Source organism: Streptomyces sp. col6 (genome assembly GCF_008042035.1).
Lineage (GTDB): Bacteria > Actinomycetota > Actinomycetes > Streptomycetales > Streptomycetaceae > Streptomyces.
Map to the genome: position 1 here is coordinate 154884 of NZ_RDBL01000009.1, position 57353 is coordinate 212236.

Sequence of the window (57353 nt, forward strand, 5' to 3'; positions counted from 1 at the left end):
CACCCAGCACACGACCCCGCTCCACGCCCGTCCCCTCCCACAGATCTCCCGCCCGCCCTGCATGCGCTGCCGGCCAGCCGCCCCGGGCAGACAGCCGGCGCGCCTCAGGCCCTCAGTCCGCGATGCGGTCCGACAGGTCCCCCGGACCTGCAGTGCGGTCCGGGGATCCGCTGACGAGCAGGTCACCGCCGTGTGCGCTCCTCGGCGTGAGCGTGAACGACACCCGGTGCGTGCGCCCACGCGACACCCCGGCCTGCGTCTCCGCGCCCACCGCCCACAGCTTGAACCCCGCCTTCGCCGACGCGTCGGCCCGCAGCTCGACCTCGAACTCCATCTCCACCGGCCCCACCGCGAACACCACATCCGGATGTGACCCGCCCCGCGCCGCCGCCGCGACCAGCTCGTCCCGCACCGCCGCCACCGCATCCACCAGAGGAATATCCACCGACCCCACCCCAATCCGACGAACCGTTACCGACCACACCGTAGAACCACCGGCACAACCATGGGGCGTGATCGAGACTGACGGTCTTACCTCCGGTGCCAGTTGGCCAACCACGCGAACCCGCGCACTGCGGGTGCTGCCGCCCATCCACCGAGCGCATACAAGCTCGGTGCATCAGTGCGCAAGACCGCGCCGCGCGGAGCCCCACCCGGCACCACCGCGACGTCACCGGTTCGGGTAATAGGCACCCGCCGGCGCCCGGCCTCGGGCAGGGGCGGGGGCCAGACAGTGGCAATCGAGCGCACTACGCCTGTGCGCGTGGTCTGTGAGAGCCGGGTGGGATCATGGAGAAGACCGAATTTCCTTGGGATCCGAGGAGTTCGGCGCCTCGCATCGGGGGCGCCCGGGTGCGGTGCCGGCCGAGAGCACGGAGCCGAAGCGGGTGATCTTCGATCTGGGCAGCGGCTCGTACTTCCACGAGACGAGCGACTGGTGGGTCTACGACGGCGACACCCCGCGCCCCCCACGCGACCTGGCTCTCCGCGCGAGCGGAGGTGAGCCGCTTCTGTAGTATCCGGCGACCCGCCGGTACCAGGTCAAGTCCGAAAAGTCGATCGCGCGTTGCTCCGTGTGTGGTGCGGCGGCATGAACTGACCGATAAATTCTGCGCGCGACGTGTCGTCGGTTCTGGACCACCTGAATGTTCTCGACACAGTCGTACCGGACGTGGCGGTCCGCATGGACTCCGACGGGGTCGCGGTCGTCGGCCACTCGATGGGCGGCCACCCATCTACTTGACAACGGAAGGCGCGCGGAAGGCCTCTCGTCGAATTCACCGATATCGAGCGCACCGCCCTCGACTACAACTGAGCCACACCCCAGTGCGCCGGTCCACCGCGTACCAGACCAGGCCGCCGGTGGGGTGAACAGCCCCCCGGGCAGCTGCCAGTTGTGACGACGGTAGCCGTTGTTCCCATGCCGCGCGAAGAGCCTCACTCGTCACTGCGCCGTCACCGCTCCTCGCCGACCAAGGTGAGATCACCCGACCCGCAGTGGTGGTACCAGCAGATCCGGACCATCGGCCGCCCAGAGGAATTGCGGGATTCGCACGCAGGGCAGTGCCATTCTTCGTCCCACTGTCGTTCACAGCGCCCACAGCTGAGCGCTGATCAGGTGATGTGCATCTCGGAGTGCCGCGCGCCGCTGCCTCAGTCGCTCTCTGCGAGGGAGCCTGAAAGAGCTGCGCCCGGGCCGACCCCGTTTGGCGAAAGCACGCCGGAGCTCCCGGGGCGGCGCCGTCACAGCAACGGCCCGGGAGCTTCGCTGACGAGCTGCGCGAGGCCCACCGTGCCCGGCTCGCAGCACGGCGCCTGGCCGTCGCCTGATGCCCGCACCGCATAGCCCGCGCCGCCGCGCCCGGATCGCGTTCTGCGACTCCGCCTCCAAGCAGCTGGACTCCATTACCAGCGAAACCTAGCTCCGCGCCTTGGACCGCGCCTTGGTCGCCCCTCCGTCGGCCGCGACGCCGGCGAACCCATCCCCGGCGACAGCACGGCCCGCGGCTGCGCCAGTGCATCGACGACATCGAATGAATCCGCCTGTGTACTGGGCGACCGCCCTGAAGACGGTGGTCGTGGTCGCCTTCATCGAGGTGTAGCAGCCGCTGCCGGTTTCGTGCTGGGGTCCATCTGCGCCCGCACCAGCACCGGCGCCCGGTGCCCCTCTTCATCGCTCCGCTGCTCGGCCGGACTGCCCATGAACTCCCGGGTCTGAAACGGCCGATCTGCCCCTTCACCCCGCCCGTCTCGTGGGCGCCCTCGATACGGCGCCGGCAGCAGAAGCCCTCGATCCCGAAGCGCAACCTGAACGCGATCCAGCGGTCGGCCTCCACCCTGGCTCGGCTCAGCCCCAGCACCCGGGCGGCGGCCTTCGGATCGTCGTAAGGGACCTTGCTTCGGGGGACTCCGCCCAGCGTCCGCAGCGCGTGGACGTGCCCTTCGAAGAAGGCTTCCTGGCCGCAAGAGGCGAGAAGGCGATGGACGGCCTTGCCCGAGCAGGACAGGCGGAACGAGAACAAATAACAGGTCACCAGCGAGCCGGATCGTGACGTCGCCGAAGTCGATCTCGGCCTCCATGCCGGGCTGGTGGGTCTGCGGCACGAATGCCGCGACCGGTGCTTTCCCCGACTCGATGAGGATCTGCGGCTTCCAGTCGGAGACGTAGCGCCGGACGTCGAGGCAGCGGACCCAGGGGAAACGCCTACGCGCCGCCCTCGACGAGGGGTGAATCCCCGGACTTGGTGAGGGCGGTCCGGTCCGGTGGGCCGCCCGCGTTACGCGAGCTCCCGGTCCGTGATCGTCCGCAGGGCGCTCGCCCCGGCACGGTCCGCCCGGGCCTGTTCCAGGCGCAGCCGCGCCGACCGGCCCCGGAAGGTCAGCGTCATGATCTGGTTGCCGAACCAGGGGCCGCCGGTCCTGCGCCAGCTCACCGACGGCGGCGCGCAGCGTCCGTGCCGGGCGATGTGCCGGCCGAGGGCCCGTGCCAGGGCGCTCCAGCCGAAGCGGAAGCCGAGGCGCATCGAGAGCGGCACGGAGTTGTGGACGGGCGAGCAGGTCAGCTGGGCCACCCGCGCGTCGGGCGCATGCCGCGGCCAGGACGGTTCGGCTATGTAGGCGTGGTGTACGTCGCCCGACAGCACGCTCACCGTCGCGGGCGCATCCGGTCCCGTACCGGCCTCGGCGATCAGGTCGCCCAGCGCGTCGAAGGAGGAGGGGAAGGCGGCCCAGTGCTCCAGGTCGGCCCCGCGCCGGAGCCGTTCCCCGCGCTCGGCCCAGCGCTCGCCGCGCTCGCCGCCGCACATCGCGGCGTTCCAGGCTTCGACGTCGTGCACCAGGTGGGGCAGCAGCCAGGGCAGGGAGGTGCCGATCAGCAGGTGGTCGTACGAGCCCCGCCCGTCCAGGATCTGCTCGCGCACCCAGGCGGCCTCCTCCGGGTCGAGCATCGAGCGGCGGTCCTCCGCCAGGACGCGGGCCGCGCGGGAGTCCACCATCAGCAGCCGGGTGCGGCCGAAGTCGCGCCGGTAGCTCCAGCGGACGGAGGCCGCGTCGGCGTCGGCCCGGGTGGCGAACTCGCGCAGGGCGGCGGTACCGTCGGGGGCCTCGCGGACGGCCGCGTACAGCGGGTCGGCGGCCAGCTCGGCCGGAGAGAGGTTGCCCAACTGCTGGTACACCCAGTACGACATGAGCCCGCTCAGCAGCCGCTCCTGCCACCAGTCGGTGGCCCGCATGTCAGTGAGCCAGGCGGCGGAGGTGTTCCAGTCGTCGATGACATCGTGGTCGTCGAAGATCATGCAGCTGGGCACGGTGGACAGCAGCCAGCGCACCTCCGGGTCGAGCCAGGACTCGAAGTAGAGGCGGGTGTACTCCTCGTAGTCGGCGACCTGGTCACCGGGCGGTTCGTCCAGGTCGCGGCGGTCGCCGATCCAGCTGCGGGTGGCGTCGGACACCTCGTCGGCGTACACCTGGTCGCCGAGCAGCAGCAGGACGTCGGGGCGGGCGCCCCCGGGGGCGGCCGCCATCCGGGCGGCGAGGGTGTCCAGGGCGTCCGGGCCCACCGGGTCCTTGCCGCCGGCCGGCGGCGCGGCCCAGCGGCAGGAGCCGAAGGCGACGTGCAGGCTGTCGTCGTCGGTGGGCGTGGCGATCACCGAGGGCGGGAAGGGCGAGTCGGGCGGCGGCCACACGCTCGCACCGTCGAGGAGTATCTCGTACGGCGTCGACGTGCCGGGGGTCAGGCCCTCCACCGGGACGAGGGCGTAGTGGTGGCCGGCCACGAGGAAGGTGCCGACCGTGCCCCGCGCCCCGTCGGCGCAGCGCACCTCGGCGGTGCAGGGGCCGCTCGTCTCGACCCAGACCGTCGCGCACGAACCGTCGGTGTACCTCAGCAGTGGGCCCAGACGCAGTCCCGCCATGATGATCCTCTCCTTCGTCGCCCCGTACGGTACGGGGCGACGAAGGCCGGTGGGAGGGGTCGGCGCCGAACGGAGGGCGGACGGCCGGCGTCAGCAGTTCGCGAGGGAGCCCAGCAGGGCGGACTTCTCCGCCGAGTCGACCGAGAGGTCGTAGTAGTACTTCACCTGCACCCAGGCGCGCACGTAGGTGCAGCGGTAGGCGCTGCGCGAGGGCATCCAGACGGCCGGGCCCTGGTCGCCCTCGGCCTGGTTGACGTTGTCGGTGACCGCGATGAGCTGGGGGCGGGTCAGGTCGTCCGGCCCGATCACGTCATGGGCGACAAGGGCTACAGCTCGAAAGCGATCGGTGTCGGTGCAAGATTCGCATGCCCCGCCACCAGCCCTCGTACTCGGCGCGGAGGAGCCGCAGGGCTTGTTCACCCGCAAGCCGCCGCAGAGCGCCCAGGCGCAGATGAAGTACCTGGTCAAGCAGCTCAAGGGCACCCTGGCCGTGGTACAGGCGCTCGGGGTCTCCCAGCGCATGGTGGAGCGGTACGGGGCCGGCAAGCTGAAGTGGCCCCGCGAGGACCTCCGGCGGTGCGCCGGTCGAAGACGTGCCCGAAGGCGTCGAGGAAGCCCGTCCAGGAGTGCACCTCGAACAGCAGGTCCGGCAGGTCGATCCTCGGCAGTATCGTCTCCGTGGTGGCCTTCAGCCAGGTCAGCGATTCCGGCTCGCCCACCGAGCTTGTCCACGCTCAGCCGGGCACGTCCCCCGCCTTCGGGGACGACGATCTCCACCCTCGCGTCGGCGCCGGCCTCTTCCAGGCGGTCGGCCATCTGCCGCCATGCCGCATCCAGCCCGCGCGTGAGCTGGGCCAGGTGCTCGTCGGCGTCCTCGGTCAGGGACAGGCCCGCGAGCGCGTCCGGGCGCATCGCCTCCCACCGCCGCTACGAATGCAAGGCCGACCACTTCCTCGCCCTCACCAGCATCGCCTGCACCCTCATCTGCTACCGCGGGCTCGCCGAATGAGATGTCTTCTCGCGAAGGCCCGGTGCCCCGACCAGTGGGTCGGGGCACCGGGCCTTCGGCGCTTACTACTCAGACCGGTACAGGCTCTCCAGGCCGGTGGCCGCCGCGCACGCGACCGGAGCAGCCTTCGCGAGCAGGCCCTTGTGAAGAGCGCCGATCCACGGTTGGGACGGCTGACCGAGTGGTTGGTACTGTCGTCTGATGGGCTGCTGGTCAGCGTATCTCGTACGCTTGGAGGACGGCTCCGTACGGGAGTTGTACGAGAAGTACGGCCGGTGGCACCTGGCCGGGGCCGAGGACCGTGCTTCTCTGGTGAAGAGGGTCCTGGGCGAGGGCAGGCCCGTCATCGGGGATCCGGAGACGGCGCGGTCCTGCCAGGGCATCGCCCTCGACCTGGCCACGCGTCGATACCGCTTCTACAGCTGCGCCCTGAGAATGCCGTGCGCGGGCGCCGCGCACCGAGAGAGCATGGCTCTGCACCTGGCGGGATCACCGGGCTGGGAGGGCTGGGACGTCGCTCATGCCTGGGGCGGCGATGAGGAGCTTCGCCGCGTCGTCCTCCCCGGGCCGCCGCCCGGACCCGTGGAGGACAGCCCGGTCGAGATCGACGTGGCCTCGCGCGACTACTGGTTCGTCGGCTGGGATCCGGAAGCCCGCACGATCACCGTTCGCCACGACAAGTCGATCGCCGACACCTTTGCCGGCGCGACGTGCCTCGTCAGCGTTATCGACGACGACACGGCCCTTGCCCACTGGCAATTGAACAACACCGTCGCCCCGCTACTAGCGCATCAGGGAGAGACCGTTGTTTGCGCCTTGGCCGCCGAGCCACCGTACCCCCTGGCCGCCGAGGACGCCGTGAGCAATGGCGCGGTCATCGACGTGCGTAGGCGTCGCCTCCGCTACTGGACTGCCGACGTCGTCCCGCCGGTATGCCTGGCACAGATGCGGGCGACGTGGCCGGGCTGGCAGGTTGAACGGCTGTCCTGGGGGCACCTGGGGCACCTCGCCGCGATCGGAGAACATTCCGGAGAACTGAGCATGACGGATGCCGAACTGTTCGATGCCAGCTGGGGCGCCGAGTTGATCGCTATGAGGAACCTTGCCCGTGATGCCTTGCCCGCCGAACCTCGTGGCCTGATCGCACCACAGGTGCTTGTGGTCGACCGGTGGTAAGGGTTCATGGGCCTGACATGCTGTCGGGTCCTCGCGTGCGCGGACCCGATCGCGTCGGGGTGCCAACGATGCGGCTGGTCGAAGACGTGCCTGGACGGGGGCTTCCGCCGGGGCTTTCGCTCGGGCTCTGTGCGACGCCTTGACCACCCGGCCCGGTGCGGCGATCCCGGCCGGCATCGCCGGCTCCGAGGGCGGCTCCGGCTGGCGCGGCGCCACCTGTATCCCCGGCGCCGCCGGGGTAGGGCGCCGGAACGGGTCAACGGCCGGGCCCATGGGCGGGTTCCGGGTCCGCCCCCGGGTCGGCGTCCGCGGCGGCGGAGGCCCGGAGTGCGACGGCGTCCCCCGCGCCGCGACCGGCCACCAGGGCGCGCAGGAACCCTCGGACTTGCTCCAGGTCGTGTCCTGTCGCCGCCTCGGCGATCCAGGCGTGCAGCCGGCCCTCGACAACGGCGACGCCTTCGGCGGCGCGGCGGCCGGCGTCCGTGAGCGTCAGTTCGACGTGACGGCGGTCGTGAGCGTCCACCTCGCGGTGCACGAACCCGGCCGTCACCAGCCGGTCGACGAGTCGGCTGGGGTTGCTGCCGCTCTCGCAGACCAACAGGGCGCCTAGCCCTGAGAGGCTGAGCGGCTGGCGCTCGGCCAGGAGCCTCAGCACCTCCCCTTGGGAGGGCGTGAGGCCCAATGGCCGCAGTTCCGACGCGAGTGCACGGTTTCCCTCGCGCTGCGCCGCAAGCACGAGCAGACGCACCTCCTCGACCTGCTCCATCCCGGAGTCCCTCCTCTTCGCCGTTCTCCTGTCACATCACGTTACACGTCATCCATTGACGAGCCATAGATGTCGTGTAATTTAATGTCGCATCATTCAATCAGGGCGAAGGCAAGTGAAGGGTGAAGCACATGCAGGACATCGTCTTCCGCAAGGTCGTCGCGGAGCGGTTCGGCGGGCCCGGGGTGCTGCGCACAGTGACCGCGGCCCTTCCGACGCCACCGCCCGGGCACGCTCGCGTCCGGGTGCTGGCCGCGGGGGTCGGGTTCACCGACCTGATGGCCCGCTCCGGTGACTACCTGCTGCAACGCCGGGCCCCGTTCACTCCGGGGTACGAACTCGCCGGAGAAATAGTGGACCTGAACCCGGACGGCCCGACGCCGCCGGGGCTCGGCACCGGGGTAGCCGTCGCCGCCGCACTCACCGCAATGGGCGCCTACGCCGAGTACGTCACGCTGCCACTGTGGCAGCTCGTGCCGCTGCCCGACGGACTGGAACCGCGGCTGGCCGCGGCCGTCCCGCTCGACCACCTCACCGCGCTGAGCCTGCTCGACACACACGGGCGCGTCGGCCACGGGGACGCCGTCCTCGTGCACGGCGCGAGCGGCGGCGTCGGGCAGGCCGTTGGAGCTCTGGGCCGGATGCGCGGCCTGCGGATGTACGGGACGGCCTCCGCTCAGGGCAGCCGCGAGGCGCTCGCCCGGTACGGCACGACCTTCATCGACTACCGGCATGAGGACTTCGAGGAGGTGCTGCGCGTACGCGAACCAGCGGGCGTCCGCGCGGTGTTCGACCATATCGGTGGCGCCAACCTCGGCAGGGGCTACCGCGTGCTGGGTCCAGGTGGCGTGCTCGTCAGCTACGCCTTCAGCGGGCGGCCCGGCCGCATGGTCGGCGACACGATGCGTGGCGCGGCGCGAGTGAAGCTCATGGGCCTGCGGCCGGGCCGGCGCACGGCGCTGAGCATGGTTCCGCGTGAGATCGCGGCGGACCACGAAGGGTACCGCTCCGCCCTTGCGGGACTGCTCGCCCTGGCCTCCCGCGGCGAGATCACCCCGCGCCTTGCCGCGGTCCGGCCAATGGAGGAGGCGGCAGACGTGCACGGTGCACTGGAGCGCCGGGAGATCAGCGGAAAGGTGGTCCTCGTGCCGCGGTGACCACCGCGCAGTCACGGCGCCCATGGAGGCCCCTCGACCCGGGTGGGGGCCGCTTGCGGTGGCGCGGCCTTGCCCAGCACCTCAAGGACGAGGTCGAGGAAAAGCCCGGCGTGCTCACACGCCACAGCGACCCATGGAACCAGTTCCCAGCGCCAGCTGTTCTAAGAGGAGCTAACACAATGCCTGGACTCGTCTGTAGGTGATCACGCAGCAGGCGAGTTTCAGGAAGGCTTCGCGGATGTCCCAGCGGATCCGCAGGCACCGGAAGCCGTGGATCCAGGCGCTTGTGCGTTCGGCGACCCAACGGACGGCACCCAGGCCGGAGCCGTGGCGGACTCCGCGACGGGCGATGACCGGTTTGATACCGCGCTTCCACAGCAGCCGGCGGTATTTGTCGTAGTCGTAGCCCCGGTCGGCGAACAGTTGGCTGGGCCGGTGACGGGGACGGCCGGTCCTGCCCCGAATGTGCGGGACGGCGTCGAGCAGGGCAGCAGCTGGGTGACGTCGTGGCGGTTGCCGCCGGTCAGGGTGATGGCGAGCGGTGTGCCGTGGGCGTCCGTGATGACATGGTGTTTCGAGCCGGGCCGGGCACGGTCGACCGGGCTCGGCCCGGTTTTGGGCCGCCCCGACGGGCCTGGTGGTGCGAACCGTCGATCACCGCCCTCGACCAGTCCGGTTTCCCGGCGCGGTCCGGTTCGGTCAGCAGCACCTGGTGCAGCCGGTCCCACACCCCGGCCTCGTGCCAGTCCCGAAGCCGTCGCCAGTAGGTCATCCCGGAACCGAAGCCGAGTTGCTGAGGCCCCACTCCCACTGGATTCCGGTATGCAGTACGAACAAGATCCCTTGCAGGCAGCGGCGATCGTCCAACGGCAGCCGTCCCGGACTCCGCGTCCGGCGCTGTCTGACCGGAAGCAAAGGCTCGATTCGCCCCCACAGGTCATCCGACACCACCCACGGAGGCCCCTTCCCCTTCCCCATGACCCACTCAACGAGCGCCCGGGGAAGCGGACATGGCCCCCAACAAAGCCTTCTGCTAGCCTTTCTAAGGCGCCAGATCCTCGTCTCGGCCAGCACGTCGAGCGGTTGGCCGGACAGGTGCTCGGCAAGGTAGCCGAGGATGAGGGCGGCCCGGTCGGTGTACTCGACGGCTTCGCCGGGTGGCCGGTTGAGGGCTTCGTGCAGAACCCCGCGGCGGACGGCGACGGGGTCGGTGCCGTAGAGGTTCTTCGGCTGGGCGCGAGGGGCAGACCGGCGGTATGGGTCAGAAGTTGGCCTGCGGTCACGGCCGTGAGCGAGTGACCGGTGACCTCATTCCAGAAGGTGCCGAGCTGTGCGTCCAGGTCAAGGGCGCTGTCGTCCCACAGGGCGCCGATAGAGGCCCAGACGGCGAGGATCTTGGTGAGGCTGGCAGCGTCGAATACGGTGTCCGGCCACATGCCCAACTCAGGTTCGTGAGGGTCCAGGACCCCGGCCGCGCCCGTTGCCCGGACTCGCCGGAGTCACCGACGGCCCCACACCGCACCTGGGTAGACCTTGTCGCGGACACCTTCGCTCAGCAGGTTCTCGATCTTGTCGCTGCGGTACGGCATTGGTCTTTCTCTTCCTGCGGGCATCCCGTCGGCCAGCGTAGTGAGCCTGCTCGGGGGAGTCGGGCAATGGCGTGCCGACGGTGGCCTCGGCGGGCTGGCCCGGTACTCGGGCCTTCTCGGCACGCACGGCATGGCCTGTGAGCAGCCGGCCCATCACGTCCTGGTGAACGGCGACGGCCCCGCTTCGCCCCCCAATCGGAGTCCTGTTCGCCCCCTCTTCCTGTGCGCGGAACTACGCGCCGGACCTTCCCCCGCCGGGCGCAGCTGACCCTGTGCCGGCCCGGCAAGGTCCGGTCCCTGCCCGGCTGGCCGGGTCAGCATTTGGGTAACCGTCTGACCTGCGCATTCGGTGGTCAGGGGCGGTGATCGGGACGGGGGTCTGGGACCGCGATCGCGCTGGAGGACCACCGGCCCAGCAACCGTCACACAGAAGTCGGAGGATGCGCATGAGCAATGCAGTCCAGTGTCAGTGCCATGCGCTTCACTGACCACCATGAAGCTCACGCAGATAGCGGTCAACGATCTGTTGGCTCAGCTCGGCCCGGCGAACGACCACATATATCTGCCCGGCGACCTGGACCCGCAAGTCCTGACCGACCTGCTCTCCGACAGATACGGAGCCCCACGCACCCTCGTCCTCGACGGCTTCACCGATCCGACGGTAGACGAGCTCGGCGGCGCGGGTCTTCTCGCCCCTTTCGGCGACCGTGCCGTGACGATGCGGGCCTGGGCCCATGGCGATCAGTGGGTCGGCATGGGTGCGGCGCGAGACGACGACGCCATCGAGCGGCCCGTGCTGGTGGTAGCTCACAGGCAGGTCTTGGAACCTTTGGCATTCGCTCCTCACGAGAACCCTGACTGGGTGGAGCGACTCGCACAGATCACCGGCTGGACTCAGCCGGCCCAGCAACCGGACACCCGTTGGGCGGATGTGGAGTCACGCCTGGGCACCAGGCTTCCGACCGACTACAAGCGCATGGTCACCACGTTCGGCGAGGGCGCCTTCGACGCATGGCTGAGCCTGAACCACGAGCCGTGGACGAGTCTCGAAGAGGAAGGGCTACTCATCTGGGCGGGCACCGAGCACGAGGACCTGTATTGCTGGCGGGTCAGCGGCGACGAACCTGACCAGTGGCCCGTCGTCGTCCGGACCATTGACGAGGGGGACGTCACCTTCGACTGTCAGGCCGCAGAGTTCGTCTGTCGCATCCTCATCGACCCGCACCACCGGTTCACAATGGCCCGCTACTTCGATACCCACTGGTTCATGAACTACCAGGAGAGCGACTGACCCACCCCGACCGCCCCTGGGCTCCGCAGCCACCTCTCCGACCCGAGGTGCTGCCACTGGCGCCCGCCGACTGCGGCCCCGACACACCTGCGGCGCCCGTCTGGCAGCCCGGCCAGCCGCAGACCAGCAGAACGCGGGAGGGCAGCGCTCCTCGGCGGGCGGATGCCGTACGGAGTCTTCAAAGGCCGAGCACAACATCATGCATCTCGACGACCATCCCCCACGCCACCGCCTCAACGCCACCCTGGATGACTTCGCCATCACTTTCCGAGGCATGACCGCGTATCCGGACGAGAGCAACTGCGTGCGTCATGGGGGCAGGCACAGGAGCTAGCCTCACGCTTTCATCAAGCGGGTGGGCAGGTAAACGAAAAGTGCCCCTGCCCAGCAAGAATGAGGATTGTTGAGGTACTTGTTTCGGCTCTAGCCGGAGGCGCTTCTCAGGTGAAGAAGCGTATCGGGCTTACCCGCGTGTCCGGATAGAGGGTGGCGGCCGGGCGGTGGTCTCTCAGGACGGGGGCGTGCTGCATTTACGCCACGGCGCCAGCGACGCTGAAATTGCGGTATCCAAGCCGGCCTTGCGGTCCGTCTCGACCATCCGATTCGGCGGCGTGTTCACCGACCCAGAAAGGGAGCTGGCGACGTGGCAGCCGACCGGCCCGCACTCGCCAGGCCGGATCGACGCGTCGTGCATCCTCGTGTACGGGCTGATCCTCGAGGCCAACGACGGTGCGATCGTCCACGCTCCGCTCCCGACGTCGCCGACATCGTCGGCGCCCCGGCATTTCCTGCCCTCTGCTGGCCCCTACGGCCGGAGGATCGTTAACGTACGAGCGCATTGTTAGGACCCCCTGGGCTGCACGCGGGGGCCCTGGGGTTGTCTCCTCCGGTCGTGGGCTCACGACCGGGCCCCGACGTCGGCTCTTCCCGCACAAAGGCTACTCTTTCGCCCTGCGCGCTCAGTGGTGACCATGGGCTGTGCTCGACGCACCGTTGAACAACCGCGCGATAGCGCGGAAGGGCAGGGTGACAACCGTGGCGATGGCACTACCAATGGAACGAAGCACGTCTGCAATGGCCTTCAGCATGAGAATTCCTCCGTTCAGTGACACCCCGGTGCCGGAGTGCCGCAAAGGTTGGTCAACGACCGCGTACCCGGGCCCTTGGCGCGAAAACCCAAGGCATGGTGGGGCCGGACTGCGTTTGAAGGCGTCCGGCGGCCTCCCGAGCTGTTGTGTTAGTTGTTGTCGGGGAGGTCGTCCTGACCTTCATCAAGCTGCTCCGCCTCATCGAGGGTCTGTTCCAGACGCCTGCGCATGGCCCCCTGCCGTGCGAGGAAGGGACTGGTCAGGAAGGTTAGGTCTCTGCAGACGTGCGAAATCAGAGCGGCTGAGGTTGGAGAAGAGCGGATATGGCGCGCGAGAGCAGTCTCCAACGGCGCTTCCGGTGCAAGCGGCACCAAGGGGACGGGCTCCGGCACCTTGCTGACGTCCTCGGCCGTGATGGGGTGCGACTGTTCGACGGCGAGGACGGTCTTCCCCTTACTGAACGCAGTAGGAATGCCGTAATGCAGTCCATCAGGCGGCTGGAGCACTTCCCAGCAACCATCATCGCTGACTCCGGGCAGTTGCAGGACGTCATCAGATCGCGGCGTCGCGAGCCCCGGTCTTCTCGCCGCCGGCCAACTGCTTGCAAGGGGCCAGGTGATCCACTTCCCGCCACAACGCGTCCTGGTACGCCTGCCGGCTTGTCTGCATCACCTCAACTATCGCGGTGTACCGGTTGCGCCAGTGGCCGCGACACGCTCCGGTGCGTGCGGAACGCCTGGTGGCGGGCCGCGACCTGGCGCAAGAGCAACGGGGAACAACTCTCTCGACGCTGGTTCGAGCGATGGTGACCTCGCCGACTCCGCCCGAGCCCGGTCCGTCGGCGGCGGTCGGCACTGTTCCGGCACAGCCGGAAGCGTAGAAGCGCCGAGCACCTGTGGCCTACCCGACGGAACGCCGTGGGGAACGGCGGCCCGCGACACCTTCTTCGGCCCCAGCAGCGTGCTGGTGGGCTTGCACGGCCGTCGCGTCCACCGACAGTCCCAGTCAATCAACTTGTTGCGTCGGCGCCACATGCGACAGGCATGCGGCGCCGACGCAAGCCGGGGCGGTCAGCAGCTGAGGTTGCTGCCGGTGGGGACGCCGAGGAGGGAGGTAAAGCTCTGGTAAGTGTTGATGCGGCTTTGGACCTGGGCGGGGTTGCCGCCGTTGCACTCGATCGAGCCGTTGATGGAGCGGATCGTCTCACCGAAGCCGGCGCCGTTCACCATGGCGTTGTGGGGGGTCATGGTGCCGGGGCCGCTCTGGGTGTTCCAGTACCAGAGGCCGGTCTTCCAGGCCACGGCCGCGTCCGTCTGCACCAGGTTCGGGTTGTGCAGCAGGTCGATGCCGAGCGCGTCGCCCGCGGCCTTGTAGTTGAAGTTCCAGCTGAGCTGGATCGGCCCGCGCCCGTAGTACGCGGCCTGGCCCGCCGGGCAGCCGTAGGGCTGGCTGCTGTCGCAGTAGTGCGGGTAGTTGGCGGTGTTCTGCTCGACGATGTACACCAGCCCGCCGGTCTCGTGGCTGACGTTGGCGAGGAAGGCCGCAGCCTCCTGCTTCTTGACGGTGTCACTGCCGGTGTTGGCGAAACCCGGGTACGCCTTCAGCGCGGCGACCAGCCCGCTGTACGTGTAGAAGGAACTACGGCCGGGGAACATCTGGTTGAACTGCGCCTCACTGACCACAAAACCCGAAGGCGTGCCCGGGTCCGTGCCGCCGCCGGTGCAGCTGTACGGGTCCCAGTACCAGGTGCTGATCGTGGGGTCGTAGCCCGGGTTGTCGTGCGACGCCTTGTAGTAGTTGCCGTTGGTGTATTTGACGATGTCGCCGGCCACGTAGGCGCGGCCCGCGGCCCAGTCCGGGTAGGCGCAACTACCGGTTCCGCCGCCGGAGCCGCAGGTGCCCAGGTCGGCCCATACCTGCGCCGCGCCCGGGGTCTCGCCCTGGGTCCACCACTTCGCCTGCCAGTTGTGGCCCTGGTACGAGGCGCTCATGCCGCCGGTGTAGACCGATGAGGAGTTCCAGCCTGACGCGCACGTCGCGGCAGAGGCAGGGGAAGCCATCGGACTGAGCACAGCAAGGCCCAGCGCCATGGCGAGCGCGGCGAAGAGTGCGAAGAGACGGTGTCTGGACATACGGCCACTCCTTCAGGGGGTTGAGTGGGACGAGACAGACACAAGCAATATGGTCTGGACCTGTCAAGGTCTAGACCAGAACTGCGCTCGAACCGCGCTCCATTTCCCCGCTCCCCGACCGGGCGCGCCGCCCCGGACGGCGCCCCTTGCAGGATGGGGCTGGACTCCCGCGGCTGCGCACCTTCGACGGAGGCGATCCACCGCCGGTCGGGCACGGGGAAGTCGGCGGTGCAAGTCATCCGCTCCGCCGCTGGCGCCCCAAGGCTGGGCTTGGTAGCGGTGTGGCGGCGGGAATGGCGGAGCAGGGCCCGCTCGGCGACGGCGTTGTCCAAGTCGTGGGGGAGCGCGCAGCGGCGCAAAGTTTCCAGCAGGTGCCGACACGCTTCGGCCAGGATGTGACGCCGGGAGAACTTCTCGCGGAGAGTGAAATCGACCGCGGCGACGTCGAGGGCGGCGAGCGTCACGTCCGCGGCAGGATTCACCCGCGCCCGCATCGCCGCCGCCCCCAGGCTTGGCACTTCTCCAGAAGGCCGTCGATCAGCTCCTGTCCGGAGCGGAGGATCACGAAGGCGCGCCACCATGCGAACAGCTGCGCGAGGGGTTTCGGGTTCTTCTTCGCGGGCCGGGTCTCCTGCGCCGGCCGCCGGCCCAAGGCGTCACAGCCGCGCTCGCCGGGCAGGTGGCCGTGATCCCTACGTACGGGTCGGTGAGCGCTTCCAGGGCGTCTTCGATGCGCTGGCGGCGGGGCGCCCACCAGTTGATGAGGTCCTCGGGCGCTCGGGCGATCTCCAGGACCGGGCGCAGGCCGGGCGTGAGCTCGCGCGGCGCCGTTGCCAGCCCGAGGGTCTCGCATACCTCGTTTGTCACCACCGACCTGAACCGCCTCACCCCGGAACAGCTCCACCATTTCCACCGGGCTGTAGATGATCTCCTTCGACCTGTGGAACGGCACCGAGCTTGGATCCGACTCGCCATGGCTCCCGGATCGGGAAGTCCCGTTGCTTCTCGCGGTGCGCTGTGGTGATGGCCTGTTCGCCGATTAATTCACGTTCACACCTGAAGGTCGACGCCGGCGCCCGAAGATCGCCTGGCACTGCCGATTCGCTTCTCGTCTCAAGTGAACCGGCTGGGGTGGAATCAGGTCAGTGGGACGCGGGCATGCTGAGCACCGGGGCGTATCTCATCGCCCCGGTGAGCGCGTACGGGCCGGGCGGCCGTGCCGACTGCGCACCGGTGCGCGTCCGGGGAAGCGACGTCGCCTTACCCTTGCGCCGGCCTGACGGCGCTGCTCGGATCGCCGGGACGATGTCGCTGGAGCACGCTGGTTGTATGAGTGCGCCCATCGTCATCCACCGCCCTTCCCTCACCGGCGGGCGCCGGGTCACCATCCGCGGGGAGATCGCCGGCCTCGCCCACGACGATCACGACGTCGTCGAGTTCCTGCGCAGGGCCGGCCTGCCCGACGCCGAGCAGCTCTTGGACGACACCTCATGGGTGCAGTGGCGCGGCGGTCGCGCGCATCGCTACGAGGCGGCGTAGCGGTGCGCGCGGCGGCCGGTGCTTCCGGGTTGCGCCTGCGGTTCTGAGCCGTGATCGTCAGTAGCCTCCGGCTCGGGCGGATGACACACGCGTCCCCGTATTGATGGCAGCAGCGGGTTGCTGAGGCCGGGGCGGGGGCGGGCTACGTCTACCGCGAGCTGGGGGGCGGATCGCTGGACGGACAGTTGCTCGACGTCACCGGCTGGGACTCGGGCATCCTGACCGGCAGGGCCCGCCTCGAACCCGTCTCAGGCACCAGGGGCGGGCCGTTCGTCCGGGAGGGCGCAACGTCCCTGACCCCGGCCGCGCACCCTGCCCGCGGGCCAGCGCTTCCGGGAGCGAAGTTGCCCGGGGCATTGGCTGTTCCTGCGGTACAGCACCCGGTGATCACCGCCCGCCGAAGCACATGCCCGCTCCGAGCGCGCTGACCGCACTGCCGATCATGGCGAGCAGCCGGTAGGGGACGCGCTCGACAACCATGTGCACTCCGCCCCAGTGCAGTTCCAGGAACGAGTGAGCGGGCTTGCGCAGCGGGCGTTTCGGTGTCATGAGGGCCTCCGGATCATGAGGTGGCGGGCCCCATGTCGTGAACGATCCGTGACTTCCACGGTGTACCCGAGACCCTTCCGGGGCAAACCCTGAAAATGGGCGCGGGAAATTCCTGCCGACTAATTCAACGAGAGGCGTGCCATTGTTTTTGAATATATATCTTGGAGTCCTTTGGTGACTATGTTCTGTAATCTTTGATCGCCGGCATCGACGTCCTGCGCGCAGGATTGGAAGGGCGACGCAAATCGGCGAAAGGGCTTGGGCAATCCACCAGATACGGCTGCCGTCCGTCGTTCGAACGACGGTGGCGAGCCGCAGAGGGCGCGGGCTTCGACGATGGCCTCGATGAGCATCTGGTTCTGCGGCCGGCCGAAGCGCCGGAAGACCGCTCCGGCCGAGCCATGCTCCTGGAGCTGCTTCATGCCGGTGACCACAACGGGCAACTTGCCTTCGTACATGTGGAAGCCCCCTCGTACGCGGTGCCCTTCCAGCGTCGCTCGGTCAGCTCGGCAAGCTGCGCTATGACGGCGTTGGGGTTTCGCGGGCCGGTCCGGTTGGAGACGAGCAGCAGCGGCGGGTGCGGCCGGTCGCCGTGGCGGCCGTCGGGCACCCACCAGCGGGTGCGCCACATCGGCCGCTCTTTGCCGTCGACGTCTTTCACCTTGCGCCGGCAGAAGCGCATGTACTTGTCGATCTTCGCGGCGAGGAGCTGAGCGGACTCGAAGCAGTTGTCGATCTCCACAAAGAACACCGGTACTCCTCCTCGGGCGCGGTGATGACGATGTCGCCTGGGCGCCGCACTTGCCGGGATCGGGCCAGGTGCCGGTTGCAGGCAGCTTTGCCTCGTTGACCGTCATCGGGTGGGAGGCCCTCCGCATCGCCCGCAAGGGAATCGAGTCCAGCGAACGCTTGGGGCACCGGCGATGGGCCATCGAACGCACCATCTCCTGGCTCACCGGTTACCGCGCACTCAACCACCGATACAAACGCCAACCCCGCAACTACCTGGCCTTTCTCGGCCTCGCCACAGCACTCAGCTGCTACAAACGACTCGCCCGACTCGCCACATAGGACACGGTCTGCAATATCGGCCGCGACCGCCTCCTATCGCTTGGGCAGGATCAGCAGGGCGTCTCCGACCGGGCGTTCGCCGCTCGCGTCGGAGGGACGGTTGACGACCTGACCGTCCACGACCATGGTCGTGGAGCCACCGCCGTCGAGGTTGACGGCCTCGCGCAGGCCCAGGGAGCGGGCGACTGCGGCGCTCTCGGGGATGCTCAGGCCGAGGGATTCGGTGCTGCGGCCGTCGGCGGTGACGAGGATGGTACGTCCGGCGGCGTCGACGCCCGCGAGGGTACGCGGGTTGCGCTTGAGGACCCAGCCGTAGTCGAAGCTCGGGTTGCCTGGCTGGACCATGCCGTCGGTGGCGGCGGTGATGTGGATGCGGCCGTTACGGACGAGTTCGGGCCCGCCGTTGACGACGTCGGTACGCCGCGAGGGAGCATACGGCCGCCCGTCGCCGTCCCGGAGTGTGCCGCGTACGCGGAGGCGGTCGCCGACATGGGCGAACGCCATGAGGTCGGTGACGGCATCGCCCGTGGCCTGGACGGAACTGCCGTCCTTCGGCAGGGCGCCGCCGCGCGGTGAGCGCACCTCCCGTACCCGTCCGGTGTGGTCCAGGATCGCTTCGAGGCCCTCGCCGGGCGGGGTCGACGCGCCGAACTGCGGCGTGAAGGCGACGAGTTCGGCCTGGTCGGTGCACGTGGTGTCGTGCAGGGGGCGGTGGGTGGGCCGGTCGTCAGCGGTGCCGCCGCAGTTGCGGATCAGGCCGGGGACGCGGTTGACGCCGTCGAGGGGGCGCATGGTGCCGTGGCCGGTGACGGTGCCCTTCCAGGTGAGGCGGGTGACGTGACTACCGCTGCCGTTGTCCCGGACGACGAGTGCAGGGCGGCCGTTGACGGCCTCGCTCAGCAGGCGGCCGTCGTAGATGCCGACGCCTGCGGGGTCGCCGGGGGCGCCGGAGCGCGGATCGAGGACGAAGAACCCGGCGTTGACGGCAGCACTCGCGCCCTGGGCGGCAGCGAGTGCGCTGGTCGTCTCGCGGCGCTCCAGATCCGGCCCGTAGGAGGCGGTCAGGGAGCCGTCAAAGGTCCGGGGGTCGATGGTCAGGACGTCGATCCGCCAGCGCCCCTTGTCGGTGCTGGCGCCGTCCCAGCCGGTGTAGACGGCGGAGCCGGTGTGTCCGGCAGTCCGCAGGCGGGTACGTACGGCGTTCGCGGCGGCCTCGGTGTCGTACGTGCCGACGCGAACACGGCTGCCGAGGGTGCCGCCGGGGTGGTCGGCGACGGCGGGGGCGCGGACCTGCTCCGTGCGGGCGTCGAAGCCCTCGGCGCGCAACGTGGCCGTCAGTTCGCGGGCACTGGCGGTGTCCCTGATGACGGCCGGGGGCGCGTCGGGGTCCGGAGAGGCGGCGCCGCCGGGGATGGAGACTTCGACGGTCCACGGGAGCGCGGCCGTGTCGGCCCCGCGCACGATCCGGGTGAGGGTCACGCCGGGCTGGAGAGTGCGAGTGGTGCGGGTCTCGGTCAGCCCCGGCGCACCGAGCGGCAGCCCTTTCCCCCGCGTCGGCCCGGCCTCCGTCCGGCCTTCCCCCGGCTGCGACGCGGCCGGAGTGGGCGCGGAGCCCAGCGTGGTGAGCACTGTCAGGACGGCTGCGGCACCGAGCAGTCTGCTGTTCACAAGACCCCCTGGACATGACCTTGGCGCATACGGGCGAAGCAACCGTGCGGGGCCCAGGGCACACCGGTCAAGGCGTGCGCACCACATTCACCGCGCCGTGCGGTCAGAGTCATGCGGCGGCCACGTCCCCGTACGGCTCGCGACCAGGGGAGGATGCGGCGGGCCCCGGCCCGGCGGTTCGAGGTACACGCCGAACCCGTGCCGCGCGCCGGTCGCGCACACCTCTCCGAAACTGACGAACGGACCGCAACAGGACGAAGCGTTAACGACGCGAGGGCTGCACATTGTGGCGTGAGTCACATCATCGCGATGTCTTTCATGTCAGTGGGCAAACGAGTCTCCAACCAAAAGGGAGGCTGACGTGGTAGGCGATCGAATCGGACTGGCTGAGGTGCTTGAAGCGGCAGAGGCCGCCGCGCCTGTGGCTTCGCTGGACGTCGTGGCGAGGAATCTGCGCGAGCGGTTCGGCGCACGGTACGTCTCGTTCCTGTTCGTCGACATCGTAGGCCAGCGCCTGCTTCGAGTCAGCGAGCAGTCCATCGCTCCCCACGAGCGCCGCGCCGACGAAGTTCCCTTCGACGACAGCATTTACGACGAGGTGCTGCGCACCCAAAAGGTGGTGCACGAGCCGCAGGGTGAGCGCGGGCAGCGAGTGCTCGCCCCGGTAACGAATCGGGGGGACACCGTCGGTGTGCTGGAACTGTTCCTCACCCGGGTCCCGCAGGGCGTGCTAGCGCAAATCGAGGAAGTCGCGCACGCACTGGCCTACGTCATCGTCACCGACCGCCGCTTCACCGACCTCTACCACTGGGGCAACCGCACCACATCTGTCAGCCTGGCCGCAGAGATCCAACGCCAGCTCCTGCCCTCGGCCTCCGCCTGCGAGGCCACCGAATTCGCCCTCGCAGGAGCCCTGGTCCCAGCCTCAGACATCGCCGGCGACACCTTCGACTACTCCCTCGACCAAGACACCCTCCACCTGTCCATCACCGACGCCATGGGCCACGACGTCGACGCCGCCCTCATGGCCACCCTCCTGGTCAACGCCTCGCGCGGCGCACGCCGCGCCGGAGCTGATCTCGCCGAACAGGCCCATCGAACCCACCAAGCCCTGCTCGAACACGGACGAAGAACCTTCGCAACCGGGCAGCTGCTGCGCATCGCCCTCAACGGCAGCAGCGCCCAGCTCGTCAACGCCGGCCACCCCTGGCCCCTGCGGCTGCGCGAGGGCACCGTCGAGGAGGTGCGCCTGGCCGTGAACCTGCCCTTCGGGGTTCCAGCACATGGCACCTATCAGGTGCAGGACATCGACCTGCGCCCCGGCGACCGCCTCGTTCTGTACACCGACGGCATGCAGGAACGCCAGGCACAGAAAGTCGACCTCCCCGGCCTCATCCTCGACACCGCCACCGAGCACCCGCGTGAGGTCGCACGACACCTGGCCACCGCGGTCACCGACGCCTGCAACAACAATCCGCAGGACGATGCCACCGCCCTGTGCCTGGACTGGCACGGACCACACGGCAGACCGGCACCGTACGGACGTGCCTGACGGTCGGTCCCCGATCGCGATCACCCTCGGGCATTGCCGATGGCGGGGGCTGGCCCCACCTTCGATCAACCGGACAGCCGGATGGCCGGGAGAACGCTGTGTCGGCGACGGTGGGGCTGACCCTGAGCAAGTCGCCTACAGAGAAGGCAAGATCGTGCGCATTGTCACGGCCACCGCCGTCGCACTGACCCTCGCCGGCCAAGCCGCCCCGGCCGCCACCGTCCACCAGCCGACCACCGACGGAATCTGGCGCATGGACGGCTACGGCACAGTGCTCTCCATCCGGAATGGAACCTTCCAGGAGTACCAGACCACCGCCGTCAGCTGCCTCAAGGGCGACTCCGCACAGCAGACCGGCCCCGGCACCTACACCACACCCGATGGCACTGTCCTCACTGTGCGCACCCAAGGAAGCCGCGACCGCGGGTCCATGCGGGTGGACGGCTCCGTCGGCGACCGGAACCTGCGCCGGATCCCGGAGTTGCCCGACGCCTGCACGCGTCCCGCCCGCAAGGGTCCGCTCGCTGCCTTTGACGTCTTCTGGCAGTCCTTCGAGGAGAACTACCCCTTCTTTTCCGCCAAGGGCATCGACTGGCACGCCCTACGCGACCATTACCGCCCCAGGGTGCACGCGAAAACAACCAGGGACGAGCTCTACGTCGTGTTCAGCGAGATGGTCAAGCCGCTCTACGACGCCCACGTCGCCGTTCAGGACGGCGACCGTGTCTTCGCACAGGTTCGCCCCGGCACCGTCCTGCCCACCCAGGAGTTGGACACCAAGGTCAAGAAGTTCATCGTGGCGCACGACCTCAAGGACGCCCGAAACCTCCAGGACTTCGCCAACGGACGGATCACCTACGCCGACCTCCCCGGCGGGCAGAGCTATCTGCGGATCTCCGGCTTCGGCGGATACGCAAGCGATGCTGCCCCCGCCGCCCAGCTGGCCGAGCTCGACAGGGCGCTGGACACGGTCCTCGACCAGGAGCGCACCCAGCGCCTGAAGGGCCTGGTCATCGACCTGCGGATCAATGGCGGCGGCTCCGACGCCCTGGGAATCCACATCGCCGAGCACCTCACCGACACCCCCTACCTCGCCTACTCCAAGCGGGCCCGCAACAACCCCGCAGACCCCACCCGGCACACTCGCCCCCAGCCCGCGTATGTCACGCCCGCCCATGGCCCCCGCTACACCGGGCCGGTCGCCGTGCTGACCGGCGGCTCGACCGTCAGCGCGGGGGAGACGTTCACCCAAGCCCTCATGGACCGGCCCGGCAAGACGGTCCGGATCGGGCAGCCCACACAGGGCGTCTTCTCGGACGTCATGCAGCGCAAGCTCCCCAACGGCATGTCGGCCTGGCTACCGAACGAGGAGTTCCTGGCCGGCTCGGGCAGGACCTTCGACGGCACAGGCATTCCGCCGCACCTCATCGAGCCGGTCTTCACCAAGCACGAGTTCGACAAGAAGAGAGACTCGGCCTTCGACAGGGCTCTGAACGTCCTGCGGAACTACGGCGGCACCACAAGCTGACACAGGAGCAGCGGGACTGGGGGAGAGCCCGCTGCTGGTCACGGAAAGTCACACGCTCAGCAGCACCAACAACTTGCGACACTGGGACTGTAAAAGGATCGGTGTAACTCCTGATCAAGGAAGATGTCGATGACCAGCGACGACGGGACCGAGGCCGAGTCCGTCAAGGCCGCTGAGTCGCAGCCGGCGAAGAAGGTGGACGACCAGCTCATCGACGAGTTGGTCGGCCGAGCTCAGGCAGAGGGTCTGCAGCTGACCGGCGAGAGTGGGCTGCTCCAGCGGCTGACCAAGCGGCTCCTGGAGTCCGCCCCGGCGGGCGAGATCACCGACCACCTCGGCATCGACGCGATCCGCGACGGCGCGGTGGCGAACCGGCCCATCTACGTGGCCCTGGCCGTCACCGTCGAGAGCCGACGGGACATTCTGGGGCTGTGGGCCGGCGATGGGGGCGAGGGCGCACCGGCTGGCCGTGACACGGAAGTCCGGATCGGTCTGTATGTAGACGTGCCCGATACGGACGAACCCCGCCTGGAGCAGGCGCCCGTCGTCCCTGCGGACGTACAGCTCGAACGTGGTCACATGGGTGTAGTCGTCCCAGCTGTCCTTGATGAGGAATGCTCCGTCCTGGTTCGGCGTCGGAGACTGCTTGTAGTCCAGGACGCCGAACAGCACGGTGACCTCATTCTCCAGCGTTCTCGGCGCACCAGCCGAAGAGATCTCTTTGCGACGCAGTTTCGTTCTGTCGGACGAGCTTCAGGAGTTCATCGTTGCTCAGTTCCTCCTGGACGCCTGGGTGGTCGTACGGAACAGGCCCCGGCGTACAGCCCGAATCGTCTGCCGCTACCTGCGTCTTTACCTTCGACTACCTGCGAGAGGCCTCTGGCCTGCCCCTCGGATGATGTTCTGATCGCGGCTATTTCCATACCACGGCCACAACTGCCGCAGCTGCCGTGAATGTCGCTACCGTATAGAAGGTCCAGATCTGCTTATTGCGCATGCCTACCAGCGCTGTCACCGCCACCAGGATATCCAGGGCCAGTTTCACTCCCATCTTGGCATGGGGAACAGACAGGTCCAGTGATATGCGGGTCCAGATCAGCCCGGCGCCCGTAACCAGCTGAACGACCGCGCTGGTCACCATGTAGGTGTCAGTGACCGGGTCTTTTCCCCGCACCTGGTAGAAGATTCCGCCCAGGAGAGCGGCGAATCCGAAAAGGTGAAAGACGAGGAATGTGTAGCGAAGGGATTCCATGAGAGTGATCTTTCCGTAGAGGCAGAACGGACTGTCTGCCTTGTGCGGGCAACTCAGCTGATTCCGCGTCCCCTTGGCGCAGGGCGTCGGTACTCGGCCAGACAGGGTGGAGCGAACACGGCGCAGAGAGAAAGTGCCCGAGACGCCTGCTCCGCCACCGCTGATTCATCGCAGTGTGAGGGAGGTCTCCGATGCGATGCGGGACAGTTTTTCGGGGTTGCGGACGACGTAGAGACCGGTGATGAGGCCGCCCTCCACGCGGGTCGCGATGATGGCATCCACCTCACCGTCCAGGTGGATCGCCAGCGCCGGGCTTCCGTTGACCGTGGTGTGGGCGAAGGCGACCGGGACGGTGCTCCTGCCGAGACCGCCCACCAGCAGACGGGCCACCTTGCCGGCGCCGGCGATCGGCCGTAGGGCAGCGTGCTTGACTCCGCCTCCGTCGCCCATGTAGACGACCTCGGGCGCGAGGACGTCGAGGAGGCCTTGCAGATCTCCGCCTTCCAGTGCCTGCAGGAACGACTCCAGAGCCGCCCGAGTCTGGCTCTGGGAGACCACCTTGCGCGGGCGCCGGGCATCGACGTGCCGGCGGGCCCGGTGTGCGATCTGGCGCACTGTGGCCGGGGGCTTGTCGACTGCCGCCGCGATCTCGTCGTAGCCGACGTCGAAGACCTCGCGCAGCACGAAAACGGCCCGTTCGGTCGGCGACAGCGTCTCCAGGACCAGCATCACCGCCATCGATACACTCTCGGCCAGTTCAACGTCCTGGGCCACGTCCGGCGCGGTCAGCAGCGGCTCGGGCAGCCACGGACCCACGTAAGACTCCTTTCGCCGAGCCAACGTACGCAGCCGGTTGAGCGCCTGTCGGGTCGTGATCCGAACCAGGTACGCGCGCTGGTCGCGCACTTGCTCCAGGTCGACCTCGACCCACCGCAACCACGTTTCCTGCAGGACGTCCTCGGCATCGGCCGCCGAGCCGAGCATCTCGTACGCAACGGTGAACAGCAGATTGCGATGGGCAACGAATATCTCCGTCGCCCGGTCAACGGCGTGATGGTCACTCATGCCCTGATCATCTCCCCTAGGACAGCCGGCCCGGCCCGAATCTAGGAAATCCGATCGATCATGAACGACTCCTCGGTCCGCATGGCCTCCAGCGCCCGGCCACGCCCGGCGCCCCCCTTCACGCGGTGCAGCCTGTACCCGCCGGGCTTGTGCGCCTCATCGGCAAGGTGCTTCACGATGCCCTTGCACACCCCCTCCTTCATCTTCGCGCCGAGGCGGCCACCGATGTGGAACCACACTGCGACATCGGACCTGTTGCCGAACTGGAAGACGCCGGCGCCTCGCCCCAGGCTGATGCACTGCGCTCCGAACGACTGGTTGAGGGGCTCGGGCCGCTCACCAGCCAACCGGCTCAGCACCGTGTCGGCGGCTCGCGCACCCAGCGGCATCGCGACCTGGCAGCTCATCCGCAGGGGCAGGCCGGACGGCGCCGCCGAGTCCCCGGCCGCGACGATGCGGTCGTCATCCACGCTCGTCAACGTCTCGTCGGTGAGCAGCCGGCCCAGGATGTCGACGCTCAGGCCGCTGCGAGCGGCCAGGTCCGGCACGCCGAAGCCGGCTGTCCAGATACTCACCGCGCTCGACAGTTCCCGGCCGTCTGCAAGCAGCACCGCGTCACGCTTCACCCTCGTCACCTTCGAAGCAGCACCTTCCACAACCTTCACCCCGAGCGCCGCCAGTCGCTCGGCCACCGAACGACGTCCCCGCCGGTGCAAGTACGGCCCGAGCAGCCCACCACAGACCAGCGTCACTCGGCGGCCCTGCTCCGCAAGCTCAGCGGCCGTCTCGATACCCGCCGGACCGGCTCCGACCACCGTCACCGCGGCCGACGCCGGTGCGGCGTCAAGGACCGGCAGCAACCGCTGCACGTCCTCCAGGCCGGCGATCGGGTAGGCGTACTCGGCCGCTCCGGGCACCTGCGGGTCCGCGCTGCCGCTGCCCACCGCATAGACCAGATAGTCGTAGCCGACCCGACCACCGCTCGCCAGCTCCACACCGCACCCGGCCGCGTCGATCCTCGTCACACTGTCGACCACCAACCGCACCCCCTGCGCGAGGACATCCTCGTAGTCGACGACCGCCGCGTCGGTCCCACCCGCCAACTGGTGCAGGCGGACCCGGTGGACGAAGGCCGGCCGCGGATTGACCAGCGTCACGGTCACGTCGCCCCGTAGCGTCAGGCGGTTGGCTGCCATGACGCCGGCGTATCCGCCGCCGATCACTACCACATCGGTGTTCTCAGCCATGATGTCTCCCTCATTTCGAGCGGTTCGAGCACAAGACACCACTCGATCGCCCTTCGTGACAGCATGTGAGGCAGGTCACCTCACGGGTCGAGGTGCAGCGGCCTTGCGCCTGCGACAGCAGCCGCGCTGAGGGACTCTCTTCAGCGGGCTGCGACCACTCAAGGGCGGGGGTGCCGTCGCCGCGGATTGCGGGCCCTGCGCCCTGATACTGCTGCCAGAGTGTGAGTTCTTGCCGGCTTCGGCTGGTCTCAATGAGCTCATGAGGTGGCCGACCCATACTGAGTTGTGGGTACCGGTGAGGGCCGCCGGTACAGGGACGGCACTCACCGGAGGCGTCGATCACATGAGGCCCGGGGGCAGGCGGACTTCTCCAGCGGGCCATTTCGCACCGTCGCACAGTGGCGTCCACATGGTCCGCAGCGGCATGGTCATGGGCCCTTCGGGTCGTTCGACGTGGACGTCGTGCTCAAGAGTTCGCCGGCCGAGTCGCTGGTAGAGCGGAACGAGGGGCGGTCGGCAGATGAGAAGCGCGTGGTGGCCAGCTGGTCGCCGGCGCTCGTCGGTGCGGTGTCGCGACGTGGTGGGGCCAGTGCGGCGGCGATGGCCACGGCCCCGATTGCACACACGGCCGCCGTTCCCCCCAGCGCAATATGCAGAGCATGGGTGAACCCGTCGGCCAGCGTTGCGGAATCACCGCCGGTCGGTCCTCCCGAGGCAACCTTTGCGGCAAGTTCCTGGGAGCCGACGCGGGTACCGATCAAGCTGACCAATACCGCCCCGTACACGGCGATGACGATGGCCTCGCTGCCGATGCGCATGGTGTTGAGGAACCCGGTGGCCATCCCGGCCTGCTCGGGCTCGACGAGGCTCATCGCCGCGCCGTCGCCCACGCCGAAGGACAGCCCCGCGCCCAGCCCGGTCAGCACCAGCGGCCCGGCGACCATGGCGACGGAGGAGGAGGGGGCGATCTGAGTGAGCCATGCGTTCCCGCCGGCGAACATCACCAATGAAATCGTGATCACCGCGCGGGCCGACACTCCCCGGTTGACCAGCGCGCCGGCCAGCGGCGGAGCCAGGAGTACCGGCGCGGTCATCAGAAGTAGCACCGTTCCGGCGCGCTGTGGAGAGAAGCCGCTCGCGCCCACGAGGTAAGTGGGCAGGTAGGTCAGCAGTGTCACAAAGCCGAAGGTCGACACGACGGGCACCATGCACAGGGCCAGGAAGCGGCGGTTCTTGACCAGCGCCAGGTCGAGCAGCGGGGCGGCAGAGCGAGCCTGAAGGACGACGAAGAGCACAAGGAGCCCGACACCAACGACGAGCAGCGCCAGCACACCGGGGCTCACCCAACCCCACTCCGGCCCCTGGACCGACCCCAGGACCAGCGTCGCAAGGCCGGCGACGAACACGACAGCACCGGTCACGTCCAGGCGGGGACGTTTCTCGGCGCGGGATTCGGCGATGTATCCGGCACCGGCAAGGGCAACGGCCATCAGGGCGGCGTGCAACCCGAAGACGGCACGCCATCCCAGCCCACTGACCAGCCAGCCCGACAGGGTGGGTCCGGCAGCCAGGCCCAGTCCGGCGGCGCTGCCGAGCGCCGCGAACGCTCGGGTGCGCGCGGCGCCGTCGAAGGTGGTGGCCAGGATCGCGCCGCCGCTGGCGAACACGCCGGCCGCACCAACGCCCGACACAGCACGGGCTATGTCCAGCAGGACGATGTTGGATGCGACTGCGGCGGCGAGTGAGCCGACCGTGACCACGCCGCCGCCGATCACGAAGGTCCGCCGGCGCCCCACGAGGTCGGCCGCGGAGCCGGAGACCAGCGTGAACGAGGCAAACGTCAAGTTGTAGGCGTTCATAACCCACTGCAGCGGTGCGCCTGCTGTGTGGAGGTCCGCACTGATGCGGGGCAGCGCGACGGCTGCCCCGGAGATGGACATCGGCACGGTGGCGAAGGCCAGGAGCACCACCACCAGCGTGATCGCCGGCCGGGAGTGGCCCGTAGGGACGGTTGTCACGAAGTCAGGCTCCTTGGAAGGGAGTTCAGCAGCCACGGTTGGCCACCGAGGCGACAATGCCACTCAGTGGCACAAGCTGTCAAAGGGCAAAGGCCTCCGAGTGATAGCCTCACGGTGTGAGTGAGAACCTGCGCGACCTGCCGCTGCGCGAACGCAAGAAACTGCGTACCCGCAGGGCCCTGGCCGAGACCGCGCTGCGCCTGTTCACAGAACGCGGATACGACGCCACCACGCTCGATGACCTGTGTGATGCCGTGGAAGTGTCGAAGCGGACCTTCTTCCGGAACTACCGTTCCAAGGAAGACGTCGCGCTGGCCGCCGACAGCGACTTGTGGTCGGCCTATCTAGATCACGTGGCCACCTTGGAGATGGACGGCCCGCTCCTTGAGTTTCTCCGCGTAGCGCTGAACAGCACATTGAGCGCCATGGACCCGGATTGGGGTGGCCGCTTCCTCGCCACCCGCGAGCTGTCGGAGGCCGTACCCGCGCTGCAGACGCACAGCATGGGCTACTGCCAGGACACGACGCGAGCCCTGGTCAAGACAGTGAATGGTTCCGCCGGCGTCGTCACTGACGAGTTGCGCCTCCCGCTGACCGTGGAAATCTTCGTAGCCGCCTGGCGCACAGCCTCCATGCACTGGTCGGTACGGGGCGGTTGCGGAGGCCGCGACGGCTTGATGAAACTGGTTGAGGAGACCTTCGCCAAGATCCCCGCCGCACTGACGTCTTCCGCCTGACGCACTGTCGCCGTTCACCAGATCCTGGCGGTTATCTGTCGTCAGCCTCCATCGGATCTCAGCAGGGGACGAACCACGTCGATCCGGTGCTGCGGAAACTGGCCGTCCGGCTGGAGGCGGTGGTCGGATCAGCGAGTGCCCGGGACGTTCCCGCAGAGGATTCACCACCAAGATCCACCTCGTCGCCGACGGGCGATGTCGGCCCCTCGCGTTCGTCCTGACACCCGGACACTACGGGGACGGACCCCAGCTCGAACGGGTCCTGGAGCAGGCATCGGTGCCCCGCACCGGAGTCGGCCGGCCTCGCACCCGGCCCGACCGTGTCCTGGCGGACAAGGCGTACACGTCGCGCAGAAACCGCAACAACCGACGGCGACGCGGTATCCCGCACACGATCCCCGAACGCCTCGACCAGCAAAGACGTCACAGGAACCGAGGCTCCCGAGGCGGCCGGCCCACCGGCTTCGACGGCGAGCGCTACAAGAAGCGCAACACCGTCGAACGCACCAGCAACCGCCCCAAAGGCTTCCGAAACGCGCCTTCGCCGACACAGGGCCGTACCCGTCCCTCACCACGCCTCAACATGAGGTCGGAAAAGCTCAGCGCCCGTCCGCTTGCCCTCAACCGCGGTTGAAGTGATGGGGTACTCGCGACCTTTCGACCGAGGGAAGCGAGTACCCGATATGGATGCCGTCACAGAGGCGATGGCCTCTTCTCCTTCGCCACAGCGTCCATCGCCCTTGACGCTCCCGGTGGTACTGACGGGTGTCGTCCTGGTTGCCATGTCCATCTCCGGGACTGCGGTGGCGCTGCCCAGCATGGGCCGGGAACTGGATGCCTCCGGCTCGGCCCTGAACTGGGTCGTGGCCGGATACAACCTGGCCTTCGCGGCGATGACTCTCGTGGCTGGTTCGACTGCGGACCGAGTAGGGCGACGCAAGACATTCGTCGCCTCGGCGGTCGTCCTCTCCTGCGGGTTCCTGGTTACCGCGGTGAGTCCCTCGGTCCTCTTCACCGACGCGGCGCGCATCGTCTCCGGTGCGGGCGGCGCCGGCATCATGGCCGCCGGAGGCGCGGTCCTCGCCGCCTCATACGAAGAAACCTCACGCAATCGCGCCTTCGCGCTCATGGGCACCATGGCGGGAGTCGGCATCGCGGTCGGCCCCACCCTGTCCGGACTGCTGATCTCCGCGACAGGCTGGCGCGGAAGCTTCGTGGTCTTCACTGCCCTGGGCACACTGATCACAGCGGGCGCCACCCGGATGCACGAGTCCCGAGCCGCCACCGCACGGGTCGACTGGGCCGGCAGCATCCTCTTCACCGTCGCGCTCTGCCTCCTCATGTTCGCCCCCCTGGAGGCACCATCCCTGGGCTGGACCGATGGGGCCGTCGTCGTTGCGGCCATCAGCGGGGTCATAGCGCTCGTCGTCTTCGGCGTTGTGCAGCGGCGCAGCGCCCACCCGGTCCTGGAGCCGGCTCTGCTCACCAACCGTGGCTTCATCGGATGGAGCTTGGCCACCTTGACGACGTCGGTCGGGTTTCTCGGCCTTCTGGTCTTTCTGCCGACCTACCTCCAGGCGGCCGCGCACCTCGCGCCGGCCGCAGCAGGCGCCGCAATGCTGCTCCTGACCGTCCCCATCCTCGTCACGCCGTTGGCCGCGGTGGCACTGGTCAACAGGGGAGTCCCAGCACGCCGACTGGTCTTGCTCGCGCTCGTGATGGTCACCCTGGGAAATCTCTCCCTGGTCACACTCAGCCCGGACAACACGCTTCTGGGCGCTACAGCCCCGCTCCTGGCGATCGGAACCGGTATGGGGACTTCCTTCGGGATCACCGACGGACAGGCCATGGCTCTGGTACCGGCCGAGTCCGTCGGTATGGCCGTCGGCTTCCTCAATACGTTACGCGGAGCTGCCGAGGCCATGGTCATCGCCGCTTTCGGGGCCGCGCTGCTCGGCTTTCTCGGCAGCCGCCTCGGCAGCGATGATCGAGCGGCTGCGGTGAGCGCCGGGCAGCTCTCCGACATACACCGACTCGCCGAACTCGCCGCCCTCACTTGGTCGTGGCGCATGACCCAGCTCGGTATCGGACTGCTCTGTCTGCTGCTGACCCTCACGGTCATGGCACTTATCCGCCACCATGGCCCGAGCCGCCAGAACGCCTGAACCAGCACCGTGAACGTCAGGAGACCGATGTGCTCGTCGACCCGAACGACCTTCTCACCATCGGTGACGTCGTCCGGCGCACCGGCGTATCAGCATCCGCGCTGCACTTCTACGAACGCAAAGGGCTGATCTTTTCAGGCCGGGACGGCACCAACCAACGTCGCTACCCCCGCCATATGCTCCGTCGCATCTCATTGATCGTCGTGGCCAAGCGCCTCGGCATCAGGCTCAGCGACGTAGCAGCGGTCTTCAGCACACTGCCCAGCCATCACGCGCCCACTCACAAGGACTGGCAACGCCTCTCCTTGGCGTGGAAGCAACAACTGGAAGAAAGGCGTCGGGCGATCGAAACTCTCGAGGCCGAACTGACCGGATGCATCGGGTGCGGCTGTCTGTCCATGAAGGCGTGTCTCCTCCTCAACCCCGACGACGCGCTCAGCCCGCAAGGACCTGGCCCCGTACGCCTTCAGAGGGCTGTTCGCGAGTGATTCTCCGTTTCGAGGCTGGCGCGGTGCGGCCACTCGCGCAGGACCCCGGAACGCCCCGGTCGGACGAGGACGGTGTCATCCGCCATGTGGAGTCCGGACGGGAGCGGACGGCTCTCGGCCGCGCGGTTGCGGCAGCTCGTCGAGCCAGCGGGCCAGCGGCCAGGGGCTACCGGCCGCCCTCGGGCGGGGAGGCGTGGGGATCGGCCCCGGCGGTATCGGCGTACGGACTTCTCTGGCTCTGGCGAGATTTTCGGAGGCGGAGATCATCTCGGTGGCACGGTCGGCCGGTTGGCATGGCGTCGGCGGCTGTGCTGTCCTTCGTCCCAGCGTTGCCGCAGGTAGTCGAGGTAGGCGCACGCGTCCGCAGTGAGAGGGGCATTCGGTGGGGCGGTCGACCGCTGGCCGTGGAGGCCTGAGGATCCCCACCACGGCGGGCTACCCGGCCAGCTCCTCGGAAGAACGACGGGTGATCTTCCTACCTGCTTCGGTCTCCACCAAGGTCACCGCACCGATCCAGTCACCATCGGGGTGCTCCCTCATCCACCGATCATCGCAGGACACCCCGGTGATCGTCTCCGGTCACAGCACTAGGTGTTGCGGGACATGACGTTGGTGACACCGGTGCCACGCTGGGCGTCGGTCGGGTAGCGTGCTAGCCATGTCGAGTCCTGAGTGAGACAAGGTGGGGGCTTTCGGTCACGCCGTCAGCCCCCTGAAGCCCTGAGCTTGTAGTCCTGTCGTTGCGCCGCATTCTGTGGTGGGACGAGTGTGCCTGTGGGGCTGGCCGCGGTGACGAGATGACCTTCTCGTGCTTCTCCTCACCTCGGAGCCTTCGATGTCTTTCCCGCTGTACCTGCTCGCTGTGGCGGTTTTCGCCATGGGCACCTCGGAGTTCATGCTCGCCGGCCTGTTGCCGGATATTGCCTCAGATTTCGACGTCACCGTCGGGGCCGCGGGTGTGCTCACCTCGGCCTTCGCGATCGGCATGGTCATCGGGGCCCCTCTCGTGGCCGCGCTTGCCCGCAACTGGCCCAGGCGATCCAGCCTTCTCGCGTTCATCCTCACTTTCGCGGCAGCTCACGCCGCGGGGGCCGTCACCTCCAGCTTCCCGATCCTGTTCGCTACCCGGGTCGTTGCCGCGCTCGCGAACGCAGGGTTCCTCGCCGTGGCTCTGACAACTGCCGCCACACTGGTCCCACCAGACAAGAAGGGCCGTGCGCTGGCCGTACTACTGTCGGGCACAACGGTGGCCACGATCGCCGGGGTCCCCGGAGGGTCGGTACTCGGGACGGTGCTCGGCTGGCGGGCCGCATTCTGGGCAGTCGCCGCTCTCTGCCTGCCCGCGGCTCTCGGTGTCCTGAAGGGCATCCCAGGGGGACGCGTGAAGGCAGAGGCGACGGGCGGGCCGGTCTTGCGGGCGGAGCTCGCCCTGCTCACCAGGCCGCGGTTGATCCTGATGATGCTGCTTGGCGCGCTGGTGAACGCGGCAACGTTCGGAAGCTTCACCTTCCTCGCCCCGATCGTGACCGACACCGCCGGGCTGGGTGGGCTGTGGATCTCTGTCGTTCTGGCGCTCTTCGGTGCCGGTTCCTTCGTCGGCGTCACCGTCGCCGGCCGGCTGTCGGACCAGCGTCCCGGGCTGGTCATTGCGGTCGGCGGTCCGCTGCTGCTCGTTGGCTGGCTGGCCCTGGCGGTACTGGCCGATAGGCCGGTCGCCTTGTGCACCCTCGTGTTTGTGCAGGGCGCGCTGTCGTTCGCCCTCGGCAGCACGCTGATCACCCGGGTCCTCTACGAGGCAGCACAAGCCCCCACGATGGCCGGCTCGTATGCGACCGCGGCACTCAACACCGGCGCCGCCGCCGGCCCCCTTGTCGCCGCGACCACCCTCAGCACCGAGGCCGGGGCCCTCGGACCGCTGTGGGCGAGCGGACTCCTGGTCGGTGTCGCGCTACTCATTGCCTTCACACTCCGCACTAGCGTCGCGGCCGGCCGAAGCGCCGAGGTGTTCAAGTGACACATGCGAACGCCCTCTTGAACGTGGAGGGACGCCGAAGGCTCGTGGAACACTGCCGCAGCCGTCCGATCGCCCACGTGGCAGCCGAGGCCGGCGTCTCCCGCGCCTGCCTGTCCAAGTGGAAGAGCCGATACGACACATCCGGTGAGGCCGGATTACAGGACCACCCCAGAGTCCCGCACTTCTCACCGCCCCAGACCCCACCCGAGATCGTTGAACGGATTGAGCGTCTGCGGCGGGACAACAAATGGTCTGCCCGCCGGATCGCGCTCGAACTCGCGAACCAAGGCGTGCGGATCAGCGAACGCACCGTGGGCCGTTGGCTGGCCCGCCCGGGCATCAACCACCGCCGTCACCTCGACCCCGACGGATCCGTCAACCGGCACCCGTCACAACCGATCGTGGCCCGCTACCCAGGCCACATGGTCCACCTGGACGTCAAGAAGGCCGGACGCATCCCGACGGTGGCGGCTGGCGGGCCCACGGACGCGACTCCGAACAGGCAAGAACCGCCCAGCGCGCGAAGACCGCCGGCGCCAAGGGAGGGTATGTCTACCTGCACTCCGCCGTCGACGGGTTCTCCCGCCTGTCCTATACCGAGCCCCTTCCCGACGAGAAGGCCGCCACCACCGTGGCGTTCTTCACCCGCGCCCGCGCGTTCTTCGCCGCCCACGGCATCCACCGGATCGTCCGCGTGGTCACCGACAACGGCACCAACTACCGAGCTGGGGTCTTCGGGCGCTCTGTGGCCTCGGTGGCCTCCCGCCACCAGCGGACCAAGCCCTACACGCCGCGGCACAACGGCAAGGTCGAGCGTTATCAGCGCATCCTTGCCGAAGAGCTGCTCTACGCCCGCCCCTGGACCTCCGAAGCAGAGCGAACCCGAGCAATCGCGTTCTGGAACATCCACTACAACTACCACCGACCTCACACCACCGCCGGGAACCGTCCTCCAGCCTCACGCCTCCCCGCAAGCGTCACCAACGTCATGGCCGGCAACAACTAGGCCGTGTCTCCCAACTCTTGGACACGGAGACATCGAGGGCTCCGTCGTGGTCCTAGACTTATGACATGGCATTCATGAGCACCCCGCACTGCTGCTTCCTGTGATCGGAAGGCGCTGAGGGCGATGCCAGACGGCGTCGCCCTCCTTGGCGTGCCTGCTGCATGAATGACGTCCCTATGCTGCCCGTTCCTTCCTGAGGCAGTGACGCTCTGAGCGCGCAGGCACGGTCCCTTCCCTTCACCCCTTCCCAGGAGTGCCTCGTGCCCGTGTCGCTTCCCCCTGCCCTCGATCTGTCCCTCGACCTGCTTCGCTGCCCGACGTGCCGAACGCGCCGCCTGCACCCCGAGTGCGGTGCACTGCGTTGCCCGGTGGGCCACACCTTCGACCTCGCCCGTCACGGCTATGCCAGTCTGCTGACGGGCAGCCGCGCCACCAGCGGCGACGACGCGGCAATGGTCCAAGCCCGGGACCGGTTCCTGTCCACCGGCACCTACGTGCCCGTCCGGGAAGTCGCGGCCCGACTGGCGGCCGACGCCATGCCCGAGCAGGGCACAGTGGTAGACGTAGGGTGCGGCACCGGTTACTACCTGGCCGGCGTACTCGACCAGCTGCCCGGCGCCCGTGGCCTGGGGCTGGACACATCGGTGCGCGCTCTGCGCTCGGCAGCCCGTGCCCACGACCGGGCCGCCGCAGTCACCTGGGACGTCTTTCGCCCCTTCCCGCTGGTCGACGGGGCGGCCGATGTCGTACTGGACGTGTTCGCCCCACGCAACCCGGCCGAGTTCCACCGCGTACTGCGCGCGACCGGTCGGCTGATCGTGGTCCGGCCCACCGGGCGGCACCTGGCCGAGCTGCGCGGCCAGGTGCCTGCGATGGTCACGATCGACCCGGCCAAGGAACAGCGCCTGCACCGGGCACTCACCCCGTTCTTCGAGGCCGTCGTCACTGAACAGGTGGATTACTCCGCGTCCTTGAGCAGGCTGGACGTCCTGGACCTGGTTTCGATGACGCCGAGTGCACGCCACGTGAGTCGTTCAGACCTGAATGACGGCAGCTTCCTGCCCGATCAGGTCACTGTCTCCGTGCTGGCCACCGCCTACCAGCCTCGGTAACCACGAGCGGGCGCATACGCCTGCTGACCGATGAGCAATGGACACGCCTGGCGCCCTGTCTTCCCCGCCGCCCGGGGAAGACAGGGCGCCCGTTCGCCGACCACCGTCGCATCATCGAAGGGATCATCTACCGATACCGCACGGGCATCCCCTGGAGAGACCTGCCCCGCGAAGCATTCGGTCCCTGGCAGACGGTGTGGAAGCGCCATCGGAGGTGGGCGGCTGACGGCACCTGGGACACGGTTCTGGCCCAAGTGACCGCTCAGGCGGACTCTGTCAACGGGATCGACTGGATGGTCTCGGTCGACTCGACGATCAATCGGGCCCACCAGCACGCGACGAACACGGCACGGCCGGAGAAGGACACCAGCGCTGTCACCTACGGGAGCAGGAGCGAAACAACTGTCACCAGGGGAGAACCAGCCGGCCACGCCATAGGGCGATCGCGTGGCGGCCTGACGACCAAGAACCATCACGCCGTGGACGGCAACGGCCGCCCGCTGGCCGTCGTAGTCACCCCTGGCCAAGTTCACGACGCGCAGATCCTCCCTCTCCTACTGGCTGACATCCGAGTCCCGCGCTTTGGCTCAGGCACGCCGCGCACCGCACCGGACGCGCTGCTCGCAGATAAGGCGTGCTCCTCTCGACAGGTCCGCACAGACCTCGCTGTCCGCGGCATCCGCACAGTGATTCCCGAGCGTGCCGATCAGCAGGCCGACCGCAAGAGGAAAGGCCGCAGCGGCGGACGGCCCCGGACTCTGGACACCGAGACCTACAAGCGCAGGAACGTCGTGGAACGATCGTTCCGCCTGCTCAAGCAGTGGCGGGGGCCTGGCCACCCGGTACGACAAACTCGCGATCGTCTACCGCTCCGCAGCCGCACTGGCGGGGATCAACTGCCGGGCCGAGGCGCGGGCGTGCGGATCTGTCGCTTCGCGAAACGCCATACTTCGTCTCGCGCGTAACTGCTGCCGTCGACCTGCCCCGGCAGGCCGAATCTCGTCGTGCTTCCGCGGCGCCGGGCATCGCGACCCGCAGAGCGGTCGGAGGGCACGCTCTCGAACACGGCTCAAATTCATCGGCGCATGGGCAAACGCCCTTCGGGCGTGATCATCGTATCGAGCGAATGTCGGCGGATTCCCTTGGTCCGGTGGGTGAAAGGGCCCTTAGCGTGCTTATGGACCTGGAGGGGGTCTCTTCTCTCCTTATCAGCGCCCTTCCTCGCGTGTTTGTCCATACGAACGGTCGCGTCCGCTGATGCACGTCCTCGCCGCATTAAAAGGAGCTTGCCCGATGACTGTTGACTCGAACTCGGAAGCACGGCTGGAAGTGCCCCGGCAGTCCAGTCTGGGGACGGCCGCCGCCCGCAACCTCGCCAGCACGACGAAGTCCGCCCCGCAGATGCAGGAGATCACCTCCCGCTGGCTGCTGCGAATGCTTCCCTGGGTCGAGACCAAGGGCGGTGCCTACCGGGTCAACCGGCGGCTGTCCTTCACGGTGGGCGACGGACGGGTGGAGTTCATCCAGGAAGGGGCCACGGTCCGGGTCATCCCCCAGGAGCTTGGCGAACTGGCCCTGTTGCGGGACTTCGACGACACCGAGGTGCTCACCGCCATCGCTGACCGGTGCGTACAGCGCGACTTCCGGGCAGGGGAGACACTGGTCGAGCAGGGCGAGGCCGCGGACCGGCTCCACCTGGTCGCGCACGGCCGAATCGGCCAGACCTCCGCCGGCAATTACGGCGACGAAGTCACCCTGGACGTCCTGGCGGACGGAGACCACTTCGGGGAACACGTCCTGCTCGACGACGACGCCCGGTGGACGCAGACCGCCACCGCCGAGACCGCCGGGACGGTGCTCACTCTGTCCCGCGCGGAGTTCGCGGGCATCGTGTCGGCCTCGCCAGAGCTCCGGGCCCACCTCGCTGAGTTCACCGCCCGCTCGCAGCAGCGGCAAAACCACCGCGGTGAAGCCGAGATCGCGATGTCGGCCGGCCACGTCGGCGAGCAGGAACTGCCCGGAGCATTCGCCGACTACGAGCTGAGGCCGCGCGAGTACGAGCTCTCGGTCGCCCAGACCATTCTCCGGGTCCATACCCGGGTGGCCGATCTCTACAACGGTCCGATGAACCAGACGGAGGAACAGCTCAGGCTCACCATCGAGGCGCTGCGCGAGCGCCAGGAGCACGAACTGATCAACAACCGGGAGTTCGGTCTCCTCCACAACGCCGACTTCAAGCAGCGGATCCAGCCGCACTCCGGCCGGCCGACCCCGGACGACCTGGACGAGCTGCTCTGCCGCCGCCGGGGCACCAAGTTCTTCCTCGCGCACCCCCGGACCATCGCGGCGATGGGGCGCGAGTTCAACGCGCGCGGCCTCTACCCGGACCACACCGACCTCGGCGGCCAGCAGGTGCCCGCCTGGCGCGGTGTGCCGATCCTGCCCTGCGGCAAGATCCCCATCACCCCGGAGAAGACCAGTTCGATCCTCGCCATGCGTACCGGTGAGGAGAACCAGGGCGTCATCGGCCTGCGGCAGACCGGCCTGCCGGACGAGTACGAGCCGGGCCTGTCAGTCCGCTTCATGGGCATCGACGAGAAGGCAATCATTTCCTACCTCGTCAGCACCTACTACTCCGCCGCCATCCTCGTGCCCGACGCGGTCGGCGTGCTGGAGAACGTACAGATCGCCCACTGGCCCAGGTAGTGGTCGCGGCCCAGCACCCTGAACCGGACCGTGTGCCGGAAGCCGTCGAACACCCCACCCCACCAAGGAGTCACGCATGCCCGTTCCCGAGCTGCCGCCTCCGCGCCCGAGCACGCCGGAAGCCGTCATCCACTTCGGCGCGACCATACTCGCCCCCGTCGCGGCTCACGCCCAGGAGACCGGCGCCGCCGTCAGCACATCGCCCGGCGCGCACACACTGCCACCCCTGCCGGCCCACCTCCCCTTCGGCCCGTCACCGACCTCTCTACCATCGACCGCCCCACCGCCCACCGGGGGAACCGGGCCGAGCCTGCAACTGGAGCGACTGCTGCGCGGGCCACATGGCCTGGGCACGGCCGGTCTGCGGCTGACTCCCCCCGAGGAGCCTCCCGCACCGGTGGCCGCAGAGAAGGGCCGGCCCATCCCGGGCCTCTACCATCACCCGATCCCCGAGCCCGACCCGGACCGCGTCGACGAGGTCAGCCGCAGGATCAAGGCATGGGCACTGGACGAGGTCTCCCTGTATCCCGAGGAATGGGAAGAGCAGTTCGACGGCTTCTCCGTGGGCCGCTACATGGTCGGATGCCACCCGGACGCACCCACCGTCGACCACCTGATGCTCGCCACCCGCCTCATGGTCGCCGAAAACGCCGTGGACGACTGCTACTGCGAGGACCACGGCGGATCACCCATCGGCCTCGGCGAACGGCTTCTGCTCGCGCACACCGCACTCGACCCCCTGTACACCGCGCGGGAGTACCAGCCGAAATGGGCGGCCTCCCTCCATGCGGACGCCCCTCGGCGCGCCTACCGCTCCGCCATGGACTACTTCGTCCGCGCCGCCGGGCCCTCCCAGGCCGACCGGCTCCGCCACGACATGGCGCGACTGCATCTGGGGTACCTCGCCGAAGCGGCCTGGGCCCAGCAGGATCACGTTCCGGAAGTCTGGGAGTACCTGGCGATGCGCCAGTTCAACAACTTCCGGCCCTGCCCCACCATCACCGACACCGTCGGCGGCTACGAACTCCCGGCCGACCTGCACGCCCAGGCCGATCTGCAGAAAGTCATCGCCCTGGCCTCCAACGCCACGACGATCGTGAACGACCTCTACTCGTACACCAAGGAACTCGACGCCCCGGGCCGGCATCTGAACCTGCCCGTCGTGATCGCCGAACGCGAAAGGGTGTCCGACAAGGACGCCTACCTCAAGTCGGTCGAAATCCACAACGAGCTGATGCACGAATTCGAGACCGAGGCCGCGGCACTGGCCGCGGCCTGTCCCGTCCCGAGCGTGGGGCGCTTCCTGCGAGGCGTCGCCGCCTGGGTCGACGGCAACCACCACTGGCATCAGTCCAACACCTACCGCTACAGCCTGCCCGACTTCTGGTAAGAGAGAAGGAACCATCTGTGACCAGCACCGAACTCGCCACCGCCCCCTCCGCACTGCGCATTCCCGGCCCGGCGACCCCCTACCAGGGAGACATCGCACGCTACTGGGACGGTGAGGCCCGCCCCGTGAACCTGCGCCTCGGCGACGTCGACGGCCTCTACCACCACCACTACGGCATCGGTGAGGTCGACTCCGCCGCACTCGGTGGCCCGGAGGACAAGGAGAGCGAGAACAAGCTGATCGCCGAACTCCACCGACTGGAGTCAGCACAGGCCGATGCCCTCCTGGGACACCTCGGTGCCATCGGCCGCGACGACACCCTGGTGGACGCGGGCTGCGGCCGCGGCGGCACGATGGTCATGGCGCACCAGCGCTTCGGCTGCTCTGTGGAAGGCGTAACCCTGTCGGCCAAGCAGGCCGACTTCGCCAATGGACGCGCCGCGGAACTGGGCATCGACAACCACGTCCACGCCACAGTCTGCAACATGCTCTCCACCCCCTTCGAGACCGGCTCCGCCGCAGCCTCGTGGAACAACGAGTCGAGCATGTACGTGGACCTGGACGACCTCTTCGCCGAGCACGCCCGCATCCTGCAGGTCGGCGGACGCTACGTAACCATCACCGGCTGCTGGAACCCGCGTTACGGCCAGCCCTCGAAGTGGGTCTCGCAGATCAACGCGCACTTCGAGTGCAACATCCACTCGCGCCGGGAATACCTGCGCGCCATGGCCGACAACCGCCTCGTGCCGCAGGCCGTGATCGACCTCACTCCCGACACCTTGCCCTACTGGGAGCTGCGGGCCACGTCCTCACTGGTCACGGGGATCGAGGAGGCGTTCATCAATTCGTACCGGGACGGATCCTTCCAGTACGTCCTCATTGCGGCCGACCGCGTCTGACAGTGCCCTGACCATGGCCGGTCGGCACCGGGAAGCCTCCCGGTGCCGGCCGGCACATCCTTGGGCACAAGATGGCGTCCCCGTTATCACGACTAACCTGGCCGACCTTCGAGCCAGCAGTGCCTGGCCAAACTGGCCGCGGACCCGCCCGGGGTGCGGGCGGCCGCGCAGGCCGTCGTCGACGCACCCGGCGGGATGGGGCGCATCGGCTCCTACTGGACCGAGGCAAGGTACCCAGGCACGGGCGGATGAGAGTGGGCCGGGAGGTGGCCCAAGGGGTGCGTGTAAAGGGCTCACAGACACTGACGCGTCCGTGCGCGCGAGAGGTCGTCACTCGTCCGTATGTATCGCTACGTCAGTGATCGCACAGTCGTCCCGCTCGTCATAACTTGAGATCAGTGTGCAGTCGACCGGCCGCACCTGCTTGGAGAGGAGCCACGGCGCCATGAGCTATGAGAATGAGGATGTCGATGAGACGGGCGTGGACCCCAAAGACATTGACCTGGTCATGGCGCAGACCGGTGTGAGCCGGCAGAAAGCCGTCAGGGTGTTGAAAGAATCCGGGGGGGACCTCATCAATGCCATCATGGCAGCCTCGGAATAATCCATCTGGACGGTGGATGCGCTACTGAGAGCGCACCGCCCGTCAGTTCGCAGACACTCCAGGGGACAGCACAACCGAGCACTTGACTCGCCCGGTTCGGGCGTGGTGCTGTCCGCCGGCGCGATCACCCACCGTGCAGCGAGCAACTCTTGGACCGGAACGCTGTCTCGTCATCGGCGGCCGCGACCGTCACAACCGCAAGGTCCGGCCCTGACGCACGCGTCTTGTTGATCAGTTTCGTACTCGGTGCGACGCTCCGTCTCACGCCGAGGTCTACGCTTCGCGGCTGCGCCGTCGGACCGAGGCGCGCAGCCGCAACAACGAGGAGATGACGGTGCTGATCGTTCTGGCCTTCGGCGCCCTTGTCGCGGCGACCGCGTTCGGGCAGATTGTGCTGGACTTCCTTGGGCGGCGGGCCTCCGGCGTCAATGACGGCGGCCGCTGACCGCCTCCTCGGGCTTTGTTCGCGCTTCGGTGCTCGACACCCGCGCCCGGTTCGACTTCACCGCCGCACCCACCCGGCACCACCGATCGGCGAGATGGACGGAGCCAACCCGGCGGGCCGGAAGCAGCTCGCCGGAGCGCCCGAGGACCTCATCAACTGGTCGGCGTCCCGCCGCCGGCGCATCGAGGATGCCCTGGAGGCGCTCACCGATCAGTACGTAAGGACCACGGCCACCTGCCCGGCGACCGCGGTCGCCGGGCAGGTGGCCGGCGCGGGATCCGGGCGGTGATCCCGCAGCCCGCCGAGGACGCCAACCGCAAACGGCTCGGCAGACTGGGCTCGGCTCAGCCGGTGTCTGCTGCTTTGCGTCTGCGGAACGTGGCCACGCGTGTGCGGTTTTGGCAGGTGATCGAGCAGAAGCGGCGCCGGCCGCCTGGTGAGCGATCGATGTAGACGTCGGCGCAGTGATCACCGGTGCAGATGCCGATGCGTTCGATCCCGTGGGCGGTGACGTACTGGCGCAGGGTGAGCGCCGATGCCGCGAGGAGTGCCTGCTCGGGGTCGCCGACGCGCCATACGGCACTCAGCGAGCCGTTTGCGGCGGCTTCCAAGGCGGGGCAGGCGCCAGCGTCGACGAGCAGGTAGGTCAGCCGTTGCGCGCACGTCTCCGTGTTCTGGGCGGAAAAGATCTGGTGCAGGAGGTCAGCAGCCCGGGTGAATTCCTCGGGCGTCAGCTCGGCTTCGACGCCCGTCGGCAGGCCGAGATGTGTGGCGAGATTTTCAGGCCGGGACGGGGCGTTTCTGCGGCCGGCCGCTTCACGTGGCAGCGTGCCCCACGCGTTGACGAGTTCCGTCAGTGCCGCCAGCGGGAGCTCGGTGAAGGTGACTGGCATATCTCAAGAGTAACGCGTAGAGCGGTAGTTGAGCGTTGCGGCAACCCGGCAAGGGGTGCACAGCCGTCCGGGGCGAACGCCCGGAACCCGGTCTTCGACCGGGCGAACCAATCGGATTTCCCGGGCAGCGGTCGTAGGATCTACTTGATCAGGATCTGGCTGAGGCCGTGTTTCGGGGCGCCACCGGACAATCGGATCTGTCTGTGGTGACCCGTCGACCCCTGCCCTGAGTGACCGGACAATGCTTGGGCCGAACCCGACTAGCGGATAGGGCATGACTATCGCCCGATCGTTCCGTTTACAGAACGTTCTGTTTGTGGAACACTGCTCGCGTCCCGACAACGCATCACCGGCACGGCTGGGGCGGTAAGGCAGTGACCTGGCTGCCCTGTGGGTGAACGGCTGCGCCTTCTGCGCCAGGCAACGACCACCGCCGATCGGCCGTGGCACGCTGCGACGCAGAATGCCGAGCGCGCCCCGTCCCCGGGCGCAGGGGCCTGACGGGCAGGTCAGGCAAGGGCAGGAGCGGCCAGGCCTGCCGCTACCACTGGATGGCGCTTCGGCGCAGGACCGACCACCTCACCCAAAGACAGGACGCCCTCGTACATGCTTATCCGCATAGCACGCGCCGACGAACTACCCGCCCTCGTCCAGCACTCCGATCAGCCAGAGCGCAACGACGGGAGAGCCGCCTACCTCACCGACCTATTGACCAAGCGGTGCACCCGGCCGGAGTGGTGCATGGTCGCGGAAGACGAGGCCGGCCGACTCACCGCGGCCACCGTGCTATGGACCCTCCCAGGCAGAGAGATCCCAATGGCCCTGGTTCTCCTTGAGGCGCCGTGGGGCGAACCCGGCCTCGTCACCGGCCGGGCACTGCTGGCCGAGGCGGTCGCTCTGGCCGGCTCTCTCGGTGCAACGGCGCTGGAGCACGTTACCGACTCGCCGACGCAGGCGCCGCAGTACCAGGCGCAGCCGGAACGGCGGGCCGAGCTTCTTCGTCTGGCGGGCTTCGAACGGGCTCGTGACGGTCGCCGCTTCCGCCGTCGCCCCGGGCCGGAACCCGCCACGCATGACAGCCGATTGACCTGGCGTTCCCTGCCCCGTCTGGGCTGTGAGCCCTTCATCTCTCTCCTTGCCGAGGCGCTGCCGACCAGCGCCGACGCCCAACTCGCCGCCAGGGTCGCCACGCATGGCGCCCGGCGTGCCGCAGAGAGCCTCTTCGCGGACATGGAGGAGTTCTCGTACGAGCCCTCGTGGTGGGAAATCGGCTACACCACCGACGGAACACCGGCAGCCCTCAGCCTCCCCGCCCGCAACCCATCGACCGCTGTGATCGGCCTGGTGGCGGTATCTCCCGCCTGCCGCGGCAACGGCTATGCGACGGCGGTGGTGGCGCGTGGGACGCGTCTGCTGGTCGAAGCGGGCGCCGACGAGATCCGTGGCGACTGCGACGCGGCCAATACCGCCATGATCATGGCTTTCGAACGGGCAGGTTACGAGAACTTCGCCGACCGCCAGGAGTTCACCCGCCAATTGTGAGCGAGGGCCCCTCCCGCCCCCTGAAACGGATCCAGGGCAGGAGAGGCGGGGCTGACACCGCAAGCTCGGCCGGCGCCGAACCGGCCAACCGGTTCAGGGATCCGGCGTTGATCGACGAGACATCTGCTGCTTTCGACGCGCTCTACGAGCAGGGCGAGGACTACAGCAGCAGTCGGGCCCGCGAGCACGGTATCGGCAGACCTGAACCGCAGGGCTAGCAGCGCGCCGAGTGCGAACGCGGCGGCCGCGATGCCGGCGGACAGGAGGGCCAGGAGCAAGCGGAGCCGGGGCGTAAGTCTGGGCGATGGTTCTCGCGCTGGCGTACCTGAGTGCGGGCGGCGGCGTACGGCTGGATGACGTATGGCTTCTTCCGGCGGTGAGAGAGTGGTGATGCCCGCAGCGCCCAACATCGTGAACTCCACGGCCTCGCTGGGAGCCAAGCTCCCGTCTCTGACACCCTCGAAGATGTAGGGCTCATCCCCCTCCCTGGGGGTCAGGCTGATCCCGGTCGCGCGCCCCGTCCCCATATTGCGCAGGTAGTAAGCATTGCCGGATACAAGCTCGATGGCGAAGGTGGGACGGGGGCGGTTCGCCTCCGCCTCAGCAAGTCGACGCTCGGCAGCTTCCGCCCGCTGATCCATTAGGGCCTGCTCCGCCACGCGCCTTGACAGCCGAGCCTCTTCAACCGAAGCAACTGCGGCGTCAGCCGCCTTCACGGACGCGTCTGCCGACCGCTTCCCGTCCTTTGCCGCCCGCCAGCTGACGATGAGTGCCGCGCCCGCGAACACGATTGCCGCGCAGGCACCAATGTTTGCCCATGGCCACGCCAAGACGGCACGGCCTACTTCTCCCCAGTTCATGGCGGGAGATTACGGCTGGCGGCATTCTGCATGGGGCGGAAGGCCGACAATCCGAGCACCTCGAAGCCACCATCCGCTGGCGCACGGTGGTTGAGCGGCTCAGTCGACTGTTTTGGCCCGGTTGGTGCGCAGGCGTTGCAGGTGCTGCTGGACGGCGTTCCGGCTGAAGCTCAGGCATTTGACCTGGCTGTCGAGGCGGGCGAATTCGGCGTCGAACAGTGCGACCAGGTCCTCTTCGCCGTCTGCTTCGTCCCCGTCCACCTGGTTCGGTTGGTTCTCCTGGAGCAGCGGCAGGATCAGTCTGGTCGGCAGCCCTGATCTGACCAGGCTGCTCACCAGCTTTGCCTGTTCGACGTCCGCCTCCTGATAGTGCCGGTAGCCGCTCGGTGCGCGCTCCGGCCTCAACAGCCCCCGCTCCTCGTAGTACCGCAGCATCCGGATCGGAATCCTGGTGCGCTTGGACAGCTCGCCGATCCGCATGAACCGCTCCTTGACTCTCACATGAATGTGAGACTTTACGGTACCGGTCATGAGTACTCAACCCACCGAAATTACTGCGGAAGCGCCGCCCAGGCTGCCCTGGGGAGCACTGCTTCTTCTCTCGGGCGCGGCCTTCGCCACCGTCACCACCGAACTGCTGCCCGCGAGCATGCTGCTGCAGCTCAGCGACGGCCTGGACATCACACCCGCGACCGCCGGCGGACTGGTCGGCGCATGGGCGCTGACTATCGCCGTGGCCAGCGTCCCGCTGACCCGGCTGACTGCACGCGTACCGCGCCGACGGCTCTTCACCCTCATTCTGCTGCTGCTCGCCCTCGCGACCACCGGCACCGCGCTCGCCCCCTCGTACGGGTGGGCGCTCACCAGCCGTATCACCGCCGCCGCCGCGCACGGCCTCTTCTGGTCGCTGCTCGTGCCAACAGTGGCCACACTCGTCCCGCCGGCGCGGACCGGCCGGGCCGTCTCGGTAGTGCTGGCCGGTCCCGCGATGGCCAGCATCATCGGCATTCCGCTCGGCGCTACCATCGGCGTCTCTCTCGGGTGGCGGGTCTCCTTCGGCGCATTGGCGGCGCTGCTCGCGCTGGCGGCCCTGGGCATCCGTTCCCTGCCGCTTACGGACGCGCCCCGGCCAGCCGTGCGGCAGGAAGGCCGAGACCCGGCACTGTGGACCGTACTCGGCGTCGCGCTGGCCGGAGGGCTCGTCATCACCGGCCACTTCCTGCTTTACACGTACATCGCACCGCTGCTCAAACAGTTCGGCGGATACGACAACGCCACCAGCGGCATACTGCTGTTCGTCTTCGGAGTGGCCGGGGTGGTCGGCACCCTCGGGGCCGGATCACTCTCCGACCGGTTCCCGCGGCAGGCGCTCAGCTGGGTCAGCGCCGCCTTCGCCGGCAGCGCCGCCTCACTGCTCCTACTCGATCTCCATCTTGCCGTGGCAGTCGTGGTGATCGCAGGCTGGGGCGTACTCATCGGGTTGCTGCCACCGGTGTTCCAGATGCACCTGCTACGGATCGCCTCCCCCGGCCGGGAGGCCGCCTCCGGGGCGATCGGCATCACCGTACTCAACCTCGGTATCGCCACCGGGGCGACGCTCGGCGGGGCGGTACTCGACAACTGGCAGGCCCGAGCCCTCCCCGCCGTCGCCGCCGCGGTCATCGCCGCAGCCACCTTCGGACTGGTGGTCAACGGACTCCGGGGCCGGTCCGCCACCGGCGAGAAATCCGGAGCTGAGCACACCGACGTGGTCCGAGAAGGTGACGACACGGCAAGCACAGGTGCACAGGATCCCTCCGTCGCAGAGGCGTGAGGGAAGCGGCTGTGCCGGCCGCTGTATCAGAGAGAGCGACCATGCGGCGGGGGTCTCGCGGGCCGCGGTGGTGGCTGGCGGAACGCGTCGATCGAATCGGTGACCGCCAGGGCGTGCGGGGCGTCGGCTTTCGCCGCGCCACGGGCCGTGTCGCCCAGACGGTGGCTTCCGGAGCATTTCCCTCCAGCCCCGGAAGCCACAGCCCCCAGCACGACCGGGGTGAGTACCCGAGAAACATCGCCGCCGACCTACGACACAACGCGAGAAGCCCTCACCGGCCCCTCGCTCTCCTCGGGATCACATGATCACCAATCCGGGCGAAGCACCACTTTGCCGAGGCCCTGTCTCCCGAAGGAGAGCATGGGCGGCCAGAAGCTTCCAACGTGGAGTTCGGCCTCGACATCATCCAGCGCAAGATCGTCCTCGGCTGCCCACCCGACTGTCCCAATCCCGAACGCAACCGCTACCTGATCTGGGTCGCCCACCGCCACGGCGCACCCGTGTGCCAGACCCTCCCGGACACCATCGCGGCCTCCCTATCCGTCGTCGCCTCCGGGTAGGTCGGAACTTTCAGATCACACCCTCGAACTGTTCCCGCAGCCGGGCGGGATGCGGCCCGTACTCGCCGACCGGCAGGTACGGCTCGAAGTAGTCCCAGCCCTCGTCAGCCAGTTGTGCGCGGGACGCCGAGGCCGAGGTCTCGGGGCTCGGGTGCGCCGGCTCTCGCGGTCGACGTGCCCGCACCGGAGGCAGGACTGCGAGGTGCAGGCACGGCTGATGCGGTCACGTCACGCCGTATCTGTGACCGATCAGGAGCGAGGTGCGGTCGGCAGGGCCGCAGGATCCACCCCGGAGAGTTCGACGATGCGGTGCGCCGGGAGGCCGGCGGCCAGAGCTTTGTGGAGCAGGGCGTCGCGCCCCTCCTCGCTGTCACGGTAAGACAGCAGTTCCTTCTCGACGGCCGCCACCTGGTCGGTGGCGGCAGCCCGGCGAACCCGCTCCAGCTCCTCCTCGGTCAGCGGCACCGGGAGCCGTTCTGCTCCCTCGGGAATCATCCCGGTCTCCTCAGGCGGCACGACGTGCAGCGCCGGAGACGCGGCATCGGTCTGGTGGGCATCGAGCCAGGCCCGCACGGCCGGTGTCTGCAGGCACTCCAGCCCTCCGGTGAGGGATACGGGCATCGCCTGCCAGCCCGATCCCGGGGCACCGTCGGCGAGGAAGAGATAAGCGTCGTCGGTCATGATGGGTCACTTTCCAGCGTCGGCTGTGGCGGTGTTGTGCACCCACTTACCCGCTCTGGCCTAGCCGTATCCGGTTGGCGTGCTGCGATCGGCTGTTCGGGTCGTACGCGACACACCGTCCCGGGACCTGAAGGTGCCCCTCGCACTCGTGAAACTGCTGGGCCGTGTCCGAAACCTCGCCCCAGGGCGCACGTCACGGCGAGGCCCGGAATGGTTGCACATGCAGGGGCCGCACGGCGACATTGCGTCATCGCGGGCTGACACGGGAATGGTCGGCTGCACATACACAGGCGGGTGAACCGGCGTTTGCATCCCTGTTTCAGGGAGATCTGGAAATGGTCGGCACGTCGCCTCCATCTCGCGTTCCCCGGAGGCGGCCGTCGCCGGTGCGGTGCGGAGAAGAGTATCGGGGGAGCCCTCATACTCGGTTCGGTGTCCGCAGGCCATGCTCCGAGGTGCTGCGGGCACACATCTGCTAACACCGAAAGAGAAACAGAGGGAGTGGCATGTTTGAAGCGGAGAATATCCGGGACTGGCGGGACCTTGACGTGGTGGACGTTGAGGGGGACAAGATCGGATCCCTGGAATCCATTTACGTCGCAACCGCCACCGACCAGCCCGCCTTCGCGGGCGTCACGATCGGACGACTGACCCGGAGACGGATCGCTTTCGTGCCGCTGGACAAGGCCGTGGTGTCACCCTCATACCTGAAGGTGGCGTGGTCGAAGCAGCTCGTCAAGGAAGCCCCATCCATCAATACCGACGGAGAATTGCTGGCTGAGGAAGAAAGGGAAATCTTCGATCACTACGGCTTGGATTACGGAACGGGGACCGGCCGTCGGCTGGCCCGACGCTGATCGAGGTACTGAGCCGAGAGCAACGCGCGCAGCGGCGCGGCAACACGCACCCCGCCCGCCTCACGGCTGCCTCGACCCGGGCGGCGACTGCCAGATGCGCCCCCGCGCGGTGCCGTCCGGGCGGAGCCGGTGGCCTGGGTCCGGGCCCGGGTGCCGTCGGTGTTGAGTCAGGCGCCACAGGGCGTGTCGTTGTTCTTCAACGAGTGCGTGGCGTCGTTCATGCCGTAGGAGCGAAGGTCTGCGATCGTGCCGCCTTCGCGTCCCACGCAGACCTGGGACGCGGTGTAGTTGTCCTTGGCGTAGACCCTCGCGGTGCGCCCGCTGTTGTTGATGACGGAGCTCCCGGCGCCGCGAATGTAGTCGGGCAGGTGTCGCACCGAATCGTCGGTGGCGCGTTTGACGTAGAGCTGGCCGACGAAGTTGATGTCAGGGTAGATGCACACGAACCCGTCGGGGCAGGCGATCTTGTCCTGGGGCGTGGCCCCCGGGCTGGTGGGTTGAAGCGCGTCTACGTGGCGACTATGTCGCTGGACCAGACCGGCAAGGGGCAGGCCCGCTGGACCAAGCACCGGAACTTTCCGAAAGCCACGCGGAGCTTTTGTCCGATCTGAGTGGAATCGTTTGTGACTATCCTTCTGAAGACCCCGCAGTGGTGCTGACGGGCCTCGCTGCGGACACATCCGGCGCCCTGACCCGCCATGGAACGCCCGCGGGTCGCCGGGAGCTGACGGGCTATACCGTTCTCCTCCATGCCACGTCCTGGTATGCGACTTCCGGCCGGATACTCAACCGGCCCCTGCTCGACGCCTACGCCGATGTCCTCAACCGCATCCGGGCGACGTTCGCCCCGGCGGTGTGCCGCTGTGCGCTGGGACATCCGAGCGACATTCTCAGCGACGACCGCGAGCACATGGTCGAGTTCGGGGTGAGCCTGCTGACCACGGCCGGGAGGGAGATCATCTCTGCGGACTACGGGGTTGAGGACAACGATATAGCTGTCCTGGACTGTCCGGCCTTCCTGTCCGACCTTGCCGACACGGCCAAGGAGGTCGTCCACGGAGGTATCGAAAGGCTCTTCGGCGAGATCGACGTCTCCCATCTCGACGCCGCTTTCCTCCGCAACGGCGGCCGTATCGAGTTCACCGCCGTCCAGGACGCACTCTCTCGCACCTGGGAGGACAACGCCGGGCCGGTCGGGCTATGGTGCGCGCGAAGGTGGCTGGCCGGGCAGGTCAACAAGGACGAACGGATCGGCGTGATGCTGTGCATGCGCATGGTCATCCAGAACTCGTACGAGGGCCTGCCCCCCTCTTACTCGCGCGTCATGCAAGCTGCCCTGAAGACCGTCGACCTCAACGCCGCATGCAGCCACCCAATCCACCCATGGTCCGCAGTCGCCGACCGTCGCGCGGCCGTCCTGCATCTCTGCGCGCCAGCAGAGCATCCCGACTCTCCGGTGCCTCCCGAGCTGTCGGCGCGCGAGCTGTGGGAATGCCCGGGCCAGTACCTTGAGCTTGCGCGGGCAGGCCTGCGCACCATCTCGCGCTGGAACTCCAAGACAACCCCTACCGCGTTCGAGGGCACCGGCCCCTGACGCTTGACGCGCTCTCGGGAGTCCGAGCCGGCGTCAGCCCTTGGGCGTAGCTGCGGAAGCCGGCGAGCCTCACACACTTCGGCGGGCTGGAGGGGCAAAGGCGTCTCACTCGCCGTCGACCGTCGGCTTCGCCGCGTGCTATAGCAGAGCGACACGGGCGGGCAGCGTCCTGCGGGCGCTTCGGATCGGTGGCTGTCGGTTCAGATATGGAGCTTCGACTGGTCCGGAAGGTCCGGCCGATAGAAGTCCTAGAGGCTGTTGTCTTTCCGAGTGTCATGACGATGTTTTCGCTGGTCAGAGGTATTGGTGGCGTCCGTGAGGGAGTGACGGATCGTTGTTTCGTCGCTCTCGTGGAGGTCGTGGATGCCGTCGGTTGTCGGACTGCTGGAACAGCACAAGCTTGCCGCCCGTCGTCGTGTGGACGGGCTGCGCGAGGAGGCTGACCGGATCCAGGCCGAGCTCGCGGCGGCCGAGCAGGAGTGGATGGAGTGGACGATCGCCCATGAGCGTGTGGGTGCGGTGCTGTCCGCGCCGGGCGGGAGTCCAACTGACGCGGTGGCCGCCGAGCGGCCGGGCGGTGCCGGGACGCAAGCTGGGGTGCAGGCGTCACCGCTCGTGGCGGCGAAGGCGAAGTCGCAGGTTCCGGTGAGGCGCGAGGCGCTGGCCGTGACGGCATTGTCGGCGGACTATCAGCGCATCCTGGCCGCGCTAGCGGATCGGGTCCGTCTCGGTCAGGGCCCGCTGACCTGCCAGGAGATGGCCTCCGCCTTCGGTATGGATGTGGTGCCGGCCAAGGTGGAGGCGTTGCGGTCTAAGGCGAAACGCCTGCTCGCGCGGGGCTGGCGGGCCGAGCCAGCGCCGGTCCGGTTCACGCTCGCGCGGGGCGTGAGCGGGTCAGGCGGCGGGTCATGACCATGGTCATTGACCAGTAGACCATCGCTTCGGCGCTGGTAGTGCGGCGTTCGAAGTCGCGCGCCAGGCGTCGGCTTCGCATCAGGTGGGCGAAGAGCCGCTCGACGATCCGCCGCTTGGGCAGTGCGACGAAACCGCGCCTGTCGTCGCTGCGCTTGACGATCACCAGGACCAGGGCGAGCGTGGCCAGGCAGTGCTCGACGAGGCTGCCGGTGTAGCCGCCGTCGGCCCAGACGAGTTCCAGCCGGTGGTGGGCATCGGCCGCCCGCTGAAGCGGCACTTTCACGGCGGCACGGTCGCCGATGTCCGGGGCGGTGACCATCACGCCCAGCAGAAGGCCGAGGGTGTCGACCACGACATGCCGCTTGCGCCCGTTGATCTGCTTCCCGCCGTCGAAGCCGCGGCTGTCGGCGCCGATCACGGCGTCCGCTTTGACCGACTGCGAGTCGATCACGCCGGCCGTCGGCTCCGCATCCCGCCCCGCCACGCCTCCTGGCGGACCCGACCAGGCAGCCGGTCATGCCCTGACCAGCACTTACGGGACAACTTCTAGGGCATCGCCCTCGTATGGCGGAGCGAAGTCGGGTAGGGGTCGGGGTCGCTGTCCTTGGGTCCCGGTGGGCCGAGCCGGTGGTCGAGCGCGGCACCGACCTCGGGGCAGTTCTTGCGGATGACGTCGAGGAAGGCGTTCAGTGCCGGGGAACGGTCCCGGGCGTTGAAGGACAGGACCAGATTGGGCAGAGGCGTGCGCGGGGTCACCTCGCAGAACCACGTGCCCCGCCGTGGGGCCGCCAGCATGCGGGAGGGTCCCAGACCGACGCCCACCCCGCAGGCCGCGAGTCCGATGATGGTGTGGATGTCCCTCGCGACGGTCGCGCCGGAGAGCGCCTTGGAGTCCTTGCCCAGGAGGGCTCGCAGCCCGGTGACGACGGCGGGCTCGTCCTCGCCCGGCGCTACGATCAGCGGCTGTCGCCGCAGCTGGTCCACGTCCACCGAGGACTGACCCGCGTACGGATGCGTGCTGCTCATGACCGCGACCAGGTGGTCGTGCCCGATCGGCACCGAAACCAGCTGCTCGGCCCCGATGCCCCCGGGCCGGCCGAGGCCGATTGCCGCGTCCAGTTCGCCGGTGACGAGCGCGGCCGTGCCGCGGCTGGTCGCCATCTCGTGCAGTTCCAGCCGCACGTCGGGCCGTTCACGGCCGAACCGGCCAAGGACGTCCGGCAGGGGTTCGAGCAGCGCCGAGGCAATGAAACCCAGGCGCAGTCGGCCCGTCTCGCCGCGTGCTGCCCTGGCCGCGTCGACCGAGGCCGCCGCGATCTCGTCGAGCGCCCTGCGCGCCCGGCAGAGGAAGGCCGCGCCCGCAGCCGTCGGAAACACTCCCTGGCGGGTGCGATCGAACAACCGGGCGCCCACTTCCCGTTCGAGGTCGGCGATCTGCTTGGACAGCGGGGGCTGCGCAATGCCCAGCGCACCGGCCGCCCGGCCGAAGTGTTCGTGCTCGGCGAGGGTAAGTGCGTACCTCAGGTGCCGCGCCTCCATGCCAACCTCCCAGCCATACCTCACATGTATCGTCGGCCAGCTTGCCAGATCTTTCACTGGATAACCGGGGCCGGGTCGCGTGGAATGCGGTCATGACTGATTCATCCTCCTCAGGTACCGTCTTCGTCTTCGTACACGGGGCCTGGCACGGCTCCGGGCAGTGGGCGGCGACGCAGCGCGCACTCGCCGGACTCGGTGCCGCGAGCATGGCCGTCGATCTGCCGGGGCACGGCTTCGACGCGCCGCTGCCCAGCGGATACCTCAAGGCGGGCCAGCCGGGCCTGCTGACCGAGAAGTCTGCGCTCGCCACCGTGACGATGGACGACTGCGCCGCGGCCGTACTGGACACGCTGCGCCAGGCCCGCCACCACCGTCGCGTTGTACTTGTCGCGCACAGCGCGGGCGGCGGCCCCGCGTCACTGGCTGCGGAGCGCGCACCCGAACTCGTCGACGAGATCGTCTACCTCTCGGCCTTCGTACCCGCCGGACGGCCCCGGTTCTTCGACTATCTCGGCTCGCCCGAGAACGCCACCGCGCGGGGGCAAAGTCTCAGCCTCGGTGACCCCGCCGAGCTGGGCGCCGTGCGGATCAACCCGCTCTCGCAGGATCCCGCCTACGTCGAGGAACTGCGGCAGGCTCACTACCACGACACCGCTGCGGACCGCTTCGACCGCTGGCGCTCGGCACTGAGCCCCGATCTCCCGCTGGCGATCCCGACCACCCCGGTCATCGTGACTCCGCAACGGTGGGGGAGCATCCCAAGGACCTTCCTGCGCTGCGCGGACGACCGAGGTCTGCCCACGGCCGTGCAGGATCTGATGATCGCGGAAGCCGACCGGGCCATGCCCGCCAACCCGTTCACCGTGCGCACCCTCCCGGGCAGCCACAGCCCGTTCGCCGCCCGCCCCCGTGAGCTCGCCGCAGCTCTGCTGCCATGAGAGCGGATGCCTCGTGCCGCCGGTGGTACTCAGCGCCACTTTCGTGCAGCTCCTCAACGTCACTGTCGCCCAGGTGGCCGCGCCGGCGATCCGGGCGCCGTGCAACTGCCCCTCGCCGGATTGGCTCTATTCACCAGTAGTGGTTCTGGCTCAACTTCTGTGGTGTCGAGTCGAAGCTCGGAGTCCGAGGCCGGAGCATGCCGAGGACCGGCAGGTCAGGGACTTGCCAAGAGGTAGACAGGAGCCCGGTGGGCGTAGCTCCACAGAAGCTGTGCCAGACCCGAAGCTCGTGAACAGAGCCAGGATGCGGTGGGCCTTGCGGCCGGCGGCGACTCGATGTGCTGGGCGAGGACCCGTTCGGTGATCCCCATCGCCCCGCCGAAGTGGCTCGGCGGCTTGCAATCGCTCCTCAGAAGTGGGTGGCGATCCCGAAAACTCGCCGGAGTTGAGTCATGTCGTGCCGATCGCGGTCCGTGGGCTCGTATCCCTGATGGAAGTAGACCTGCTGCTCAGCGGACAGACACGGGACAGTCTTCCCCTTGACAGTACCGGTCACGAAGCATGAGGAGGGATAGATGAAGGGACGCTCCGGATCGGGTGACGCCTGCACCGCCGACCCGTCGCCGGCGAAGACGAGGGGATGAAGGTCGACCTCCCGGCCGTCCGGAGCCGTGACGACGAACCGGATGGGCCTCCAGCTCAGGCTCTCCTCGAAACCCGCCTCGGAGAGAGCTGCCACCACGGCGGCCTCCTGGTCTTGCCGATGCATCAGGTCCAAGTCGCGGTGGTGGCGGGACTGTTCGCCGATCAGAGCATCAATTCCCCACCCTCCGCCGATCCAGACATCAACCTCTGCCCGTCGCAGCAGAGCCAGGACAGACAACACGCCTTCAGCCGTCATCACATGACGCAGGTTAGAAGCGATCACCTCGGCCTGCGAACGAATTCCTCCGACTGCGGCCAAGCCCCACCTCAGCGAGGCAACCAGGAAACTGCCACCTTCAATGAGAACTATGGAGGCGAGCGTCTCAGCATCCTGACGCACCCCAGCTCAGAGCCACCGGGCCCCGACAAGATCGATGAGACGCGCCCCCGGCGCCGGACCCAGCCCTTCCAGACGGCCTCACGCTGCTTGCCCTGAGTCGCAACTCAATCTGTCACCCCGCAGGTCAACGGCTCTGTCTCTGCAAGATTTAATGAGACGGGACAATTCGCGAGACTCCGCAGGTCCAGGGCTTGCCGTCAACGGTTGCCCCGACGAATCGGCCAGTCGTGAGACTGAGCAGTTCGCCAGCCTTGAGACAGTGCGACAACCGCCGGGTCGCGGCGCCGCCGTTGGCCACGGGCGGCGAGACGCTACACATCCATCAAACCCACTCACCCCGACAACGGCACTGTGTGGCGCTCTCGTTGGCGATCACCCGCTCCCGAGCTCGGATCTTCATCCAACTACGCGGCAGAGCCCGCCACACCACCTTCTGCAGCACGTTGGCCTGGCCTGCGGACTGTCGGCGGGAGCCCATAGGGTCGGGCCAGGGAAACCCCGACCGGTCATCCGCGCCGTGATCACTTACAGTCCCGACCGAACGAAGCCGCATGTGAGAAGACGGAGGTTCCTCGCAGAGCACCTGACAGATCCGGCTGAGCAGGGCCCCGTCTGGAAGTACACCCCGCGGGACAGCATCCTGCGCGTCGTGCACCCCTCCGGGAGCCACGCCATCACCGCTGTCAGCGGATCGGGAGGGGTCGGCGACCTGGAGTGCTCGGTCCGGTCGAAGAGCCCCACGGGACGGGTCATGGCCCAGTTGGTCGAGAACAACACGAAATACGAGCGCAGCGACCAGGGAGTCTTCAGCTCCCGGGACGAAGTCGAGTTCGGTGGCGAGCTCGACTCCATGCCTCTGTGGTTCCTGCTCTGCGAACGAAACGAAGACGGCACGCTGGTGGTTGGTGGAGTACCGGTAGTTCTTGGACTGCGCGGCAATGGTGTGGTCCCTGGTGGGCGCCAGGGTGCCATCCACGATGAGCACGGCGTCCTTGGCAAACCTCTTGCGCGGCTGGAGCGCGAGTATCGGCCAGAGGTGGTCGATGATCCGGTCCGCCGCCGACTTCGACACCCCGAACAGCGGCGCGAGCTGCCGCATGGTCAGGTTCGTCCGCCAGTAGGCCGCGACCAGTATTGCCCGGTCCTCCAACGGAAGACTCCACGGCCGACCCCTGCGGACCGAGCCCGCCCCCTCGCGCCGCAGTACCGTCACCAGCTTCCCGAACTGCCGCGGGATCAGCCCGGTGAACGGGGGTATCCAGGACGGCTCCGACGCCGTGATCACACCAGCCACCGCTGGATCATCTCAGTTGCAGGCACCACCGATTCAGGCTGATCCTCTACGCATCCGACGATCTGAGGGAGTTCGACGTGGGGCTGATTCTGTTCCCAGGAGAGGGAGACACGAGCAGTCCGGACGTTGGCTGGTCCTACAGCGGCTTCGCCGCGTTCCGGCGGCAGCTGGCGCGAGCCGAGGGTTTCGATCTCGACGAGATATGGGGCTTCGGCGGAGAGCGCGGCTGGAGCGACGTCTCCACCTCGCTCAAACTGCTCCTGGATCGCCCCGACGACGGTGGAGGCGAGCTCTCACCCACCGACTGCGCCGCGCTCCTGCCGCGGATCGAGGGGATCGTTAACCACTGGCAAAGTGAGGCTGGCGTCCCTCGAACACACATCGATGATGCCCAGCAGCTAGTGGTCGTTCTGCGGCTCTGTATCGCGAAGAACGTTGAGCTGATCTTCCTGTAGTGCTCCAAGAAGCCAGTCCGCTCCTTACGCCACGGGAGTAACGGGACAGCCCTTGGCCGCCACGGCTGGGCAGGACAGACTTGCCCGGCCGTGGCGCCTCTCGACGCGAATTGCCGCCGAGCCCTCCACTCCGACTCCCTGCTCATCGCATGATTGCCTCACTCTCATCACACCATCCTGGGGGAATCATGAGGAACCGCACCGCCGTCGCCTCGATAGCCCTGCTCACCACCGCACTTAGCGCATGTGGCACGTCTGAAACCGATAGGCGGGCCGACTGCCAGAAGGCCATCAACGCCACACGCACATACACCCTCCCCGACCGGCCCGAGGCCTGCCAGATTCTCAGTGATGCGGACTACGAGACGCTGCGGACGGCCTGGGTGAGCAAGAACAGGGGCATCAACCCAGGGAGCGGCGTTGACGACAAGAGCAAGCGGGCCGGAGACGAATAGAGCTCTTAGCCTGTTGAGCACGGCAGGTTGCCCCCGACCTGGTGGTTCATTACACCCATATGTACCTGCCTGCCAGGCTCGGGGATACCCAGCTCGATAGGCGGCCGGTGCGCTTGGCGCTGAGTGCCTTCGTGCTTGGCGCGGAGGAGCCGCAGGGCGTGTTCACCCGCAAGCCGCCGCAGAGCGCCCAGGCGCAGATGAAGTACCTTGCCAAGCAGCTCAAGAGCACCAGGGCCG

The 57353-nt window shown here is 68.2% G+C and carries 50 protein-coding genes and 9 pseudogenes (1 of these 59 only partly in view); 33 read left to right on the forward strand and 26 right to left on the reverse strand.

What is annotated here, in order from left to right; genetic code table 11:
• Positions 1-112 precede the first annotated feature (112 nt).
• Positions 113-445, reverse strand: coding sequence for a trypco2 family protein (locus tag EAO73_RS13590; RefSeq protein ID WP_147971795.1), 333 nt, complete (start codon positions 443-445; stop codon positions 113-115).
• Between the two features lie 364 nt (positions 446-809).
• Between EAO73_RS13590 and EAO73_RS13595 the strand changes: the two genes are divergently transcribed.
• Positions 810-1016, forward strand: coding sequence for a hypothetical protein (locus EAO73_RS13595; RefSeq protein ID WP_147971796.1), 207 nt, complete (start codon positions 810-812; stop codon positions 1014-1016).
• A gap of 1761 nt (positions 1017-2777) precedes the next feature.
• Here the strand turns inward: EAO73_RS13595 and EAO73_RS13610 are convergent.
• Together EAO73_RS13610 and EAO73_RS13615 are read right to left on the reverse strand one after the other, a co-directional pair.
• Entirely contained in the window at positions 2778-4412 is a 1635-nt protein-coding gene (locus EAO73_RS13610) for an alkaline phosphatase D family protein (RefSeq protein ID WP_147971797.1), read from the reverse strand.
• A 90-nt stretch (positions 4413-4502) separates the two neighbouring features.
• Positions 4503-4709, reverse strand: a pseudogene (locus tag EAO73_RS13615) (hypothetical protein); the annotation flags it as partial.
• A gap of 547 nt (positions 4710-5256) precedes the next feature.
• Between EAO73_RS13615 and EAO73_RS36510 the strand changes: the two are divergent.
• Both EAO73_RS36510 and EAO73_RS13635 read left to right on the forward strand, forming a co-directional pair.
• Complete coding sequence (locus tag EAO73_RS36510; RefSeq protein ID WP_224756323.1) at positions 5257-5421, forward strand: hypothetical protein; 165 nt, start codon at positions 5257-5259, stop codon at positions 5419-5421.
• Between the two features lie 255 nt (positions 5422-5676).
• Entirely contained in the window at positions 5677-6597 is a 921-nt protein-coding gene (locus EAO73_RS13635; protein WP_147971798.1) for a hypothetical protein, read from the forward strand.
• Positions 6598-6853: 256 nt separating this feature from the next.
• Here the strand turns inward: EAO73_RS13635 and EAO73_RS13640 are convergent, their stop codons facing one another.
• On the reverse strand, positions 6854-7363 hold the full coding sequence (locus EAO73_RS13640; protein ID WP_147971799.1) for a MarR family winged helix-turn-helix transcriptional regulator: 510 nt from the start codon (positions 7361-7363) through the stop codon (positions 6854-6856).
• A gap of 131 nt (positions 7364-7494) precedes the next feature.
• Between EAO73_RS13640 and EAO73_RS13645 the strand changes: the two genes are divergently transcribed.
• Entirely contained in the window at positions 7495-8520 is a 1026-nt protein-coding gene (locus EAO73_RS13645; RefSeq protein ID WP_147971800.1) for a zinc-binding dehydrogenase, read from the forward strand.
• 171 nt (positions 8521-8691) lie between these two features.
• Here the strand turns inward: EAO73_RS13645 and EAO73_RS13650 are convergent.
• A pseudogene (locus EAO73_RS13650) lies at positions 8692-9498 on the reverse strand (IS5 family transposase).
• Positions 9499-9576: 78 nt separating this feature from the next.
• A pseudogene (locus tag EAO73_RS13655) lies at positions 9577-9989 on the reverse strand (serine hydrolase domain-containing protein); the annotation flags it as partial.
• A 613-nt stretch (positions 9990-10602) separates the two neighbouring features.
• On the opposite strand from EAO73_RS13655, the gene EAO73_RS13660 reads away from it, so the two are divergent.
• Complete coding sequence (locus tag EAO73_RS13660) at positions 10603-11400, forward strand: hypothetical protein (protein WP_147971801.1); 798 nt, start codon at positions 10603-10605, stop codon at positions 11398-11400.
• Positions 11401-12359: 959 nt separating this feature from the next.
• On the opposite strand, the gene EAO73_RS37105 is transcribed toward EAO73_RS13660, so the two are convergent.
• The 3 genes from EAO73_RS37105 to EAO73_RS13675 form a co-directional block, all read right to left on the reverse strand.
• Complete coding sequence (locus EAO73_RS37105; protein WP_263576300.1) at positions 12360-12488, reverse strand: LPFR motif small protein; 129 nt, start codon at positions 12486-12488, stop codon at positions 12360-12362.
• Positions 12489-12637: 149 nt separating this feature from the next.
• Positions 12638-12994: a hypothetical protein gene (locus EAO73_RS13670; protein ID WP_147971803.1), complete on the reverse strand. Its 357-nt coding sequence runs from the start codon at positions 12992-12994 to the stop codon at positions 12638-12640.
• A gap of 564 nt (positions 12995-13558) precedes the next feature.
• Entirely contained in the window at positions 13559-14620 is a 1062-nt protein-coding gene (locus tag EAO73_RS13675; protein WP_147971804.1) for a glycoside hydrolase family 19 protein, read from the reverse strand.
• Between the two features lie 1329 nt (positions 14621-15949).
• On the opposite strand from EAO73_RS13675, the gene EAO73_RS13680 reads away from it, so the two are divergent.
• The gene (locus EAO73_RS13680) at positions 15950-16159 is read left to right on the forward strand and encodes a hypothetical protein (RefSeq protein WP_147971805.1); all 210 of its coding nucleotides are present in this window, start codon (positions 15950-15952) and stop codon (positions 16157-16159) included.
• Between the two features lie 387 nt (positions 16160-16546).
• Here EAO73_RS13680 and EAO73_RS35905 read toward each other — a convergent pair whose 3' ends face one another.
• The 3 genes from EAO73_RS35905 to EAO73_RS13690 all read right to left on the reverse strand — a co-directional run bounded on the left by EAO73_RS35905 (position 16547) and on the right by EAO73_RS13690 (position 17459).
• Positions 16547-16708 carry a hypothetical protein gene (locus EAO73_RS35905; protein ID WP_191134047.1) on the reverse strand — a complete coding sequence of 54 codons (162 nt, stop codon included), beginning with the start codon at positions 16706-16708 and terminating at the stop codon, positions 16547-16549.
• Positions 16709-16827: 119 nt separating this feature from the next.
• A complete protein-coding gene (locus EAO73_RS13685; RefSeq protein ID WP_191134048.1) occupies positions 16828-17166 on the reverse strand; it encodes a hypothetical protein in 339 nt (112 codons plus the stop codon).
• On the reverse strand, positions 17127-17459 hold the full coding sequence (locus EAO73_RS13690) for a hypothetical protein (RefSeq protein WP_147971807.1): 333 nt from the start codon (positions 17457-17459) through the stop codon (positions 17127-17129). The genes EAO73_RS13685 and EAO73_RS13690 overlap by 40 nt, the downstream gene beginning before the upstream one ends.
• Before the next feature lie 119 nt (positions 17460-17578).
• Here EAO73_RS13690 and EAO73_RS13695 point away from each other — a divergent pair.
• Positions 17579-17779 (forward strand): annotated as a pseudogene (locus EAO73_RS13695) (transposase); the annotation flags it as partial.
• Positions 17780-17812: 33 nt separating this feature from the next.
• Here the strand turns inward: EAO73_RS13695 and EAO73_RS13700 are convergent.
• Positions 17813-19447, reverse strand: a complete 1635-nt coding sequence (locus EAO73_RS13700) for a phosphodiester glycosidase family protein (protein ID WP_224756281.1) — start codon at positions 19445-19447, stop codon at positions 17813-17815.
• A gap of 361 nt (positions 19448-19808) precedes the next feature.
• On the opposite strand from EAO73_RS13700, the gene EAO73_RS13705 reads away from it, so the two are divergent.
• From EAO73_RS13705 to EAO73_RS36515, 3 genes and pseudogenes are all read left to right on the forward strand, one after another.
• Positions 19809-20999 carry a PP2C family protein-serine/threonine phosphatase gene (locus EAO73_RS13705; protein WP_147971809.1) on the forward strand — a complete coding sequence of 397 codons (1191 nt, stop codon included), beginning with the start codon at positions 19809-19811 and terminating at the stop codon, positions 20997-20999.
• Positions 21000-21153: 154 nt separating this feature from the next.
• Positions 21154-22527 (forward strand): S41 family peptidase, encoded by a 1374-nt coding sequence (locus EAO73_RS13710; protein WP_147971810.1) that lies wholly within the window; start codon positions 21154-21156, stop codon positions 22525-22527.
• A gap of 129 nt (positions 22528-22656) precedes the next feature.
• A pseudogene (locus EAO73_RS36515) lies at positions 22657-22986 on the forward strand (transposase); the annotation flags it as partial.
• Between the two features lie 454 nt (positions 22987-23440).
• On the opposite strand, the gene EAO73_RS13720 reads toward EAO73_RS36515, so the two are convergent.
• The 4 genes from EAO73_RS13720 to EAO73_RS13740 form a co-directional block, all read right to left on the reverse strand.
• Positions 23441-23779: a hypothetical protein gene (locus EAO73_RS13720; RefSeq protein WP_147971811.1), complete on the reverse strand. Its 339-nt coding sequence runs from the start codon at positions 23777-23779 to the stop codon at positions 23441-23443.
• 165 nt (positions 23780-23944) lie between these two features.
• Complete coding sequence (locus EAO73_RS13725; protein WP_147971812.1) at positions 23945-24844, reverse strand: RNA polymerase sigma-70 factor; 900 nt, start codon at positions 24842-24844, stop codon at positions 23945-23947.
• Positions 24845-24885: 41 nt separating this feature from the next.
• Positions 24886-26091, reverse strand: coding sequence for an NAD(P)/FAD-dependent oxidoreductase (locus tag EAO73_RS13730; RefSeq protein ID WP_147971813.1), 1206 nt, complete (start codon positions 26089-26091; stop codon positions 24886-24888).
• A 428-nt stretch (positions 26092-26519) separates the two neighbouring features.
• Complete coding sequence (locus EAO73_RS13740; RefSeq protein ID WP_147971814.1) at positions 26520-28109, reverse strand: MFS transporter; 1590 nt, start codon at positions 28107-28109, stop codon at positions 26520-26522.
• 116 nt (positions 28110-28225) lie between these two features.
• Between EAO73_RS13740 and EAO73_RS13745 the strand changes: the two genes are divergently transcribed.
• The 13 genes and pseudogenes from EAO73_RS13745 to EAO73_RS13800 all read left to right on the forward strand — a co-directional run bounded on the left by EAO73_RS13745 (position 28226) and on the right by EAO73_RS13800 (position 41964).
• Positions 28226-28846, forward strand: coding sequence for a TetR/AcrR family transcriptional regulator (locus EAO73_RS13745; RefSeq protein WP_147971815.1), 621 nt, complete (start codon positions 28226-28228; stop codon positions 28844-28846).
• 124 nt (positions 28847-28970) lie between these two features.
• Positions 28971-29378 (forward strand): annotated as a pseudogene (locus EAO73_RS13750) (transposase); the annotation flags it as partial.
• A 172-nt stretch (positions 29379-29550) separates the two neighbouring features.
• On the forward strand, positions 29551-31011 hold the full coding sequence (locus tag EAO73_RS13755; protein ID WP_224756314.1) for an MFS transporter: 1461 nt from the start codon (positions 29551-29553) through the stop codon (positions 31009-31011).
• A 29-nt stretch (positions 31012-31040) separates the two neighbouring features.
• Positions 31041-31499, forward strand: coding sequence for a redox-sensitive transcriptional activator SoxR (soxR, locus tag EAO73_RS13760; protein WP_147971817.1), 459 nt, complete (start codon positions 31041-31043; stop codon positions 31497-31499).
• A gap of 835 nt (positions 31500-32334) precedes the next feature.
• Entirely contained in the window at positions 32335-33513 is a 1179-nt protein-coding gene (locus EAO73_RS13765) for a Cmx/CmrA family chloramphenicol efflux MFS transporter (RefSeq protein ID WP_147971818.1), read from the forward strand.
• A pseudogene (locus EAO73_RS13770) lies at positions 33510-34519 on the forward strand (IS481 family transposase). Before EAO73_RS13765 ends, EAO73_RS13770 begins: the two are co-directional and overlap by 4 nt.
• 260 nt (positions 34520-34779) lie before the next feature.
• The gene (locus EAO73_RS13775) at positions 34780-35631 is read left to right on the forward strand and encodes a methyltransferase (protein ID WP_191134050.1); all 852 of its coding nucleotides are present in this window, start codon (positions 34780-34782) and stop codon (positions 35629-35631) included.
• A gap of 14 nt (positions 35632-35645) precedes the next feature.
• Positions 35646-36525 (forward strand): annotated as a pseudogene (locus tag EAO73_RS13780) (IS5 family transposase); the annotation flags it as partial.
• A 399-nt stretch (positions 36526-36924) separates the two neighbouring features.
• Positions 36925-38337 (forward strand): family 2B encapsulin nanocompartment shell protein, encoded by a 1413-nt coding sequence (locus EAO73_RS13785; RefSeq protein ID WP_147971819.1) that lies wholly within the window; start codon positions 36925-36927, stop codon positions 38335-38337.
• Positions 38338-38413: 76 nt separating this feature from the next.
• A complete protein-coding gene (locus EAO73_RS13790; protein WP_147971820.1) occupies positions 38414-39727 on the forward strand; it encodes a family 2 encapsulin nanocompartment cargo protein terpene cyclase in 1314 nt (437 codons plus the stop codon).
• 17 nt (positions 39728-39744) lie between these two features.
• Positions 39745-40626, forward strand: a complete 882-nt coding sequence (locus EAO73_RS13795; protein WP_147971821.1) for a geranyl diphosphate 2-C-methyltransferase — start codon at positions 39745-39747, stop codon at positions 40624-40626.
• 445 nt (positions 40627-41071) lie between these two features.
• Positions 41072-41230 carry a hypothetical protein gene (locus EAO73_RS35915; protein WP_191134051.1) on the forward strand — a complete coding sequence of 53 codons (159 nt, stop codon included), beginning with the start codon at positions 41072-41074 and terminating at the stop codon, positions 41228-41230.
• A gap of 539 nt (positions 41231-41769) precedes the next feature.
• Complete coding sequence (locus EAO73_RS13800; protein WP_147971822.1) at positions 41770-41964, forward strand: hypothetical protein; 195 nt, start codon at positions 41770-41772, stop codon at positions 41962-41964.
• 55 nt (positions 41965-42019) lie between these two features.
• Here the strand turns inward: EAO73_RS13800 and EAO73_RS13805 are convergent, their stop codons facing one another.
• Positions 42020-42568 (reverse strand): CGNR zinc finger domain-containing protein, encoded by a 549-nt coding sequence (locus tag EAO73_RS13805; protein WP_147971823.1) that lies wholly within the window; start codon positions 42566-42568, stop codon positions 42020-42022.
• Positions 42569-43174: 606 nt separating this feature from the next.
• Here EAO73_RS13805 and EAO73_RS13810 point away from each other — a divergent pair.
• Positions 43175-44110, forward strand: coding sequence for a GNAT family N-acetyltransferase (locus EAO73_RS13810; RefSeq protein ID WP_147971824.1), 936 nt, complete (start codon positions 43175-43177; stop codon positions 44108-44110).
• 959 nt (positions 44111-45069) lie between these two features.
• On the opposite strand, the gene EAO73_RS13815 is transcribed toward EAO73_RS13810, so the two are convergent.
• On the reverse strand, positions 45070-45450 hold the full coding sequence (locus EAO73_RS13815; protein ID WP_191134052.1) for a MerR family transcriptional regulator: 381 nt from the start codon (positions 45448-45450) through the stop codon (positions 45070-45072).
• 49 nt (positions 45451-45499) lie between these two features.
• Here EAO73_RS13815 and EAO73_RS13820 point away from each other — a divergent pair, with 49 nt between their 5' ends.
• Both EAO73_RS13820 and EAO73_RS13825 read left to right on the forward strand, forming a co-directional pair.
• Positions 45500-46783, forward strand: coding sequence for an MFS transporter (locus EAO73_RS13820; protein ID WP_147971826.1), 1284 nt, complete (start codon positions 45500-45502; stop codon positions 46781-46783).
• Between the two features lie 383 nt (positions 46784-47166).
• Positions 47167-47343: a hypothetical protein gene (locus tag EAO73_RS13825; protein WP_224756282.1), complete on the forward strand. Its 177-nt coding sequence runs from the start codon at positions 47167-47169 to the stop codon at positions 47341-47343.
• A gap of 10 nt (positions 47344-47353) precedes the next feature.
• Here EAO73_RS13825 and EAO73_RS35920 read toward each other — a convergent pair whose 3' ends face one another.
• Together EAO73_RS35920 and EAO73_RS13830 are read right to left on the reverse strand one after the other, a co-directional pair.
• Positions 47354-47527, reverse strand: a complete 174-nt coding sequence (locus EAO73_RS35920) for a hypothetical protein (RefSeq protein ID WP_191134053.1) — start codon at positions 47525-47527, stop codon at positions 47354-47356.
• A gap of 65 nt (positions 47528-47592) precedes the next feature.
• Complete coding sequence (locus EAO73_RS13830) at positions 47593-48024, reverse strand: DUF6003 family protein (protein WP_147971827.1); 432 nt, start codon at positions 48022-48024, stop codon at positions 47593-47595.
• A 506-nt stretch (positions 48025-48530) separates the two neighbouring features.
• On the opposite strand from EAO73_RS13830, the gene EAO73_RS13835 reads away from it, so the two are divergent.
• On the forward strand, positions 48531-48881 hold the full coding sequence (locus EAO73_RS13835) for a PRC-barrel domain-containing protein (protein ID WP_147971828.1): 351 nt from the start codon (positions 48531-48533) through the stop codon (positions 48879-48881).
• Between the two features lie 167 nt (positions 48882-49048).
• Here the strand turns inward: EAO73_RS13835 and EAO73_RS36525 are convergent, their stop codons facing one another.
• The gene (locus EAO73_RS36525) at positions 49049-49561 is read right to left on the reverse strand and encodes a peptidase inhibitor family I36 protein (RefSeq protein WP_224756283.1); all 513 of its coding nucleotides are present in this window, start codon (positions 49559-49561) and stop codon (positions 49049-49051) included.
• On the opposite strand from EAO73_RS36525, the gene EAO73_RS13845 reads away from it, so the two are divergent.
• Positions 49480-50475 carry a hypothetical protein gene (locus EAO73_RS13845; protein WP_224756284.1) on the forward strand — a complete coding sequence of 332 codons (996 nt, stop codon included), beginning with the start codon at positions 49480-49482 and terminating at the stop codon, positions 50473-50475. The two genes, EAO73_RS36525 and EAO73_RS13845, sit on opposite strands and share 82 nt — an antisense overlap.
• 363 nt (positions 50476-50838) lie before the next feature.
• Entirely contained in the window at positions 50839-51387 is a 549-nt protein-coding gene (locus EAO73_RS13850) for a hypothetical protein (protein ID WP_147971830.1), read from the forward strand.
• Here the strand turns inward: EAO73_RS13850 and EAO73_RS13855 are convergent.
• Positions 51344-51874: a transposase gene (locus EAO73_RS13855; RefSeq protein WP_147971831.1), complete on the reverse strand. Its 531-nt coding sequence runs from the start codon at positions 51872-51874 to the stop codon at positions 51344-51346. The two genes, EAO73_RS13850 and EAO73_RS13855, sit on opposite strands and share 44 nt — an antisense overlap.
• A 62-nt stretch (positions 51875-51936) precedes the next feature.
• Positions 51937-52929 (reverse strand): LysR family transcriptional regulator, encoded by a 993-nt coding sequence (locus tag EAO73_RS13860; protein ID WP_224756285.1) that lies wholly within the window; start codon positions 52927-52929, stop codon positions 51937-51939.
• 92 nt (positions 52930-53021) lie between these two features.
• On the opposite strand from EAO73_RS13860, the gene EAO73_RS13865 reads away from it, so the two are divergent.
• Positions 53022-53867 carry an alpha/beta fold hydrolase gene (locus EAO73_RS13865; RefSeq protein WP_147971832.1) on the forward strand — a complete coding sequence of 282 codons (846 nt, stop codon included), beginning with the start codon at positions 53022-53024 and terminating at the stop codon, positions 53865-53867.
• A gap of 409 nt (positions 53868-54276) precedes the next feature.
• On the opposite strand, the gene EAO73_RS13870 is transcribed toward EAO73_RS13865, so the two are convergent.
• Positions 54277-54768 (reverse strand): nucleotidyltransferase domain-containing protein, encoded by a 492-nt coding sequence (locus EAO73_RS13870; RefSeq protein ID WP_191134075.1) that lies wholly within the window; start codon positions 54766-54768, stop codon positions 54277-54279.
• A gap of 1039 nt (positions 54769-55807) precedes the next feature.
• Positions 55808-56206 (reverse strand): annotated as a pseudogene (locus EAO73_RS13875) (helix-turn-helix domain-containing protein); the annotation flags it as partial.
• A gap of 77 nt (positions 56207-56283) precedes the next feature.
• Between EAO73_RS13875 and EAO73_RS13880 the strand changes: the two are divergent.
• From EAO73_RS13880 to tpg, 3 genes are all read left to right on the forward strand, one after another.
• Positions 56284-56661 carry a hypothetical protein gene (locus EAO73_RS13880; RefSeq protein ID WP_147971833.1) on the forward strand — a complete coding sequence of 126 codons (378 nt, stop codon included), beginning with the start codon at positions 56284-56286 and terminating at the stop codon, positions 56659-56661.
• Positions 56662-56849: 188 nt separating this feature from the next.
• Positions 56850-57116, forward strand: coding sequence for a hypothetical protein (locus tag EAO73_RS13885; protein ID WP_147971834.1), 267 nt, complete (start codon positions 56850-56852; stop codon positions 57114-57116).
• Between the two features lie 158 nt (positions 57117-57274).
• Positions 57275-57353, forward strand: the beginning of a protein-coding gene (gene tpg, locus EAO73_RS35925; RefSeq protein ID WP_412074592.1) for a telomere-protecting terminal protein Tpg. The gene runs 497 nt beyond the window's last position; 79 of the gene's 576 nt are visible here — the first part of the coding sequence; its start codon is at positions 57275-57277; its stop codon lies off the right edge, out of view.

Bases quoted from the DNA above. Each gene is read 5' to 3' on its own strand.
- EAO73_RS13610 (WP_147971797.1), bottom strand. From the start codon at position 4,412: ATGGCGGGACTGCGTCTGGGCCCACTGCTGAGGTACACCGACGGTTCG.
- EAO73_RS13640 (WP_147971799.1), bottom strand. From the start codon at position 7,363: ATGGAGCAGGTCGAGGAGGTGCGTCTGCTCGTGCTTGCGGCGCAGCGC.
- EAO73_RS13645 (WP_147971800.1), top strand. From the start codon at position 7,495: ATGCAGGACATCGTCTTCCGCAAGGTCGTCGCGGAGCGGTTCGGCGGG.
- EAO73_RS13660 (WP_147971801.1), top strand. From the start codon at position 10,603: ATGAAGCTCACGCAGATAGCGGTCAACGATCTGTTGGCTCAGCTCGGC.
- EAO73_RS37105 (WP_263576300.1), bottom strand. From the start codon at position 12,488: ATGCTGAAGGCCATTGCAGACGTGCTTCGTTCCATTGGTAGTGCCATC.
- EAO73_RS13675 (WP_147971804.1), bottom strand. From the start codon at position 14,620: ATGTCCAGACACCGTCTCTTCGCACTCTTCGCCGCGCTCGCCATGGCG.
- EAO73_RS13680 (WP_147971805.1), top strand. From the start codon at position 15,950: ATGAGTGCGCCCATCGTCATCCACCGCCCTTCCCTCACCGGCGGGCGC.
- EAO73_RS35905 (WP_191134047.1), bottom strand. From the start codon at position 16,708: ATGACACCGAAACGCCCGCTGCGCAAGCCCGCTCACTCGTTCCTGGAA.
- EAO73_RS13685 (WP_191134048.1), bottom strand. From the start codon at position 17,166: ATGTACGAAGGCAAGTTGCCCGTTGTGGTCACCGGCATGAAGCAGCTC.
- EAO73_RS13720 (WP_147971811.1), bottom strand. From the start codon at position 23,779: ATGGAATCCCTTCGCTACACATTCCTCGTCTTTCACCTTTTCGGATTC.
- EAO73_RS13725 (WP_147971812.1), bottom strand. From the start codon at position 24,844: ATGAGTGACCATCACGCCGTTGACCGGGCGACGGAGATATTCGTTGCC.
- EAO73_RS13730 (WP_147971813.1), bottom strand. From the start codon at position 26,091: ATGGCTGAGAACACCGATGTGGTAGTGATCGGCGGCGGATACGCCGGC.
- EAO73_RS13755 (WP_224756314.1), top strand. From the start codon at position 29,551: ATGGCCTCTTCTCCTTCGCCACAGCGTCCATCGCCCTTGACGCTCCCG.
- EAO73_RS13765 (WP_147971818.1), top strand. From the start codon at position 32,335: ATGTCTTTCCCGCTGTACCTGCTCGCTGTGGCGGTTTTCGCCATGGGC.
- EAO73_RS13785 (WP_147971819.1), top strand. From the start codon at position 36,925: ATGACTGTTGACTCGAACTCGGAAGCACGGCTGGAAGTGCCCCGGCAG.
- EAO73_RS13790 (WP_147971820.1), top strand. From the start codon at position 38,414: ATGCCCGTTCCCGAGCTGCCGCCTCCGCGCCCGAGCACGCCGGAAGCC.
- EAO73_RS35915 (WP_191134051.1), top strand. From the start codon at position 41,072: ATGAGCTATGAGAATGAGGATGTCGATGAGACGGGCGTGGACCCCAAA.
- EAO73_RS13800 (WP_147971822.1), top strand. From the start codon at position 41,770: ATGGACGGAGCCAACCCGGCGGGCCGGAAGCAGCTCGCCGGAGCGCCC.
- EAO73_RS13805 (WP_147971823.1), bottom strand. From the start codon at position 42,568: ATGCCAGTCACCTTCACCGAGCTCCCGCTGGCGGCACTGACGGAACTC.
- EAO73_RS13810 (WP_147971824.1), top strand. From the start codon at position 43,175: ATGCTTATCCGCATAGCACGCGCCGACGAACTACCCGCCCTCGTCCAG.
- EAO73_RS13815 (WP_191134052.1), bottom strand. From the start codon at position 45,450: ATGCGGATCGGCGAGCTGTCCAAGCGCACCAGGATTCCGATCCGGATG.
- EAO73_RS13820 (WP_147971826.1), top strand. From the start codon at position 45,500: ATGAGTACTCAACCCACCGAAATTACTGCGGAAGCGCCGCCCAGGCTG.
- EAO73_RS13830 (WP_147971827.1), bottom strand. From the start codon at position 48,024: ATGACCGACGACGCTTATCTCTTCCTCGCCGACGGTGCCCCGGGATCG.
- EAO73_RS13835 (WP_147971828.1), top strand. From the start codon at position 48,531: ATGTTTGAAGCGGAGAATATCCGGGACTGGCGGGACCTTGACGTGGTG.
- EAO73_RS36525 (WP_224756283.1), bottom strand. From the start codon at position 49,561: ATGTGTCCGCAGCGAGGCCCGTCAGCACCACTGCGGGGTCTTCAGAAG.
- EAO73_RS13850 (WP_147971830.1), top strand. From the start codon at position 50,839: ATGCCGTCGGTTGTCGGACTGCTGGAACAGCACAAGCTTGCCGCCCGT.
- EAO73_RS13860 (WP_224756285.1), bottom strand. From the start codon at position 52,929: ATGGAGGCGCGGCACCTGAGGTACGCACTTACCCTCGCCGAGCACGAA.
- EAO73_RS13865 (WP_147971832.1), top strand. From the start codon at position 53,022: ATGACTGATTCATCCTCCTCAGGTACCGTCTTCGTCTTCGTACACGGG.
- EAO73_RS13870 (WP_191134075.1), bottom strand. From the start codon at position 54,768: ATGACGGCTGAAGGCGTGTTGTCTGTCCTGGCTCTGCTGCGACGGGCA.
- EAO73_RS13885 (WP_147971834.1), top strand. From the start codon at position 56,850: ATGAGGAACCGCACCGCCGTCGCCTCGATAGCCCTGCTCACCACCGCA.